At 43.8% G+C, this 57,671-nt stretch carries 47 protein-coding genes and 2 pseudogenes (1 of these 49 running past the window's edge); 21 read left to right on the forward strand and 28 right to left on the reverse strand.

Features of this window, described 5'->3' with window-relative positions; genetic code table 11:
• Positions 1 to 153: 153 nt before the first annotated feature.
• Positions 154 to 543, forward strand: coding sequence for a transposase (locus AC23N5_RS27385; RefSeq protein WP_487758019.1), 390 nt, complete (start codon positions 154 to 156; stop codon positions 541 to 543).
• 6 nt (positions 544 to 549) lie between these two features.
• Here the strand turns inward: AC23N5_RS27385 and AC23N5_RS27390 are convergent, their stop codons facing one another.
• Together AC23N5_RS27390 and AC23N5_RS27395 are read right to left on the reverse strand one after the other, a co-directional pair.
• Entirely contained in the window at positions 550 to 831 is a 282-nt protein-coding gene (locus AC23N5_RS27390; protein WP_487757976.1) for a hypothetical protein, read from the reverse strand.
• A complete protein-coding gene (locus tag AC23N5_RS27395) occupies positions 831 to 1,277 on the reverse strand; it encodes a hypothetical protein (protein WP_487757977.1) in 447 nt (148 codons plus the stop codon). Before AC23N5_RS27395 ends, AC23N5_RS27390 begins: the two co-directional genes overlap by 1 nt.
• A 197-nt stretch (positions 1,278 to 1,474) precedes the next feature.
• Here AC23N5_RS27395 and AC23N5_RS27400 point away from each other — a divergent pair.
• Positions 1,475 to 2,452, forward strand: a pseudogene (locus AC23N5_RS27400) (IS701 family transposase).
• A 203-nt stretch (positions 2,453 to 2,655) separates the two neighbouring features.
• On the opposite strand, the gene AC23N5_RS27405 reads toward AC23N5_RS27400, so the two are convergent.
• Complete coding sequence (locus tag AC23N5_RS27405) at positions 2,656 to 4,929, reverse strand: aconitate hydratase (RefSeq protein WP_183977870.1); 2,274 nt, start codon at positions 4,927 to 4,929, stop codon at positions 2,656 to 2,658.
• Between the two features lie 251 nt (positions 4,930 to 5,180).
• On the opposite strand from AC23N5_RS27405, the gene AC23N5_RS27410 reads away from it, so the two are divergent.
• From AC23N5_RS27410 to AC23N5_RS27425, 4 genes are all read left to right on the forward strand, one after another.
• A complete protein-coding gene (locus AC23N5_RS27410) occupies positions 5,181 to 6,419 on the forward strand; it encodes a NupC/NupG family nucleoside CNT transporter (protein ID WP_028526213.1) in 1,239 nt (412 codons plus the stop codon).
• A 69-nt stretch (positions 6,420 to 6,488) separates the two neighbouring features.
• Positions 6,489 to 7,277, forward strand: coding sequence for a M48 family metalloprotease (locus tag AC23N5_RS27415; RefSeq protein ID WP_183977868.1), 789 nt, complete (start codon positions 6,489 to 6,491; stop codon positions 7,275 to 7,277).
• Positions 7,274 to 9,466: a S9 family peptidase gene (locus AC23N5_RS27420; RefSeq protein ID WP_487757978.1), complete on the forward strand. Its 2,193-nt coding sequence runs from the start codon at positions 7,274 to 7,276 to the stop codon at positions 9,464 to 9,466. The genes AC23N5_RS27415 and AC23N5_RS27420 overlap by 4 nt, the downstream gene beginning before the upstream one ends.
• Before the next feature lie 95 nt (positions 9,467 to 9,561).
• The gene (locus AC23N5_RS27425) at positions 9,562 to 10,167 is read left to right on the forward strand and encodes a Uma2 family endonuclease (RefSeq protein ID WP_487757979.1); all 606 of its coding nucleotides are present in this window, start codon (positions 9,562 to 9,564) and stop codon (positions 10,165 to 10,167) included.
• A gap of 71 nt (positions 10,168 to 10,238) precedes the next feature.
• Here the strand turns inward: AC23N5_RS27425 and AC23N5_RS27430 are convergent, their stop codons facing one another.
• Entirely contained in the window at positions 10,239 to 10,541 is a 303-nt protein-coding gene (locus AC23N5_RS27430) for a ribosomal protein L7/L12 (RefSeq protein ID WP_487757980.1), read from the reverse strand.
• Between the two features lie 37 nt (positions 10,542 to 10,578).
• Positions 10,579 to 11,043, reverse strand: a complete 465-nt coding sequence (locus AC23N5_RS27435; protein WP_221225708.1) for an ABC transporter permease — start codon at positions 11,041 to 11,043, stop codon at positions 10,579 to 10,581.
• Between the two features lie 255 nt (positions 11,044 to 11,298).
• On the opposite strand from AC23N5_RS27435, the gene AC23N5_RS27440 reads away from it, so the two are divergent.
• Positions 11,299 to 12,051, forward strand: a complete 753-nt coding sequence (locus AC23N5_RS27440; RefSeq protein WP_487757981.1) for a LytR/AlgR family response regulator transcription factor — start codon at positions 11,299 to 11,301, stop codon at positions 12,049 to 12,051.
• A 15-nt stretch (positions 12,052 to 12,066) separates the two neighbouring features.
• Complete coding sequence (locus AC23N5_RS27445; RefSeq protein WP_487757982.1) at positions 12,067 to 13,926, forward strand: tetratricopeptide repeat-containing sensor histidine kinase; 1,860 nt, start codon at positions 12,067 to 12,069, stop codon at positions 13,924 to 13,926.
• Positions 13,927 to 13,969: 43 nt separating this feature from the next.
• Here AC23N5_RS27445 and AC23N5_RS27450 read toward each other — a convergent pair whose 3' ends face one another.
• Both AC23N5_RS27450 and namA read right to left on the reverse strand, forming a co-directional pair.
• Complete coding sequence (locus AC23N5_RS27450) at positions 13,970 to 14,488, reverse strand: hypothetical protein (RefSeq protein ID WP_487757983.1); 519 nt, start codon at positions 14,486 to 14,488, stop codon at positions 13,970 to 13,972.
• A 102-nt stretch (positions 14,489 to 14,590) separates the two neighbouring features.
• Positions 14,591 to 15,667 carry an NADPH dehydrogenase NamA gene (gene namA, locus AC23N5_RS27455; protein WP_487757984.1) on the reverse strand — a complete coding sequence of 359 codons (1,077 nt, stop codon included), beginning with the start codon at positions 15,665 to 15,667 and terminating at the stop codon, positions 14,591 to 14,593.
• Positions 15,668 to 15,867: 200 nt separating this feature from the next.
• Between namA and AC23N5_RS27460 the strand changes: the two genes are divergently transcribed.
• Positions 15,868 to 16,818 carry an RraA family protein gene (locus AC23N5_RS27460; RefSeq protein WP_487757985.1) on the forward strand — a complete coding sequence of 317 codons (951 nt, stop codon included), beginning with the start codon at positions 15,868 to 15,870 and terminating at the stop codon, positions 16,816 to 16,818.
• A gap of 59 nt (positions 16,819 to 16,877) precedes the next feature.
• Positions 16,878 to 18,152: a mandelate racemase/muconate lactonizing enzyme family protein gene (locus AC23N5_RS27465; RefSeq protein ID WP_487757986.1), complete on the forward strand. Its 1,275-nt coding sequence runs from the start codon at positions 16,878 to 16,880 to the stop codon at positions 18,150 to 18,152.
• A gap of 47 nt (positions 18,153 to 18,199) precedes the next feature.
• Here AC23N5_RS27465 and AC23N5_RS27470 read toward each other — a convergent pair whose 3' ends face one another.
• From AC23N5_RS27470 to AC23N5_RS27500, 7 genes are all read right to left on the reverse strand, one after another.
• Positions 18,200 to 19,303 carry a hypothetical protein gene (locus AC23N5_RS27470; protein WP_487757987.1) on the reverse strand — a complete coding sequence of 368 codons (1,104 nt, stop codon included), beginning with the start codon at positions 19,301 to 19,303 and terminating at the stop codon, positions 18,200 to 18,202.
• Between the two features lie 12 nt (positions 19,304 to 19,315).
• On the reverse strand, positions 19,316 to 21,199 hold the full coding sequence (locus AC23N5_RS27475) for a zinc dependent phospholipase C family protein (protein WP_487757988.1): 1,884 nt from the start codon (positions 21,197 to 21,199) through the stop codon (positions 19,316 to 19,318).
• Positions 21,200 to 21,211: 12 nt separating this feature from the next.
• Positions 21,212 to 22,552 (reverse strand): hypothetical protein, encoded by a 1,341-nt coding sequence (locus AC23N5_RS27480; RefSeq protein ID WP_487757989.1) that lies wholly within the window; start codon positions 22,550 to 22,552, stop codon positions 21,212 to 21,214.
• Positions 22,553 to 22,594: 42 nt separating this feature from the next.
• Positions 22,595 to 23,044: a hypothetical protein gene (locus AC23N5_RS27485; protein WP_487757990.1), complete on the reverse strand. Its 450-nt coding sequence runs from the start codon at positions 23,042 to 23,044 to the stop codon at positions 22,595 to 22,597.
• 203 nt (positions 23,045 to 23,247) lie between these two features.
• Positions 23,248 to 23,793, reverse strand: a complete 546-nt coding sequence (locus AC23N5_RS27490; RefSeq protein WP_487757991.1) for a hypothetical protein — start codon at positions 23,791 to 23,793, stop codon at positions 23,248 to 23,250.
• A 28-nt stretch (positions 23,794 to 23,821) separates the two neighbouring features.
• Entirely contained in the window at positions 23,822 to 24,361 is a 540-nt protein-coding gene (locus AC23N5_RS27495; RefSeq protein WP_487757992.1) for a hypothetical protein, read from the reverse strand.
• A gap of 27 nt (positions 24,362 to 24,388) precedes the next feature.
• Entirely contained in the window at positions 24,389 to 25,276 is an 888-nt protein-coding gene (locus AC23N5_RS27500) for an OmpA family protein (RefSeq protein ID WP_487757993.1), read from the reverse strand.
• A gap of 439 nt (positions 25,277 to 25,715) precedes the next feature.
• Here AC23N5_RS27500 and AC23N5_RS27505 point away from each other — a divergent pair, with 439 nt between their 5' ends.
• Positions 25,716 to 26,045 (forward strand): hypothetical protein, encoded by a 330-nt coding sequence (locus AC23N5_RS27505; RefSeq protein ID WP_487757994.1) that lies wholly within the window; start codon positions 25,716 to 25,718, stop codon positions 26,043 to 26,045.
• Between the two features lie 95 nt (positions 26,046 to 26,140).
• On the opposite strand, the gene AC23N5_RS27510 is transcribed toward AC23N5_RS27505, so the two are convergent.
• From AC23N5_RS27510 to AC23N5_RS27520, 3 genes are all read right to left on the reverse strand, one after another.
• Positions 26,141 to 29,560: a DUF4175 family protein gene (locus tag AC23N5_RS27510; protein ID WP_487757995.1), complete on the reverse strand. Its 3,420-nt coding sequence runs from the start codon at positions 29,558 to 29,560 to the stop codon at positions 26,141 to 26,143.
• A 263-nt stretch (positions 29,561 to 29,823) separates the two neighbouring features.
• On the reverse strand, positions 29,824 to 32,025 hold the full coding sequence (locus tag AC23N5_RS27515; RefSeq protein WP_487757996.1) for a penicillin acylase family protein: 2,202 nt from the start codon (positions 32,023 to 32,025) through the stop codon (positions 29,824 to 29,826).
• Positions 32,026 to 32,057: 32 nt separating this feature from the next.
• Positions 32,058 to 32,348, reverse strand: coding sequence for a hypothetical protein (locus AC23N5_RS27520; protein ID WP_487758021.1), 291 nt, complete (start codon positions 32,346 to 32,348; stop codon positions 32,058 to 32,060).
• On the opposite strand from AC23N5_RS27520, the pseudogene AC23N5_RS27525 reads away from it, so the two are divergent.
• The 5 genes and pseudogenes from AC23N5_RS27525 to secA form a co-directional block, all read left to right on the forward strand.
• Positions 32,341 to 32,391, forward strand: a pseudogene (locus tag AC23N5_RS27525) (hypothetical protein); the annotation flags it as partial. The gene AC23N5_RS27520 and the pseudogene AC23N5_RS27525 sit on opposite strands and share 8 nt — an antisense overlap.
• Before the next feature lie 165 nt (positions 32,392 to 32,556).
• Positions 32,557 to 37,971, forward strand: coding sequence for a T9SS type A sorting domain-containing protein (locus tag AC23N5_RS27530; protein ID WP_487758020.1), 5,415 nt, complete (start codon positions 32,557 to 32,559; stop codon positions 37,969 to 37,971).
• 72 nt (positions 37,972 to 38,043) lie between these two features.
• Positions 38,044 to 39,405 (forward strand): glycoside hydrolase family 140 protein, encoded by a 1,362-nt coding sequence (locus AC23N5_RS27535; protein WP_487757997.1) that lies wholly within the window; start codon positions 38,044 to 38,046, stop codon positions 39,403 to 39,405.
• 171 nt (positions 39,406 to 39,576) lie between these two features.
• Entirely contained in the window at positions 39,577 to 40,782 is a 1,206-nt protein-coding gene (locus AC23N5_RS27540) for an ABC transporter permease (protein WP_487757998.1), read from the forward strand.
• Between the two features lie 166 nt (positions 40,783 to 40,948).
• On the forward strand, positions 40,949 to 44,299 hold the full coding sequence (gene secA / locus AC23N5_RS27545) for a preprotein translocase subunit SecA (RefSeq protein ID WP_487757999.1): 3,351 nt from the start codon (positions 40,949 to 40,951) through the stop codon (positions 44,297 to 44,299).
• 153 nt (positions 44,300 to 44,452) lie between these two features.
• On the opposite strand, the gene AC23N5_RS27550 is transcribed toward secA, so the two are convergent.
• The 3 genes from AC23N5_RS27550 to AC23N5_RS27560 are packed head-to-tail and all read right to left on the reverse strand — an operon-like array spanning position 44,453 to position 46,514.
• Positions 44,453 to 45,121 carry a YggS family pyridoxal phosphate-dependent enzyme gene (locus AC23N5_RS27550; RefSeq protein WP_487758000.1) on the reverse strand — a complete coding sequence of 223 codons (669 nt, stop codon included), beginning with the start codon at positions 45,119 to 45,121 and terminating at the stop codon, positions 44,453 to 44,455.
• A gap of 13 nt (positions 45,122 to 45,134) precedes the next feature.
• Positions 45,135 to 45,584, reverse strand: coding sequence for a GNAT family N-acetyltransferase (locus AC23N5_RS27555; RefSeq protein WP_028526189.1), 450 nt, complete (start codon positions 45,582 to 45,584; stop codon positions 45,135 to 45,137).
• 6 nt (positions 45,585 to 45,590) lie between these two features.
• Positions 45,591 to 46,514 (reverse strand): patatin-like phospholipase family protein, encoded by a 924-nt coding sequence (locus AC23N5_RS27560; RefSeq protein WP_183977820.1) that lies wholly within the window; start codon positions 46,512 to 46,514, stop codon positions 45,591 to 45,593.
• A 198-nt stretch (positions 46,515 to 46,712) separates the two neighbouring features.
• Here AC23N5_RS27560 and AC23N5_RS27565 point away from each other — a divergent pair, with 198 nt between their 5' ends.
• Positions 46,713 to 47,687, forward strand: coding sequence for a polyprenyl synthetase family protein (locus AC23N5_RS27565; RefSeq protein WP_028526188.1), 975 nt, complete (start codon positions 46,713 to 46,715; stop codon positions 47,685 to 47,687).
• A gap of 55 nt (positions 47,688 to 47,742) precedes the next feature.
• Here the strand turns inward: AC23N5_RS27565 and AC23N5_RS27570 are convergent, their stop codons facing one another.
• Together AC23N5_RS27570 and AC23N5_RS27575 are read right to left on the reverse strand one after the other, a co-directional pair.
• A complete protein-coding gene (locus AC23N5_RS27570) occupies positions 47,743 to 48,477 on the reverse strand; it encodes a LytR/AlgR family response regulator transcription factor (protein ID WP_122930971.1) in 735 nt (244 codons plus the stop codon).
• 55 nt (positions 48,478 to 48,532) lie between these two features.
• Positions 48,533 to 49,639: a sensor histidine kinase gene (locus tag AC23N5_RS27575; RefSeq protein WP_183977819.1), complete on the reverse strand. Its 1,107-nt coding sequence runs from the start codon at positions 49,637 to 49,639 to the stop codon at positions 48,533 to 48,535.
• 48 nt (positions 49,640 to 49,687) lie between these two features.
• Between AC23N5_RS27575 and rfbC the strand changes: the two genes are divergently transcribed.
• From rfbC to AC23N5_RS27590, 3 genes are all read left to right on the forward strand, one after another.
• On the forward strand, positions 49,688 to 50,221 hold the full coding sequence (gene rfbC, locus AC23N5_RS27580; RefSeq protein WP_487758001.1) for a dTDP-4-dehydrorhamnose 3,5-epimerase: 534 nt from the start codon (positions 49,688 to 49,690) through the stop codon (positions 50,219 to 50,221).
• 179 nt (positions 50,222 to 50,400) lie between these two features.
• Positions 50,401 to 51,144 carry a tyrosine-protein phosphatase gene (locus tag AC23N5_RS27585; protein WP_487758002.1) on the forward strand — a complete coding sequence of 248 codons (744 nt, stop codon included), beginning with the start codon at positions 50,401 to 50,403 and terminating at the stop codon, positions 51,142 to 51,144.
• A 45-nt stretch (positions 51,145 to 51,189) separates the two neighbouring features.
• The gene (locus tag AC23N5_RS27590; RefSeq protein ID WP_183977815.1) at positions 51,190 to 51,594 is read left to right on the forward strand and encodes a DUF983 domain-containing protein; all 405 of its coding nucleotides are present in this window, start codon (positions 51,190 to 51,192) and stop codon (positions 51,592 to 51,594) included.
• Here the strand turns inward: AC23N5_RS27590 and coaD are convergent.
• The 4 genes from coaD to AC23N5_RS27610 are packed head-to-tail and all read right to left on the reverse strand — an operon-like array spanning position 51,584 to position 53,987.
• On the reverse strand, positions 51,584 to 52,054 hold the full coding sequence (gene coaD, locus AC23N5_RS27595; RefSeq protein ID WP_183977813.1) for a pantetheine-phosphate adenylyltransferase: 471 nt from the start codon (positions 52,052 to 52,054) through the stop codon (positions 51,584 to 51,586). The genes AC23N5_RS27590 and coaD overlap by 11 nt on opposite strands.
• Positions 52,051 to 52,956: a DUF3822 family protein gene (locus tag AC23N5_RS27600; RefSeq protein WP_028526181.1), complete on the reverse strand. Its 906-nt coding sequence runs from the start codon at positions 52,954 to 52,956 to the stop codon at positions 52,051 to 52,053. Before AC23N5_RS27600 ends, coaD begins: the two co-directional genes overlap by 4 nt.
• Positions 52,956 to 53,498 carry an NUDIX domain-containing protein gene (locus AC23N5_RS27605; RefSeq protein WP_487758003.1) on the reverse strand — a complete coding sequence of 181 codons (543 nt, stop codon included), beginning with the start codon at positions 53,496 to 53,498 and terminating at the stop codon, positions 52,956 to 52,958. Before AC23N5_RS27605 ends, AC23N5_RS27600 begins: the two co-directional genes overlap by 1 nt.
• Before the next feature lie 51 nt (positions 53,499 to 53,549).
• Positions 53,550 to 53,987 (reverse strand): CBS domain-containing protein, encoded by a 438-nt coding sequence (locus AC23N5_RS27610; RefSeq protein WP_028526180.1) that lies wholly within the window; start codon positions 53,985 to 53,987, stop codon positions 53,550 to 53,552.
• 179 nt (positions 53,988 to 54,166) lie between these two features.
• On the opposite strand from AC23N5_RS27610, the gene AC23N5_RS27615 reads away from it, so the two are divergent.
• Complete coding sequence (locus tag AC23N5_RS27615) at positions 54,167 to 55,585, forward strand: ATP-dependent DNA helicase (protein ID WP_487758004.1); 1,419 nt, start codon at positions 54,167 to 54,169, stop codon at positions 55,583 to 55,585.
• 85 nt (positions 55,586 to 55,670) lie between these two features.
• On the opposite strand, the gene AC23N5_RS27620 is transcribed toward AC23N5_RS27615, so the two are convergent.
• Together AC23N5_RS27620 and AC23N5_RS27625 are read right to left on the reverse strand one after the other, a co-directional pair.
• Positions 55,671 to 57,218: an acyl-CoA carboxylase subunit beta gene (locus AC23N5_RS27620; RefSeq protein ID WP_487758005.1), complete on the reverse strand. Its 1,548-nt coding sequence runs from the start codon at positions 57,216 to 57,218 to the stop codon at positions 55,671 to 55,673.
• Positions 57,219 to 57,356: 138 nt separating this feature from the next.
• A protein-coding gene (locus AC23N5_RS27625; RefSeq protein WP_487758006.1) for an alpha/beta hydrolase crosses the window boundary here: on the reverse strand, positions 57,357 to 57,671 show its final stretch. It continues 507 nt past the right edge of the window; the window shows 315 of its 822 coding nt (coding positions 508-822); its start codon lies beyond the right edge, outside the window; its stop codon occupies positions 57,357 to 57,359.

The raw sequence follows: 57,671 nt of genomic DNA on the forward strand, positions 1-57,671 counted from the left end.
ATAGGGAAGCCCACTCTGGTACTGTTTGTTAAAAATACTCAATCTTGAAATTTTACCATAGTACAAACCTAAAGGGTACTGTTTGTTAAAAATACTCAATCTTGAAATTTTACCATAGTACAAACCTAAAGGGCGACCCCGTTATACCTAACGATTTGTCCATTTACAGGCGAAGGGTTTGGGGCTTTTTTACCCAGACTTAACAGCAAATGCTTTGCATGGTTTGTGGCTAAAATTCAGCAAGAATTAACCGAAAAAGGCTTGTCACAAAAAGCCCTTTTTATTGCCGACGGGGCAACTGCTCATAAAGAAGAACTCTTTGATAAACAAAGGATTGTGTTTGAAAAACTACCCGCTGCTTGTCCAGAACTTAATCCTGTAGAGCGCCTGTTCAAGGAAATACGTAAGAGCCTGAAAAACAAAGTTTTTGAAACGCTAGAATTTGCCCAAAAGTGTATTCAAAAAGTTGTAAAAGAGCTTTGTCATGAGGAGGGAAAGATTACTTCAATAACCTGTTTCCCTTATCTGAAAAATACGACATAATAATATTTAATTAGTATTATCATATTTCAAACTTATTAGCATCAATAGTTCATACTTTATGGATTTAGCAATAAGTTGACAGCAAAGAAACCAATTAGATTTTTTTTCTTCTTTATTACAAATACTTATATTTTTCAATAGCTCAATTTCCTCAATTAATTTATCAATAGACAGAACTGCCTTCTTTTGCTGGTCAATATCAATTGTAAAAAAGGCTTTTAACTGAGAATTATATAGGCATTCATTATACCTATTTACAAAATCATCAAGCTCTGAAAATGGGCTCATTACGGTTTAATAAAATCTTTTAATAAATCTGACAAACTACTTAAACCTTCAAGGTTTCCTTCATATTGAATTTTTTTATACTCTTTATCAGGTGTTTTTTCAATCACAATATCTAATTTAATTATTGGACTTCCAAAAGTCCCTTTAAAATAATCGTAAATGTAGCTTGATAAAACATTCATTCCGAGTGAAATTAAGTCGGGATGCTGACTAAGCATCGCATTTGTTATAAAAATAATTGGTGTAAAAATATCATTTGATCTTCTTTGCCTGAATAAAACACCTTCTTCTCCAATAAAGTTGGCTGGAAGATTGGCCCTTTTAAAAAGTTTTTTAAGTGTTGCTGCAGTGTCAGTATATACAAAATCTGAACTTAATTTTGCATCACCAATATTCTCAGGAAGAAATAAAAATCCTGTTGGTATTGTACATTGTAGCTCTGACAACCTCTTACTTAAGTTTATATAATCTTTAACCTCGCACTTCATAGTTTTTTATTCTTTGACAAAGAGTTGGTTTAAATCACCCCTTTGACTTTTTAGATTTTGATACTCCTTCAAGAAAATTTATAATAGAAATAGGAGTTACGCAGTTGATTGCAAATATGTGTTAACGATAGACTAATTTAAAGCCCCAAAAAGCTATGGATATAGGGACATACGTTGCATATTTAATGAGTAGCCCATCTGGGAGTAGTTGCGTCAAAGCTTCCAATGTGCTGACGATGAGTCATGACGCAGTAAATCGTTTTTTATTAAGTGGTAATTTTACGGGCAAAGATTTGTTTAAATCTGTCTATACGTCTATTGACCTATATGGTGGTACACTAAGTGCTGATGATTCTGTCTTAGACAAGCCCTACACAAAGCAAGGGACAACCGACTTGGTCAGTAGATTTTACTCAGGTAAACACCACCGAGTAGTCCAAGGAATCAACTTAATAGTCTTGGTTTATACTTCAAAAAGCGGTTATAGCGTACCTGTGAATTTCAGGGTCTATGACAAAACGGATCAACAGACAAAAAATGACTATTTCCGTCAAATGATCAAAGAAGTTTGGAACTGGGGACTTCGTCCTAAGTGGGTAACAGCAGATTCATGGTAGAGTGGGTTAGACAATTTGAAATTTCTTAGAAATCTTGAAATCAATTTTCTTTTGGGGATTGAAAGTAATCGAATTATCTCAGGTAACCCTTTTGATTATCAACAGATTAAAAATGTTTGCATCGAAGAAAATGGCCTATATACTCATCTACAAGGCTATGGTTTTGTGCAGGTGTTTCGGACAGTTTCCACAAACGGAGACGCGAGACACTATGCACTGTATCAACCACAAGAAGATATATCTGAGCCTATATTTTTTAGTCGGCAAGAATTTGAAGACATTCACCTAACTCACTGGAATGTAGAAAGTTTCTTTAGGGCGATAAAGCAATGTTGCCAAGCCGAAAAGTTCTTTGTTAGGAAAACAAAAGCTATTAAAACGCATTTATTTTGTGTTTTGAAGGCTTTTCAAAAACTCGCTTCCTTGACATTAAATAGTTTTCTAAACTCAATCTATGACCTGAAAAATGTCTTATTTAGAGATGTTCAAAGAGAATTTATTGCAGACTTTGCGTAACTCCTATAGAAATTACAATTATACTTTCCAAAGCATAGCTTTTAAATTGAAGTTTATTATCACTTTTTTTATCTTAAAAGGCAAATTTTGAATCCATAAACACATTTCAAGTACCTACATTTAACTTATAAGGTAAAAAACCTTCCAAGTTTTACTACCATAGATAGCTGCCCTTGGAAGGTCTATTATAAAACCAAGATGAATTAATTTCCTGCTACTTGCGCACGAATGATATTAAGGGCCGCACCTGCTTTGAACCACTCGATTTGTTGTTCGTTATAGGTATGGTTTACCGTAATTTCATCGGTTGAGCCATCAGCGTGGTTGAGAACCAACGTAAGTGGCTTGCCAGGAGCAAATTCTGTCAATCCAACGATGTCGATTGAATCGTCTTCTTTGATTTTGTCATAATCTGCTTTGTCCGCAAATGTCAAGGCCAACATACCTTGTTTCTTCAAGTTCGTTTCGTGGATACGGGCAAACGATTTTACCAATACCGCACGAACGCCCAAGTGACGTGGCTCCATCGCCGCGTGCTCGCGTGATGAACCCTCACCGTAGTTTTCATCTCCAACTACAATCGTGCCCACTCCTGCGGCTTTGTACCCACGCTGGGTAGCAGGAACTGGCCCGTACTCTCCTGTGACTTGGCTTTTGACGTTGTCCGTTTTTTCATTGAAGAAGTTAACCGCACCAATCAACAAGTTGTTAGAAATGTTATCCAAGTGGCCACGGTACTTCAACCATGGACCTGCCATTGAGATGTGGTCAGTTGTACACTTGCCTTTGGCTTTGATCAACAATTTCAAACCTTTAAGGTCAGTACCTTCCCAAGCGGCAAATGGATCAAGCAACTGCAAGCGATTTGACGTTGGCGAAACTGCTACTTGAATACCACTACCGTCTTCTGCTGGTGCTTGGTATCCTGCATCCTCTACGTCAAAACCGCGCGGTGGCAACTCGTCACCCGTTGGCGCGTCCAAGGTTACTTGTTCGCCATTTTCGTTGATAAGTGTATCCGTCAACGGGTTGAACGTCAAGTCACCCGCAATGGCCAACGCAGTCACCAATTCTGGAGACGCTACAAACGCCAACGTATTAGGATTACCATCGGCACGTTTGGCGAAGTTACGGTTGAATGAGTGAACGATGGTGTTACGCTCTTGTTTTTCAGCGCCTACACGTGCCCACATACCGATACAAGGTCCACAAGCGTTAGCAAACACTTTTGCGCCGATTTCGTCGAATGTTTCGAGGAAACCATCGCGCTCAATCGTGTAGCGAACTTGCTCAGATCCTGGTGTAATGGTAAATTCAGCCTTGGTTTTAAGGTTTTTAGAGGCTACTTGTTTTGCCAATGAAGCCGCACGAGCGATGTCTTCGTACGACGAGTTGGTACAAGAACCAATCAAACCTACCTCCACTTTGGTTGGCCAGCCGTTGGCCGCAGCGGCTTCTTTCATTTTAGAAATTGGCGTAGCCAAATCTGGCGTGAAAGGCCCGTTCAAGTGTGGCTCAAGGTCCGAAAGGTTGATTTCGATTACTTGATCGAAGTATTTCTCTGGTTCATCATAAACGCCTGCATCCGCCGTAAGGTGTTCTTTTACCGAGTTAGCAAGGTCAGCAACGGCGTCACGACCCGTAGCGCGCAAATAGCGCTCCATCGACTCGTCGTAAGCAAACGTCGAAGTCGTAGCACCGATTTCAGCACCCATGTTACAGATAGTACCTTTACCCGTACATGACATTGAAGTTGCTCCTTCGCCAAAGTATTCTACGATAGCACCCGTTCCACCTTTTACGGTAAGGATACCCGCTACTTTCAAGATAACATCTTTTGGAGAAGTCCAGCCATTGAGTTTACCTGTCAATTTAACCCCGATTAATTTAGGGAATTTAAGCTCCCAAGGAAGGCCCGCCATTACGTCGCACGCATCGGCACCACCTACCCCAATCGCAATCATACCCAAACCACCCGCGTTTACGGTGTGTGAGTCGGTACCAATCATCATACCGCCTGGGAAAGCGTAGTTTTCAATCACTACTTGGTGAATGATACCCGCCCCTGCTTTCCAGAAACCGATGCCGTATTTATTAGAAACCGACGATAAGAAATCATACACTTCTTGGTTTTCAACTACCGCTTTGCCTAAGTCTTCCGAAGACCCAACTTGGGCAGTAATTAAGTGGTCACAGTGTACTGTTGAAGGAACTGCTACTTTCGGACGGCCAGCCTGCATAAACTGCAACAAGGCCATCTGAGCAGTGGCATCTTGCATAGCTACACGGTCGGGTCCGAAGTCAACGTATGATTTGCCGCGCTCATAAACAGTAGTGGCATCACCTTGGGTAAGGTGAGCGTACAAAATTTTCTCTGTGTAGGTCAAAGGACGTCCTACTACGTTACGAGCCGCCTCCACTCGTTCACCGAGTTTTGCGTAGAGGCCCTGCATCATATCTAAATCGAATAACGCCATGGTATTAATATAGGATGAGTTAATTTTCCAGCCATAAAACTACAAACTGTAAAGCAAAATACCCTAAAATTCTTGCTAAATAGTTGTAGAAAGTCGTACTATCGTTCAAATTTTACCCCAATTTGGGGCAAATTAAGGTAGTATTTTTTGGAAAAAGGGCGAAGAATTACCAAAAAACAAATGCCCTTCCTATCTTTACTCGCTTGATTCAATCAACTTTAAACCTAACTATAAGTCACCAAATACACTTCATGGAACGTTTTACTGGACTCATTGGTATCGTTTTTATCTTGGGCATTGCTTACGCCATGTCTAACAACCGCAAAGCCATCAACTATCGCACGGTTGGCGTAGGGCTCGGTTTGCAGTTTGGCTTGGCCGTATTTATTTTAAAAACGACCGTCGGACAAAATATTTTCGACTGGCTCGGACGTGCTGTCCAAAAAACGTTGAGCTTTTCTGACAAAGGAGCCGAGTTTGTATTTAGTCCGCTGGTCAATGCCACCGTTCTCAGCAAAGCATTTGGTGAAAGCAATAGCTTTATCTTTTTCTTTAGCATTATTCCTACCATCATTTTTGTGGCGGTATTGGTCAATATGCTCTATCACATTGGCCTGATGCAACGCATTGTGGCGGTATTGGCACGCCTGATGAAATGGTTGATGGGCGTCAGCGGTGCTGAAGCTTTGTCAAACGTAGCCTCGGCTTTTGTGGGACAAGTGGAAGCCCAAATCATGATTAAGCCTTATTTAAAAGGGATGACCAACTCGGAACTTTTGGCTTCCATGACGGGTAGCTTTGCCTGTATCGCGGGCGGGGTTATGGCAACGTATATCAAATTAGGTGTACCTGCTCCCTATTTAATTGCGGCCAGTTTGATGGCTGCGCCAGGGGCATTGGTAATTGCCAAAATTGTATTTCCCGAAACAGAAAACTCTGAAACCAAAGGGGTTGTAAAATTAGAAATCAAAAAAGCCCACGCCAATCTCCTCGATGCCATTGCGGCAGGTGCCAGCGAAGGACTTAAAGTAGGGTTCAACGTGGTTGCGATGCTGATTGGTTTTATCGCCTTGATTGGCCTTCTTGATTATTGCCTTGGCAAAGCAGGGGGATTGTTTGCTTTTCCACAATTAAGCCTCGATTTCCTTCTAGGTAAAGTGTTCTCTGTTTTTGCGTGGGCGATGGGTGTTCCAGCCAAAGACGTAGAAGCTGCGGGTTCGTTGATGGGCACCAAAATGGTTATTAACGAGTTTGTAGCCTACCTTGACCTTGTAAAAATCAAAGAAACACTCGACCCCAAAACAATTGCGATTGCCAGTTTTGCCCTTTGTGGTTTTGCCAACTTTAGCTCCATCGCCATTCAAGTAGGTGGCATCAGTGAATTGGCTCCGAGCCGTCGGTCTGACTTGGCACGTTTGGGCTTTAAGGCCCTGATATGTGGCACATTAGCCTCTTACATGTCGGCTACGATTGCGGGGCTACTATTTTAATACTTTTCACCGTTCAACTTCCCGAAAGTTGTACCTTTCGGGAAGTTCGATTTTCAACCCTAAACATCTATGCAACGTACGCGAATTGGTGGACGGCTTTTGATTGGGATTATCATGGCTGTCGTGGCGCTTTTTGGGTATTTCAGCAAAACCCAAGTCAATCCCGTAACGGGCAAAAAGCAACAAGTAAGTCTCACGCCCGAAGAAGAAGTTGCCATCGGCTTACAAAGTGCGCCCCAAATGGCGGCCGAGTATGGCGGCCTATACCGTGATGAAAAAGTGCAATTTTTGGCCAAAAAAGTAGGGCAAGGCATCGTTCAAAATACCGAAGCCAAAAACTCTCCTTACCAATTTGACTTTCACGTTTTGGCTGACCCCGAAACCATCAACGCGTTTGCCATCCCAGGCGGACAGGTTTTTATCACGATGGGTTTGCTCAAACGACTCAAAACCGAAGACCAATTGGCGGGAGTTTTGGGACACGAAATTGGGCACGTGGTAGGGCGGCATTCGGCCCAGCAAATGGCCAAGCAAGAATTGGTAGGTGGATTGGCAGGAGCGGCTTCGACCGTGATGTCTGACCCAAACTCCCCCAGTAGCGGCGCTTACATCGCCCAGTATGTCGCGAACTTAATGAACCTAAAATACGGACGCGATGACGAATTGGAAGCCGATGATTTTGGGGTTAAGTACATGATTCAAACAGGGCGCGACCCCGAAGCAATGATTCAGGTCATGGAAATTTTGGCCCAAGCTGGTGGCTCCGAGCGCCCCGCCGAGTTTCAAAGCACGCACCCAAATCCCGAAAATCGAATCGTTAAAATAAAAGAAGCAATGGCTAAATACCGTAACCAATGAAACACACCTCATTTTTTCTTTCACTTCTCTTCATCAGCAGTACGTTATTCGCACAATTCAACCGTGGTGTCCAGTGGACCAAAGACGGCAATGCCTACTATCGCGTAGAAAACAAGGAAATTGTCCAGTATAACCTGCCTGATTTGCAAAAAAAAGTGGTCGTAAGTGCCGCTCAACTTACACCAGCGGGCAAAACCGACCCTTTGAACGTACGTAGTTACACGTATTCTAACGATTTCCGTAAAGTCCTCATCTATACCAATACCCAACGCGTTTGGCGCTACGATACACGCGGTGATTATTGGGTTTTGGACTTAGATAAAAATACCCTTACCCAACTCGGGAAAGGCCGCCCCGTTTCGTCGCTTATGTTTGCCAAGTTTTCTCCCGATAGTAAAAAAGTAGCTTACGTAAGTGAGCGAAATGTGTATTCGGAAGACCTTGCCACGGGCAAAATTACCGCACTCACCAAAGACGGCACCACCCGCCTCATCAACGGTACGTTTGACTGGGTATATGAGGAAGAGTTTGACTGCCGCGATGGTTTCCGTTGGAGCCCCGACAGCAAAAACATTGCGTATTGGCAAATTGATGCCACCAAAATCCGCAACTTCTTGATGATTAACAATACCGACTCCATTTACGCTTTCAACGTTCCAGTAGAATACCCGAAAGTGGGTGAACGCCCTTCTCCTTACAAAATCGGAGTTGTAAGTGCCAATGGTGGCCTCACCAAATGGATGAACACCCCTGGTGACCCTGGCAATACCTACATTCCACGCATGGAATGGGGAAGTGCCAATGAACTCATTATGCAGCAGTTGAACCGTAAACAAAATGAATCGAGCATCTTGGCCGCCGATATCAAAACTGGAAAAACAACCCAGTTTTATACCGACCGCGACGATGCTTGGGTAGAAACCAAAAGTAGCTATTCGTGGAGCGAAACGCCCGAAGGTTGGGATTGGATCAACGGCGGAAAAGAGTTTTTGTGGATGAGCGAAAAAGACGGCTGGCGTCACATGTACCGCGTAGCCCGCGACGGTAAAAGTGAAAAGTGCATCACTACTGGCGACTATGACATTATTTCGGTGGTGTTGGTCGATGAAAAAAATAATCAGTTGTATTTCATGGCGTCGCCCGAAAATGCCACGCAGAGTTATTTGTACCGTGCCCCACTCGATGGCAGCAAAAAAGCAGAGCGCGTTACCCCTGCTGACCAGTCGGGCTCGCACCGCTACGACCTCTCTCCTAACGCCATGTGGGCTTCGCATTCGTTTTCCAATGCCAACACATCGCCCATGAATGAGTGGATTCGTTTACCCGAACACAAAGCTTTGAAAGACGCCGACGATATTTCAAAAAAATTGGCGGCGAAAGCCGACGCTCCCAAACGAGTGGAGTTTTTTAAAGTAAAAACCGAAGATGGTATTGAGTTGGATGCTTGGATGGTAAAACCTGCCAACTTTGACCCTACCAAAAAATACCCAATCGTTTTCACAGTTTATGGCGAACCTGCCAGCGCAACCGTCCGCGATAGCTGGGGAACAGGGCGCAATGGACTCTACGCTGGTGACATGGCCAAAGATGGTTACATTTACGCATCGGTTGACAACCGTGGCACACCTTCACCACGCGGAAGAAACTGGAGAAAAGCCATTTATCGTAAGATTGGCGTCATCAATATCCGTGACATGGCGATGGGCGCCAAAGCTATGTTTGAGAAAAACTCGTTCATTGATACCAGCCGCGTAGCCGTACACGGATGGAGCGGTGGTGGCTCTTCTACCCTCAATTTGTTGTTCCAATACCCTGCCTTGTTCAAAACAGGCATTGCCGTAGCTGCCGTAGCCGACCAATTGACCTACGATAACATTTACCAAGAACGCTACATGGGGATTCCGCAAGAAAACCGTGAAGACTTTGTGGCAGGTTCACCCATCACGCACGCGCACAAACTACAATCGAACCAAAACCTATTGTACATCCACGGCACGGGCGACGATAACGTTCATTATCAAAATGCCGAGCGATTGGTTAATGAGTTTATCAAGCACAACAAACAGTTTCAGTTTATGCCATACCCTAATCGCTCGCACGGAATTTACGAAGGCGATGGTACGTCGAAGCACTTAAATACACTGTTTACCAACTATTTGAGAGAGCACTGCCCAGCAGGAGCAAAATAAAAGTTGCCAAAAGAAAAACTAAAAGCGGCTTACACCTTCATATTGAGGGTAAGCCGCTTTTTTGTATCTTTACCTTGAAATTTTATTGGAACAATATGGGACAACCAGAATATCAGCCACGTTTTAGTATCGAAGAATACCTTGCGTTGGAAAAAGAAACGGACACCAAATACGAATACCACGACGGCGAAGTATATGCCATGGCAGGTGGTACACCTACGCATAGTTTGATTTCAAATAACGTGGGCACCAGTTTAAATATAGCTCTCAGAAAAAAACGTTGCTTTACCTACAACAGCGATTTACGCGTTGCGACTTCACGCAATCGTTATGTTTACCCAGATGTGACGGTGGTTTGTGGCAAGGTTACTTATTTTGAAGAGTTAAAGAATGCGGCCAATAACCCCGTTGTGATTGTTGAAGTATTGTCACAAGATACCGAAGCCTATGACCGTGGGGGGAAATTTATGCGTTATCGCATGATTGACACCCTAAAAGAGTACGTTTTAGTACACCAATACCTGCCTTTGGTTGAAGTATTTTTCAAAAATACGCTTGACGTTTGGGAATACCGCGCTTACAATAACCTGCAAGATACCGTTCCACTTCATTCAATCGATGTACAACTTTCGCTTGAGGACATTTATTTGGGCGTAGAGTTTTTGCCCTTTGACGAAGAAAATTGGAAGTTAATCCAGTAAGACCTGACTCAAATGCTAAAAAACCACCAATACCGAACGTACTGGTGGTTATGCCCAACACCCTATCTACTTTATTTTACTTCTACTTCAGCTCCCGCCGCTTCCAAGGCACTGTGTATTGAATATACTTCATCTTTCAAAGGTGATTTGAAGACAACCACAGGCGCACTTGCCACAAGAGCTTTCGCCTCCTTCTGAGATATTCCTAATACCGAGGCAATGACCTTGGTTACGCGAGCAACTGTTTTCTGATCTTTTGGCTGTAATAGGACCACAGTTAGGTATTCTTGTTTAACTTCAACAACATTGGCTAATGGCTTGGCAATCAACAATGTTGAGAACGACAACATGGCAAGAAAAAGAAATGATTTCATATTTGAAGAAAGTTTAAAGTGCAACATTTATTAATAATTAGTCAGTCAATTCAGCAAAATCTTGCGGGCGAACTTTGAATTTGGGGCGTTCTCCTTTAGGCACAATCACAATGAGGTCTGTAGAAACCCGTGAGCCATTTTTCAACAAATATCCCCCTTCCACTTTGGTCGTAGAGCCATTTACCGTGTACGGAACGTAGAAAGGTTTAGCCTTTACGTTGGCACCTTTAGAAGTCAGGCGCTTTCCAGTTGCATTCGTACATTCAAAACGCGCAATAGCCGACGGGTCACCTTCAAAAATACTGTTGAGGTTATCTCCTTCTTTTTTGAAATAAATCAACATACACCCACTTTTATTTTGTGCTACGACCGACACTTCATAACGCGAATAGGTCTCTTCGGTACGTTCGTTACGAATGGTGTAACTAAATTCAATACCATTCAATGCAGAGGGCTTGTCTTCCGTCAATTCAAGTGCCGCTTGTGCAAAAGCTACGTTCATTGTCAAAAGGGTTGCGACAAAACTCAATACTATTTTCATTGTAAGAATAGAGGTAATAATTTGATTTAAAATTGATTAGCGATTTGACAGCACAAAAGTACACGGAAGAACTCCGCTGCCTTTTCCCAATTCACGAAACGTAGGCTACCATCCACCAACTGTTTATTTCAATTCATAAACCCAAAAACAGAGGTACGATTTTTAAAATATACCAAAACATGAAGTATCTTTAGCCGTTCGTTTCAACCCCTACCTATGCTCGTCAATGCAATTATTGTCGATGATGAACCCTCGGCGCGTTCATTACTTCGGCAAATTCTTTCGGAACACTGCCCCGCAGTACGCGTACTTGAAGAGGCCGCTGACGTAAAATCGGCCGTCAAATTGATTAATAAACACGCCGTCGATTTGGTATTTTTGGACATCGAAATGCCCGAAGAAAACGGTTTCGCCTTGTTTGACTACTTCAATCAGCCTACTTTTCAGGTTATTTTTTGTACTGCTTATTCGGAATATGCACTCCAAGCATTTGAAGTTTCGGCCGTGGATTATATTCTCAAACCCGTTAGCATTTCAAAACTTGTAGCCGCCGTTGAGAAAGCAACCAAGCTCATTGGACAGCCTCAATTGCCGCAACGCTTCCAAACGTTACGAGAAAATTTAAGCGTTACTACGCTTCAAAAAATAGCCCTTCCGATGTCAGACAGTCTTGTTTTTGTGCAATTGGAGGATATTTTCTTTTTTGAAGCCGATGGCTCCTACACCCACGTCGTCACCAAAAACGGAAAGACATTGGTTAGTAAAAAAATCAAAGAATTTGATGAATTGCTCAATAACGACGCGCGCTTTTATCGAATTCACCGCTCTTTTTTAATCAATACACACCAAATTAGAAAATACAACAAAAAAGACGGTGCTTCTGTCGAATTTGAGAACGGTTTGAGTGTGCCCATTGCCCGCGAAAAAGTCAAAGAGTTTGATGATTTTATTGCTGGTATTCGCGTTTAACAATAGCTTCCAATAATGAAACCCTCTATTCTTGTTCTTTTGGTACTCATGACCCAAAGCCTTTGGGGTCAGAAAACGTACGAACAATTGCTCGTTGATATTAAAAAACACAGCCCTCAAGACAGTGTTCGGGTAGAATTGCTCGTGGACGCTTGTGTAGCTGCCACTTTTCGGGCCGATACCTTGGTGTTAAAAATGGCGACAGAAGCCAACCAGTTGTCCAATAAATTGGGTTATGAGTTGGGGAAGATTCGGTCGCTAAACTGCTTGGGGAATTACTATTTTAGCCGTACCCTCAACGACAAAGCGATAAATTTTTACCTCCAAGCGCTCCGAATCGCCGAAAAAAGGAACGATTACTCAAATATTGTCATCGGAAAAAGTAATTTGGCCAACGTTTTTTCTCATAATTTTGAAGACCAAAAATCCATCAAATTATTGAACGAATGTGACCAACTTTTACTCAAAAACGGGCAAGTCTTTACCCAAAATAGAGCGGCTATTTTGACTAATTTGGCCAATTCTTACTTTCAATTAAAACAATACCCCAAAGCGATTCAAACCTACAACGAGGTTCTTGCTATTTGTCAAAAATTGAACATCGGTTTTGGACTTGCGCTTACGCTCGACAACCTTGGCAAAACCTATTTTGAGTTGAAACAATACCCCAAGGCCCTTGATTATTTTGAAAAAGCCAAAATTGAAATAGAAAAACACCGCGTTGATTTTGTCAGGGGGAAAAACCTCAATAACATAGGTAAAACCTACTCCGCGCTTGGTAATTCTACCAAAGGGCTAACGTTTTTGCAACAAGCCAAGGCCATTGCCCTTCAAAATCAGGACAACGAGGCGCTTCGAGATATTTATTTTGCAATGCAAAAAGGATTCGCCCAAACGAATCAATTCAAAGCCGCTTTCGAGCATTTAGAAAAATATAGTATCCTGAAAGACAGCGCATTTAGTTCGGAGAAAAACAAAACCATCCAAGAGCTTAATACCAAATACGAAACCGAAAAAAAGGACAGCGAAATCAAATCGTTGGCCCAACAAAAACAAATTTCAGAGCTTGAATCGGGAAGAAAAACGGCCATTATTTACACTATTCTGGCTTTCTTGCTGGTTGGAAGTATGATGGCGTACGCGTTGTTTATGCGTTTTAAAACCCAAAAACAAAACGAACTCCTCACCACCCAACTCGAAGAAGCACAACGCCGTATTGAAATTGAGCAAAAAGCGACCGAAAGCGAACTGAAAGCCCTAAAAAGCCAGATGAATCCTCACTTTATGTTCAATGCCCTCAATAGCATTCAAGAACAGTTTATGTACGGTGACAAAACACTTGCCAACGAGCAAATGGGGAATTTCACCTACCTCACTCGCCAAATTTTAAGTATTTCAGGAAAAAAACGCATCACGCTGGCCACCGAAATTGAGCTTCTTACGAAATATCTTGAACTCGAAAAAATGCGCTTCTCGGAGGGTTTTAGCTACGAGATTTCACTGGATGACCAATTAGATGAAGATTATCACCAACTTCCACCCATGTTGATTCAGCCGTTCGTTGAAAATAGCATCAAACACGGATTGTTGCATAAAAATGGCGACAAACGGTTGTCAATCATGTTTTCGATGGACGAAACGGAAGAACATATCATTTGCGTAGTAGAGGATAACGGTGTCGGAAGGGCAAAATCAGCAGAAATAAAACAAAAACGATTCGCTTCGCACGAATCGTTTTCAACGGCTGCCACTTCCGAACGGCTTAGGCTTTTAAGTTCGTCCTTAAACTCCCAAGAATTGGTGCATTACGACGATTTACTAGATGAACTAGGGCATAGCTTGGGCACGCGTGTCACGCTCAAAATTCCGCTTTAGGACAACAATTTTGAGTACGCAGCGTCGCAAAGACCCAGCTAGTTTAGAATTGCTCTTTTACAAAGGCTGCAATCTCGGCTTGTCCTTCGGCATCGAGGGTAGTTCCAAATTGGGCTAACCATTCTTGCGGCAGCACCTTCGTCTGCATTTTAAGCAGACCTACCCCCATTGCCAAAAATTGTTGAAGGGAAGGCAAACCACGAATACTCAAAAACATGTCATCCGTAATTTTCAGGGAAGAGTAGCCCTCCCGAAACCCCTCCAATTCTTTCATACCCTCCTCCACAAAACCACTATCTCGCAAGGCGCACATAAAATAAAAGTGCATCATTCCAACCGAAAGACCATCGGGGTTTGATTCTTTGTCTGCCAAGGTCGTGGCTTTGGCCAATGCTTCTTGTCCTTGGGGAAGTTGCCGCGCCATAACGGCACAAGTGGCCACATTAAACCAGTTTTCAGCACAATTATCATTTGCTGCAACTTCTTCAAAAAGGGGCAAAGCTTTGTTAAACTCTTGTTTTTCAAAAAAATTGAGCGCTTTTTTTTGGGTATTTTTTGGCATTGATTTTAGAGAATTTCACAAAATGACAAACTAGCGAATGACAATTCCTTTCAACTTCGCGCCTTTCGTGAAGTGTACATTCACGCAAAAGCGCTATCCAATCTAGCTCCGTTTTCCTCTTAAATATTGAACAGGCACATTCACGTCCTCTCCTAGCTCATACGCGGCATTTTGGGCAAAATAAGGGTTTCTCAAAATTTCTCGTGCCAAAAAAATCAAATCGGCTTTGCCCGTTTGAAGGATTTCATTGGCTTGTTCTGCCGACGTAATTAGCCCTACTGCTCCCGTTTTAATTCCCGTTTCAGCTTTAATCCGTTCGGCAAATGGTACTTGATAGTTAGGGGCAATGGGAATCGCGGAAGGAGCAACAAAACCACCTGTTGAGCAGTCAATTAAGTCCACTCCTGCGTCCTTCAACAAATGCGCCAGTCGCACCGAATCATCAGCCGTCCAGCCATCTTCCCGCCAATCGGTGGCCGAAATGCGCACAAAAAGGGGTGTTTCGGACGTAATTATTTCTTTCACAGCCTCTACCACTTGGAGCAACAACCGTGCTCGGTTTTCAAAACTACCGCCGTATTCGTCGGTACGGTGATTGGCCACGGGAGATAAAAACTCGTTCAATAAATACCCATGTGCCGCGTGAATTTCAATGACGTCAAACCCTGCCTCTAGCGCCCGTTGGGTCGCTTTTTTAAAATCCAAAATTACCTTTTCAATGTCGGGAGTTGATAATTCTTGCGAGTACGTTTGATGGTCGCTCAACAAGGTCGCACTGGGTGAAACAGGTACCCAACCCCCATTTTCTACCGAAACGTACCGCCCACCGTTCCAAGGCACTGCCGAACTTGCTTTGTAGCCCGCGTGAGCCAGTTGTACCCCTGACATTGCTCCTTGGCTGTGAATAAAGCGATTGATCCGACGAAGGGGTTCGATGTGGTCATCTGACCAAATTCCCAAATCGCCCGCCGAAATGCGCCCTTCGGGCGACACTGCCATTGCTTCCGTGATAATCAGGCCCGTACCGCCCACCGCACGGCTGCCCAAATGAACCAAATGCCAATCGTCCGCAAAACCATCGGTGGCTGAGTACTGGCACATGGGCGACATTACAATTCTATTTTTGAGGGTAATTCCCTTTATTTTCAGGGGTGAAAAAAGTGTATTTTCCGTCGTCATGGTTGAATCTGTGTTTCTCCCAAAACCTTTTTTGGGGGGTGAATAGTTTCTTCGGAGCTAAATACAAAAGCGTGGCTAAAGATTGGGCAATCTAAACTTAGCTTTTTTGTTTCACATTCATCCTATACGGATAAAGTAAGTTGAACTATAACCCTTCTTTTATGGTCGTAGATTCGTAACCTTAACCATCATCAGTAATCATGAAATTCGTATCCCTTTGTAAGGTGCTACTGCTATGCAGTTGCCTTTATTTTCCTGCCTTTGCCCAACAAATTTCCAAAGAAGAGCTCCTGTTTCTCACCCCCGAATGGAAAGGCGAACGCTTCCCCGATGGCCGCCCCAAAGTGCCCGATGCCATTTTAAAACGAATGCGCTTGGTCACCCACGAAGAAGCTTGGGCCGTAATGAAAGGCGAAAACTTTCGCTATCAATACGCCGAAGGTTGGCAATGTATTAATCCCGACAGCGTGCTGATTGGACGGGCGCTTACGGCTACTTTTATGCCTGGACGCCCTGATGTTCATCGGGTTATTGACAAAAAAGGACACGAAAAAGACGGACGTATCAAATCCCAAAACGCCTGGCCGATTGACATGCTCGTCAGAGGAGACGTGTACGTGGTTGACCAGCTAGGTGCCCACGAAAACGGCCCGACGATTGGTGACAATTTGGGAAATTCTATTTATGCCAAAACGGGCAATGGAATTGTTTATGAAGGTGCTATCCGTGACATTGCAGGGCTGAAAGAAATTGGTGGATTTACCTCTTTTTTTCGGAGCTACCACCCTTCGCATCACCTCAACAATCCTGACGGTGACTTAAATACGACCCTCGTGGCCATCAACCGCCCAACCCGCATCGGAAAAGTCATGGTGATACCAGGCGATATTGTACTTGGTCGCGATGGTGCTGTCACTTTTATACCCCCTCATTTGGCCGAAAAAGTAGTTACGGTTTCCGAAATTGTTCGTCTGCGTGACATGTTTGGCCACGAACGGCTCCGTCAACAAAAATATACCCCTGGGCAGATTGACAACCGCTGGTCTGACGAAATTGAAAAGGACTTTTCGCAATGGTTGAACGCCCACATCAACGAATTGCCCGTTCCCAAAGAGCAAATTCAGGAATACCTCAAAAAACGGACGTGGTAACCTCCCCGACTTCAGTTGCAACATTACCTATCAGTTTACATAAACCTCATCAGTACCTCATGACATCACGCCGTAATTTTTTAACCAAGAGCGCTATTTCGGCGGCGCTTGGCTTATCGACCCTCCAAAGTTTTGGACAAGGACTGGAAACCGCCATCGAACGGACTCCCCTTTCGTCGGCTCCCTCAGACCTAAAAATCACTGACATCAAATGCGGATTTATCCGTGGCGGGCACAGCTTGTTTGTGAAGATTTATACCAACCAAGGAATTTACGGCTGCGGCGAAGGCGTTGACGCAACCCCAGGGACGTACCACTTGGTCAAAATGATGGGCGACCGTATCAAGGGAAAAAGCCCACTCAACGTACACCGACTTTTTGAGGACATTCGTCGTTCGGGCTATTTTGAAGGGTCACAAGCGGGCATGTACATTGCGGTACTTTCTGCCGTCGAAACGGCGCTTTGGGACCTCACAGGCAAAGCCCTCGGACTTCCTGTGTATCAGTTGTTAGGAGGAAAGTTTCGGGATAAAATCCGCGTTTATTGCGATACAGGCGCCTACCGTACCAGCGGCCCAACACCCGATGATTTTGCCAAAGCGGCCAAAAATGCCGCAAAAATGGGTTTTACGGCCGTAAAATTTGACATTGACGAACGCAATGACCCCAATAAATTTGATTCGTACAACTGGACGGCCAGCAATGGCGAACTCGAACGGATGTACAACCAAATCGCTGCCGTTCGGGAAGCAGTAGGCCCTAAGGTCGATATTTGTGTAGATATGCACGGACGATATGACACCACAACGGGCAAGCGTGTGGCCAAAATGATGGAGCCTTTGAAGCTATTGTTTTTGGAAGAGCCCTTTCCCGCCGACAATCCTGAAGCCTATAAAATTGTCCGCGATTCTACCCAAACGCCCATTTGTGCGGGAGAAAACCACTATTTAGCCCACGGTTTTCGTAAATTATTGGAATTAGGCGCGGTTGACATCGTCATGCCCGATTTGCAAAAAGCAGGCGGACTCGGTGAAGGCCAACGGATTGCCAACTTGTCAAACCTCTATTACGTCCCCTTTGCGCCGCACATGGTAGCGTCGTATTTGGGGGCAATGGCGGCTTCTCACGTGTGCGCAACCGTGCCCAATTTCCTCATTTTGGAATGGCAAATTTACTTCCACGAAGACCCGATGTTTAAGGAAATTGTCACGTTCGACGGCCCCATGGTAAAGGACGGCTACATTCCACTTTCGGAAAAACCTGGTATTGGCGTTGACATCAACGAAGAAGGAATGCGAAAATACGCGCCCAAAGGCGTTCCTTTTTTTGAGTAAATGGAATTTCCCCAACCCCACGATTAAAAAGGGTTGGGGAAATTAACCTAAGCAGTCACCACAAAACGAATTCCACCCACCACCTTGTTTTGGTCAGCATCTGTTAGTTCGATATCGACCACTACGGCTTCGTTGTTTTTAAGTTTAAAATCAGGAATCGCCACCTCTAGTTCTCTTGTTCCTTTCTCCAATTTAAAATCCCAGAGATTTTTACGGACGGGTGCCAAAATATTGAGCTTAGACACTTCCAAGTTGGGATTTTTTGCCAAAAACATCCGATCAGAAACACTTAAATGTACAGATGAGCGAGCAATCGTAGGGTTTAGTAACAACGCCGAACTAGCCCGCATTCTGTTTACTTCAATTCCTGCGTTTGCTTTCAGTGCCCTGACTGAAAAATCAGGAAGAACTACAGCCTGAAGGGGCGAGATTAGTCTCCGAAGCTGCGGTATTCGCGTGCCTTTAATGACGTCCATTTTACGCGGCACCACTTTAACCTGAAAGTTTTTCTGACCCGCAAACTCATTTGTCATCAACACTTTAACAAAATTATTTTGCTGAATAATGTTCAGATTTTGCTGACCAATGTGCCTGTCAGCAACCACAGGAAAAGTAGTCGCCGACATTGGTAAGTCATTATTGACAAAACTAAACACCCTTGCAAAAAGACACCGATGCCCAATCATGGCGGAGGTTGCCACAATTGGAAACGAAAGGGTAGTATCGCCTTGGGCTTGCACTTGTGCCGTTTGTACGCCCAATAATGTGCCATGAATGGGGTCAAAACCCAAGGATGGATTGCAAATAAAGAGCTCAACGTGGCACGAATAACAGGGCAAATCACCTCCGTTCCGAACGGTAACGGCAATTTGGTAGTTTTTTCCTGCTACCAACTGGTTATTGGCAATGGGCGTAGTTCCGTCAAAAATTTCAATATCGGGGCTCATCCAAAACACCGTACCACTAGGCATGGGACGGTTGCCCGTATCCGAATCATACCCTTTGATGTACAAAAATGTTTTATCACGATAGGGCTTGGGCGGGCGCTTTTCGTGCTGACGCATCTCTTTAAAATCACGGCTATTTTGAAAAATTTCTATGTTTTTCTTGGCCTTCTGACGACGCTCACGAATAAATTTAAGAGTTTCCATAAGAAGTTTGGTTTAGAGAATAGTAGAAGAATTTGGACTGATGATGTCGGTCTGAACGTGCTTCACCGTTTCACTGGGCAACACTGCCACCGTCGGCGCAGCAGGGTCGTTGAGCGCGGTATCGTCCTTAACTTTACGCCAGCACAAATACCCCACTCCCCTATCTCCATCCAAATTAAAATCAGGAATCTTTTCACCACTTAGGAACTCACGGTACAAAAAAACCGAAAAATCAATGGCATTCCCGAGCGTGTCTCCTATCACTTTTCGCTCCATGCGGTCAAACCGACTCTGAATGTCGGAGGGAGCGTCAGCGGGCGTAATTTTGTCCCTAAACTCCTTCAGTTCTTTATAAATCTCCTTTTCAAATTTGATTTGTCCTTGAATATAATGCAAATTGGTGGCCTTGTAGTAGCTACTCGGCGCGCCCGTCGTGGCATCGGGTTCTAGCTTGGCAAGTGCTGGTACAGGATACACCAAGTGGCAATCTTGTTCCAAACCTTCCACCTCAAAAAATCGCGTGGGATACATTGCAAGCAAACTATTGGCGGTTTGTCCCATGTTGTCGGGTAAATAACTCGCTACCGTATGTTTTGACAAATAATGCCCCAACTGTGCTTTGGTAGGAAAAGCAAGGCCGTTCAGCACCACTCCTTGATAGAAATTCATGTAGGCATTGTAGAGGCTTTCGTAGGCCAGAGAAATCAAAAATCGGATGGGGGCTGCCCCTAAAGTGGTGATAGCACCCGCCAAAAAGTCAATCAATGCCGCCGCCAACAACGCTCCACCAAGTACCAATGCCGCTAAAAACTCCAGAATAGACGCCAAGCTAAAATCACCTGGAGCGGCACCCGACACCATGTCACCAATGTCGCCTACGTTGTCGGTAAACGTTTCCCAAACTTCCGCAATTTCGGCCGTAAACGAATAAGGCACTGGTGGAGGAAACTCCCCACTTTGTGTCGTATTTTTAAACCATTTCAGCCACATTCGATACACATCGTCGAGGTCTTCCTCGGTCATTTCAGCCCCATATTGCGAGTCGTTATTTTTGAAATAAACCTCCTTGATACTTTTCAAAATGAGGTTTCTCACCCCATCGGGCAGCTTTGTTTCACTCCCCATCACGTAGTCTTTCCAAAGGTCACTTTCTACAAACTCTTCCCCCGAGCGCATTTCTTTAAAAGCGTAGGTATCTTGGTGATTCTCCACAAATTTATGGCGCTGGGCGTGGGTTCGGTACGGCCCTCCCGACATGATATTGACAAACGGGTGCCCCACCGTATCCGCTGCAAAGTGGGTCAAATAACCAATGGCGTAGGCGTGTTCGGCTGTGCCAGGTGTCGCATTTTTGAGCAGGGTTTGAGCAAACTGTCCCGTGCGCCGATAATGCAGCGTATCGAACCACCACCAACTATCGTGAGGTTGTCCCACGTCCTGAATCGGGTGTTTAAGCTGATTAAAAACATTGACCGTGTCGGTCAAATACTTAATCGCCGCTTGTTGTAAAGTCGATTGCAACAGCCCCAGCAATGCCTGCGACTCGCCCAAAAGTTGTTGAATTTCGGTGATGGTAGAGGAACGTGCCGCGACGTTATCCCAAACCGCTTCCAGGGTTTCTACGGCAGCAATCAGTTCAGGGGGAATGATTTTCAAAATTTCTTTTTTGAAGTCTTCCATAAAATCCACCGCGTCAAAATACAACCTAACGAGTGTGCGTAGTTCTGGACTCAAATCTTTGGTGTTGAAAAACAAAGGATCGGGGCCTTGGGCACCAAAATGTAAATACGGGGCAAAATCAGCTAGTAATTTTGCGGCGTCGGGAGTCAGATGAAGCGCGTCTATGCGTTTAGCCACTTCATCCGAAATCAAGTGATGGACAGCTGGACCTGGCATAATTTTAGAGCGTTAACGTTGGGAGTTTATTTTTTGCAAAGCACCATTGTATTTAAACATCAGTGGAGTAACCCGCTGCACTTCAAGCGATTGTGGAGACACTTTTGTGTAGGTCGAAATTTTTTGCTTGTACGTTTTTTCAACTTGGGCTGGCGAAACGGTCATCAATTGAGGAGAAACGCGCACGTAAATGTCCTTCACGTTGATTTTTTTCTCCTCTTGCATTTTCGCCAAGGTGGCTATTTTCAAAAAATCATACTTAGAATACCAACCTGGGTAAAATGGCTTTTTGGGCCCCGACGGACTGCTTGGTTTACAATCTGCCACCAGCGGGTCTGACGTTGGAATGGTTTCGGGCGTGGGTGCGGGTGGATAAAGAATCACCGAAATCTCGTTGATAGCCATTTGCTTACCCCGCGCTACTTCGGCGCTAACCGTGGCTACGCGGCACATGTCAAGGGCTTCGAGGGCTTTCATGCCAATAATATGCAAATCGGCGGTGCTTGCTCCGTTATTTTTTTGGGTCACGAACTGGGCATAATAAGCGTCCCCATCTTCGCAGTACTTTTCCCATTTGGGGATTTTAATCTCTTTTCCTGCGATTTTGGCCATGGCCGAACTTGACAGCAGCACCGTGCCCATCCCAATCATTACCACCGTTACAAACCCCATCACTATTTTTTGGTGGGTTTGCATCCGATTGATGTTTTGTTTGTACAGGGTACGCACCATCCAAAAAAGTAAAATAAAAATAGCCACCAATAACCCGATGCGTATGGCATTTTCGAGGGTTTTGTCAAGCACAACCACCACACTAGTTGTACCTTGGTCAATAATTTCAACGGCGCCAATGCGCACCCTGTCAATCGTTTGTTGGATAACGACCGAAGTTTTATCAATGAGCTCAATCATGGTATCTTTGATTTGTGCAATCCGTTTTGCCAAGACCTCGTCAAGGCATTTGACGGCATCGCGTACCATTTGATTGACCTCCGCCAGCAGTTTTCGGGCTTCTTGGGTGAGGGTTTGAATAATGGCGCGAATCTCGGCAGAGGCCGCCTTCAAGACGTCGATGGAGGCATCTTTGATGTTGCTAATTTGCTGCGTAATTTTATCATTCAGCTCATCTACCGTTCGCCGTAGCTCAATCCCTAACTGCCCCGTTAGCCCTTGCGTCACGTCTTCGAGTTGCTGAATCAAACGCTGAAGTTCTTCAATCGGGATTTTTACATCCACATCGGCATCGGCCATGGCACGGCCCATTTTTAGAGGAAATAGGCATAAAATAAACGACATCCCCAAAAGCAAAACCTTGAGTTGTCGATACGACACATCGAATTGGGTTGACTTCATAACATAAAAGTTTAGGTGTAAAACAAAAGGTTAATGCGTACGCTACTGGCACACTCCTTGGGAGTTTGGATAGGTAAAAACAAATCTTGGACTGTGCTTATCGTCCATTTTGCAGCTACATTGGCTCGACCAACTGTCGGCCAGAACCCGCACAGTCCACGTCCCGTATTTTAGAGCAACGCGGGTAATGGAAGGATTGGGATGTACACTCCCCGCTTTGATTTCGTAAGAGCGATTGACGCTAAAAGCCGTCTCGCCAAATTTTGAATCACTGTTTTCTAGATTCCCTGAATAGCTCACCGTCACGTATTTTTTTTCGCCACTGGTTGAAAGCTGCTCAAGCCCCGTTACATTGACCACTACTTGGCCAGAAACCGTTTCGGCAGGTTCGCCTACGGTCGCATCCAAACAAGCACAACTCAGAAAATTGGAAGAAGAAAAAAGCAGAAAAAAGAGGCCGATGCCACCTCTGACAACAGGAAGGATTTTCATAACAATCACAGTTTAAAGTATTGAAAAAAACCTAATTACCTGATTAGTACGCGATGTACTCATCAAAACTAGCTTGAATGCTGCCTAAACTGGATGTTAAACTTAGTTAGCGGTATGTCGATTTATTAAACGGTAATAAAAAAGCCCCAAAAAGGGGCTTTCTTTTAATTGTGTAAAATTTTAGAGCGGAGCATTTGGATTATTTATTCCAATCTACCTTTATTCAGCTCTTCTTGCCAAGCCTTTAGCTCATCCCATTTGCCGTCGCGCGCCATGGCCGATTGTTTTGGCCAAGTAGTTGGGTCGTGCATTTGGAAGCGGGGCCCTGCGGCGTCCAATATTTCTTTGATGCGCTCGGGGGCAGTGGCCGCAAGTTGGGCAAAGGTAACAATGCCCTCGTTGTTGAGTAGCCCTTCGATTTTCGGCCCAATACCTTCTACAATTTTTAAATCATCGGGCACGGCAGGCACAACGGGTTCGGGAGCAAGGGCCGCCACCGCCAGTGGCGCAGGAGCTACTGGAACTTCAACGGGTGGTTGTGCTACCTTGACCAACACTTTTGACTTTTTACAATCGTCTAAAGCGGTGCGTTTTGCGTCAATATCAGCGTGTAAACCTTCTATTTTGACGGCAAAGGTTCGCTGTCCTAGCCACCAACCAATGTAAGCAGCCAACGCAAGTAGTGCAATTGCTTCTAAACCTGCGACCCAAAAATTTTGACTTAAAGGAGTTACTTGTAATATAATCATGGTAAAAGTCAGTTTGAAAGTAAAACCATTATCCCTTGCGGCCTTTGTTGAGTTCGTCTTGCCACGTTTTCAATTCCTCAAACTTGCCGTCGCGGGCCAATGCCGATTGCTCAGGCCAAGTAGTAGGATCGTGCATTTGAAAACGCGAGCCTCCAGCCACCAATATTTCTTTGATACGCTCTGGGGAGGTCGTTGCAAGTTGGGCAAAAGTCAGAATACCCTCATTATTGAGTAATTCTTCAATTTTTGGCCCAATGCCTTCCACAATTTTTAAATCGTCAGGAACGACAACGGGTGCAGGAACAACCACGGGTGCAATTGCTGCTGCGACAGGTACCACCGTTGCGGTTTCGACCTTGACAGGTGCAGGCGCTACTGAAATCACTTGCGTTTTTTGGCAATCGTCCACTGCCGCATCCAAAGAAGCTAGTTCTGCCTCTAGGCTTTCTGCTTCGCTTTTTTTGGTGATATAGCCAATAATGTACCCCAACACCGCCGCTATCACAACCATGAGTATATGCTGCCACCACGCACCTGTTTGTTCAAAAGGATTAAAATGTCCGTACATAGAAGTCAAATTTGAATGAGTAAATGTTTATTGAACCACAATACTTACACGTCGATTGGCTTTGCGGCCTTCGGGGGTATCATTGGATGCCTTGGGTTGCGTTTCTCCTTTGGCTTCGGTCGATAGTTGGTCGGCAGCGATGCCAAATTTCACAAAAGCTGACTTCACACCCGCGGCGCGTTTGCCCGAAAGTGCCAAGTTTTTATCGTCAGCCCCCACGTTATCGGTATGCCCCGTCAACGACAGCTTTTTATCTTTGTGCGTAGCTAGGTATTTTTTAGCTTCGTCCAAAAACTTCTCATTGTCGGGTGTATGGATGTAATCAGAACTTCCCGTTTTGAAATACAAATCCATGGGTTTAAAAACATCCTCGTATTTTTCGGCGGCGGCCAGCGCTTCTTCTGATTTTGGAAGGGCAAGGCTATCAAAACCAAATTCCATTCCGTGCGTAGAATCATCGATGCTAAACTGCAAATCAATCATCCTACTTGCCGTTTGGAGCTGTGCTGCTGGCACACCTGCATCAACAAGGTACTTCTTGAGCGCATCAGCACGGGCGAATCCCAAGTCGGGAAAAGTAGTGTTGTTTTGCTCAATAGAAGCATACAAGCCCGTGACGGTCAGTTTCCGACCTGGGTTTGCTTTGAGGTAAGCAGCCAACGAATCTAGCTCTTTCTTCACATTGGCGTAGTTGGGATCGGCTACCGATTTCTTAAAACCAAAATTAAGCGGCGAACTTAGGTTGAGCTGGGCGCCATCAACAATAGACAGCGGGGGATTCACATAAGTGGGAGCTGTAGTCATAGTTGAGGGACCATCACACAGGAGTTTGATTTTACAAACGTGCCAGTAGGTAGCCCCACCTATCCAGCCAACAAGCAGAATCCAAGCAAGCGTTTTGACACCTGAAGACATAGTACGTAATGAGGGGATTGGTGGTGAAAAGGAGAATTTGCACTTACGACGGTGAAAATAAGTATAAGTATCACAAAAACAATGATTTATCTATTTTTCTTCTACAGCACCTACCTGTCATCTTACCAAAGTTCAATCGTCGCGGAATAATACTATATAATAAACAAAATTTTATTTTGTTTTAAATTGTATTTTATTTATTTTTCATTTAACTATTTATATTAAATTGCGTATAATTGGTATATTTTAAGAATATTATTCTGTTTTTTAAAATTTCACCAACCGCTCATCCCTTAAAATAATCCACTTATCCATTTTCAATTCTTCAACCCAAAAAAAGGCTGCACATTTGCATTGTCATCAGAACAACAACATCTCTGATACACCACAACAGCCAAAAGCAGATTGCTAAATCGTTAATTTTAAACAGAGTACCACTATGAAATCTATTATGATTGCCCTTGTTTTAAGTGTTTCGACACTTGGACATTTTGCAGAGGCACAAGATGGCAAAAGCCTCCGCACCCAAACACAGATTGCCGAACAATTGATGGCTTCTTTGCCAACACACGATAACTTCACAGAGCCTACGTCAGCTGTATTATTCTCTAAAAATGATTTGCGCCTAATCGCAACACTGCCAACGCAGGATGTAAACGTAGAGATTCCAACCATGGTCGTAGAAAACGTGGCAGTAGCCAAATCAACAGTTATTGCGCCTTCTTCCGCAAAAACAGAAGTAAAGAATACGACTCGCGCTGACAAATAGGCGTATTGAAATAAATAAGTGTAAGTGTTTGCAACTGGAATACATGAAAAAAGGCGGGTTAACCCGCCTTTTTTCATGTATCTGTACTTTTATCCTTACTTCCCTCCCGTTTTTCGGAAGTAATTGTCGGCTTCTCGTTTGTAGAAAGGTGCAAAACTTGGCGGCACTGTGCGCAACAACTCCGTTTGGCGTTGCTTTTCTTTGACGTATTGTTCAAAAGCCGCAGGCGGTGTTTTGGGTTGAGGCTTGGCCGTTTCCGATTTCCGCTGGTTGTCTTCTTCTTGCTGACGGAGCGCTTTTTCTGACTCCAACAACCGCGTCACAATCTCCTCTTGGCGTTTTATCAAATTAGGATTCACCCGTTTATTCACCAAATCGGTTTCGGTTTCATCCATTTTTTGCATCAAATCTTTGACTTCATTTCCCAGCTTTTTACCAGCTTCTGTCCCCTTCTGCGAATCCATCAGTTCTTTCATCATCTGACGAATCATGGCTTGTTCAGCCGCCATTTTAGCCAACTGTTCCGACATTTGGCGCCCTCCCATGCCACCTTGGCCACCTTGTTGGTTTTTCTGAAGTTGCTGAATCCGCTGATTTAGTTGCTTTTGTAAATCACCCATGCTTTGCCCTGGATTCTTCCCTTTTCCTTTTTTGCTACCTTTCCCTGGCATACTCATGGCCATCATGGCAGCTTGCATTTGTTGGAGGGTTTGGCTCAACATCAACGACAAATTATTCATCGACGTCATGGCAAATTGCTGCTTGCTGGTGGCCATATTCAGACGGCGTTCGCGAATAAAACGCGTACTTTCGGTCATGTGAAACTTCATGTCGTTCAGTTCGCGGGTGACAAACGTCTGAATTTGCATCACCCGTTTCGCCAACGCGTAGAGGCTATCTTCAATCACCTTGGCGTCGTCTTGTAGCTTGAGTTGGTCTTGTGCCAATTTGACAAAACGAGGGTCTTGCAGCCCTACGCCGCGAAAATCTTTCATTACGCGTTCTTGGTCAAACGACAAATGAATGAGGTTTTCGAGAATATCGCGGAGGTTGTCAATGTTTTCGTCCATCGCTTCCATTTCGGCACTTTCCATCGACTCCTGCATTTTCTGCGCCATTTTTCTCATCGACTTCGCCGCATTTTTCTGCGATTTAGAGGCGCTCTTGTTTTGCTTTTGTTGCAACTGTTTCGAGCTGTTGTCTTGTTCCTGATCGACATCCTTTTGGTCTTCTTTGCCCGTATCAATGTCATTTTTATCGTCTAGCTCTTCATTGAGTTTTTCAAGTTCCTCAATGTCTTTTTTGGTTTCGTCAAACTCTTTGTTCAACTCTTCCTGTTCTTTTTTGAGCTCTTCTTGTTTCTGCTCCTGTTCTTTGTTTTGACCGTCTTTATTTTGTTGGTCTTTACCCTTTTGGTCTTTCTCTTTTTGCTCTTGTTCTTTGGCCAACTGTTCCGCTTTTTCGGCAAGTTTTTCTTCTTTTTCCGCCATTTCGTTCAAATCCTTCTGAATTTGCTCGGCTTTTTGCTGCACCTGCATTTGTTTGAACATCTCAAGGGCTTTCTCAATTTCCTTTTGCGCGTTAAACTCCTTGTTTTTCAGCTTGTTCATCAACTCCTGCATTTTATCATCGCGCTGTTGTTGATCCAGTAATTTTTCAAGTTGTTCGTACAATTTTTGCGTTTCTGGGTCGAGCAATTCCTTCATCAGTTTTTGCAACTGTTCCATTTTTTGCTTCATCTCAGGACTTTGCTCCGAAAATCTATCTTGCTTTTCTTGCGAAGTTTGCGCTTGTTCCTGCATACTTTTCATATCGTTTTGCAGTTCATCGCGTTTTTTCAACAAGTCTTCAATTTGTTTTTTGTCCTTAAAATCCAACTCTTTTTCACTCTTCAAACGCTGGTCGAGTTTTTCGATTTCTTTTTGTAGGCTCTTTGCTTTTTGAAGGGTTTTGTTGATTTGGGCCTCAGTTTTTTCGGCCGATTTTTCGGCTTCAGCCCGCACCTCTTCTTTCGACGGAACGGCAAAATCAATCATGCGCGACTTGGCCGATTTCGGTCCGTTTACGCCGTCGTTGTCCCACACCTGAACGTAGTATTCGATGCGGTCGCCAGGTGTCAGGCGAAGGCTATCAACATACCACTGAAAATAGAACGTTTGGCTCGTCGTAGATTTATTAAAAGGAATACTAAATCCTTTGTAAGCCACTTTTTTAGGGTCGGTTTTATCGGTTTTGCGGCGCAAATTATAAAAGATCCGCAGGTTAGAAAAACCGTAGTCGTCGGCTATATTTCCTCCCAACACAAAATAATTATACAAGGTCGTATCTTGGTAATTCTCAAGGGTCAGTGTTGGGTACTTGTCGTTGATGACATTGAGGAAATAGCTTATTTTCTCGCGGTTTTGCGAATCATCGTTTTTGAGTTTGATTTCGTAATTTCCCGAGCGGCGCACCGTACGTTTAAACTCGTAGCCCCCCGTCAGTTTGCTCTCGGCCGTATAGGCTTTTTGATCACCTTCAAAAGCCAATGACATGTCTTTGGTGGCATCCGTATTAAAATCCCAGCTAATGGTTGTCCCTTCAGGAATCGTCAAATTCCCCACGTTGCTTAACTGTTCAGCAGGTTTTCCCAAATACGCAGGATAATTTAACGTAACATCAAAAGAAAGCAAACTTGGGCGTTCGGCCACGGTCAATTCATACTCTTTTGACTTATAACCCGCTGCCTCAAATTGAAAATCAATCGGACGTTGCACGTTTTTGAAGGTATAAGAATACGTATTATTGTCTTCGGCATCAAGTTTAAACTTTGCCTTGTTGTGCACTACATAGACAGCTTCTGGCAAAGCCCCACCTGCCAACGACAACCGAAGCGTAAAGTCCTCATTACGAAACGCTTTCAGATTTGGATTATCTAATTGAAAAGTAAAAGGAGCGTCGTTAAATTCTTTTTCAAAGTGAATGATACGGTCAGAACTGCTTGCAAAAAAGCGGGGATTGATGGCCAAAACCAACGCAATTGCGGCCAATGGATAAACCGCATATTTGAGGTAACGGCGGTTTTGCTCGATTTTGATGGCATCCGAAAACCGAACAATCATCAATTGCTTTGATTTCTGCTGAATACTGGCTTCAATCAAGTCGGTTTGCTGTCCCGATAAGCCGCGAAGCTGGAGGGTATTAACAAGTTTATCGCCAATTTCGGGAAAAAAGCTTCCGATTTGGTTGGCGGCTTCTTCGTCCGACAGTGATTTACGCAACCCCCACAAATGAAAAATAGGGATGGCTACCCAGCGCACAAGGGCATAGCCCAAAATGCCAATAAATCCATAAAAAAGCGCCGCACGTACGCCCGAACTAAATCGCCCAAAGTACTCTAACGTGTTGACAAACAGATAGGCTGACAAAACAAAAGCGGCTGCAAAGATGACGCCTTTTATGAGCTGATTGAGGTAAAATTTCCGTTTGTACTCACCAATGCGCTCCAGCAGTACGGAAAGGGTTGGGGTTGTCATAAACTCGATTTTTTTATTGGCTGGTGTTTAGTCAATAGTAGAATAACTCCTTGTACGAAGAATACGTTTAAAGATAACGCAAAAATGATGCAAAAAGTAATGGTTTGCCAGAAAGATTCTGCGGATAACGCATTTTGGGGGACATGTTTAGGCTTTTTGCCGACGATTGCTGTTTTTTATTTTCTTGAACCATGTAAGACATTTAAGGGATTATAAGAAAACCTTCTATGCTCTTATATGTCTTATATAGTTCATAAAAAACATTATTCTCCAGGTTTATAGGTTCGTTCGGCATTTGCCAAAACATCCTTTTTATAAAAAAAGATTTCCTTAAACTGCGCATGGATATATCCATTGACTTGGTCGGTATAGTGAGGAGAAGTAGAATTTGTACTAGCTCCACCTGTCAGCACAGTTTTGGCTTTCAGCACGTTGCCAAATTCAACTGCTGCCACAAACGTATTACCTGTGACGCCATAACGAGCCTTGGTTTGGGGTGATTTCCGACTCACATACGCATTGAGCGAACCCATGTACCCAGGTGTAGCAGGTACTGCCCAGCTTTTCTCTGTGTCACTAAAAGGTTTCCCCTCCACTGGACGCTGAAAACGATTGATTTTTCCCCAAGAAACCTCCCAAGTACCAAAGTCTTTCCGCAAATCCATCACTACCTGACTAAGCATCTTCACTTGTTCGGCAGGCGACAAAAAATCAACCGACAAATTGGAGCCGTTGGTTACGGAGTATTGTTCTTCATTCGTGATGGGTCTTGGTAATTTGGCCACGTTCATTTGTACCAATCGTTCTGTCCACAATACGGCCAAGGTCGTTGCTACGGAGGAAGTATCCGTACGATAATCCCAAGTGCTCAACGTTTTGATTACCCCTGCCAAAGCAGCAAAAACCGTATCATTTTTCACCTTCTCGAATGAGGCAATCAGCGGAGGAATAAAACGAACAGCATTTGGCAAATAAGGGTCGTGAGCGGCTTTAATTACGTCGTCTAAGGTCGCATTTTGAAGCTGACTTAACACCCGAACGGCATTGACTGCTCTTGGCGTATTTCCGTCAGGAAGCATATAAAGGGGCTTTTGATTCATGACCGAATCAAACTTTCCTGCGGCATACAAAGGCGTGGAATTACAGTTTTGTACCCAGCCGTTGGCAGGATTGATGTAATGTGGCAATTCCTCCAATGCGTGCGTTCCTTGCCATTCCGTATCTCTCGTACTGCCGTCCACTTGGCGTTTCCAGTCGTAGGAAGGGTTACGTTTTGGCACAAAATTGCCGTGCCAGTAACCAATATTACCATCGCGGTCGGCATAAACAATGTTATTCCCCACCATCACGCGTTTGTTGAGCACCTTGGTAAATTGCGTCAGATTTTTTGCCTTCATTTTTTGCCAGTTTACTGCCAACAAATCAATATTCGACTCTTGGGATTTGAGACTTATCCACTTTTTATTGCGTACTGCCACCACTGGGCCGTGGTGAGTATGGTAGATAGTAAATGTTTTTGACAACAACTCCTCTCCTTTTTTGTACTTCAGCGTTACTTTTGAACTATCAACTGCTTTCGATTTACCCTCGTACTGATAAACATAGCCATTTCCTTTTCGGGTTACGGCCTCGGCATACAGGTCTTTCCCATCCGACAGCGTCACAGGGTGCATCCAGCCCAAATGTTCGTTAAATCCCTGAAAAATATTGAATTGTCCCAAAAATGGAGCTCCGTAGGAATTAAGTCCTTCTTCGCTCACGAGATGAATTTCGATACGGCCATAAAACTCGGAGTGGGGGTTGATGAGTAAAATAGCGTTTTTGTTTTGTGTCCGTGAAGGAGCAATGGCCCAGCCATTTGACCCACCCGCTTGCTGAAAGTCATGTTCGAGCGATGGATTTACAGAAGCCAATGAAACGCTGGCATCTTTCCCGTAAAATGTCCGAAATTCAGCCTCGGTCAAGTTGCTGTTGGCAATGGAAGGGATGTTGTTCATCAATGCCATCCAAGGCTCAACGCGCGTCAGTAACCTAGGCTTTATTTGGGGATGGGAAATCAAATAAAAATTAATCCCAGCGGCGTAGGCATCGCACAATTTGCGTAACCATTTGGGCGAGCGATGGTACAGTTGAAGCGCTTTGGTAGGGTCAATAAACGTCCTTGCCCATAAATCTTGGTACAAATCCGACTCCCCGTTCACTTCTGCTTGTCGTCCAAGTCTAACGATCAATGAGTTTTCTACTTTAGCAAAAAACTCTTCGCACTGAACGTACATCATCCCAAACACGGCGTCGGCGTCGGTTTTCGTATATACGTGAGGCACCCCCCACTTGTCTTTGACGATGGTGATTTGGTTGGCTTGCTGCTGCAACTTGGCAACTTCTTCCGTTGAGAAATTTTGGGCAAAAGCGAACGATTGTACTAAAAAACCAATAAGGGTTGGAAAAATAAAACGATGAAGCATGATGAAGAGTAAAGTTTAGGTTAACGAAAAAATCAGGTTTTAACTTGTTTATCTAGAATTTGTGAGTTAGAATTGCTTGCTATTCCGAGTAAATCTACTGAAAATATCCTTGCCATGAAACCTATTTTACCTTCATTAACTGCATCAAACGTTTGCAAATGGCTTTTTTTAGTTTTGACGAGCGTTTTGGGAACGCTTCCTACGCAGGCCCAGACCATTACCGACAATGCCTTTGCAGGAGCCATTCGAGAGGTGTGTCCAACTTGTATTGACGGCGCCAACAAGCTGCTTTTCCCCGCAACGAGCCTTACGTCTTTGGACATTTCTAACAAAGGAATCAGTGACTTAACTGGGATTGGTGGGTTTACGTCGTTAAAATCACTGAATTGCCACAGTAACAAACTCACCCAATTACCAACCCTTCCAGCTACCCTGACGACCCTCCAGTGTGATGTCAACCAAATCACGAGTTTACCAATTTTGCCTGCGGGTTTGACTACCCTATCTTGCAGCTACAATCAGCTACCATTTTTGCCCAATCTTCCCACTACCCTAACGGCGTTGGCCTGCAACAACAACCAGCTTACCAACTTACCTGACCTCCCAAACACGCTGACATCGCTCACCTGTTCCAACAATCAGTTGGCGGCCCTGCCAAATGCCTTGCCTGTGGGTCTTAAAACATTGTTTTGTTTATCCAACAAACTCACCCAATTACCCACTCTACCAAACAGCCTCACGACTTTGTACTGTCAGGAGAATCAAATCAGCTGTTTGCCAGCTTTACCCAGTTCTCTGTCTGTTTTGTATTTAGATACCGATAAAATTAACTGCTTACCCACAGTCGTTTCAGGCTTGAAGGTTTATAATGCGAAAGGAAATCTTGCGGAATGGATGGGGGCTTGTGTAAAAATACCTGACCCAAAATTTGCCGACGCCATTCGTAGTTCCTGCCCTCAGTGTGTTGATCAATGCGGCAATCTAACGCCTGCTGCTTCAACAGTTCAATACCTTTACCTTCAAAACAAGGACATTGTTTCAATAAGTGGAATCGACCAATTCAGTTCGCTACAAACCCTATATTGTAGCAGAAATAAGCTCAAAACAATTCCTGATAATTTGCCTGCTAGTTTAAGAGAACTCAACATTGATTACAACGAACTAAGTACGCTACCCAAACTTCCCACTGGAATCACTAGCCTAAATTGTAGTAACAATAAAATTACTTCCATTCAAGATTTACCTACTTCACTTACAACCTTTTATTGTAATCAAAACCAGTTAGTCCAATTGACCAATCTGCCATCTGGATTGACGTACCTCAATTGCTATGGCAATTTTTTAACTTCTTTACCAGCACTTCCATCAAATTTAATCACCTTACTTGCTAACAACAATAAGTTGGCAAGTTTACCAAGCTTACCTGAAAAACTACAACAAATAGAGATTGCTTTTAATCTACTTTCCAAACTTCCTCAGTTGCCCAGCCAACTTTATACACTGATCTGCAACAATAACAATTTAGAATGTTTACCTACATTACCTCCAAACATATCGACCTTAAATATTGCCAACACTAATATCACCTGTGTCCCAAATAAACCCAGCAATATTTATATTGTCTCAAATGGCGTAAATATTTCCACTTGTGGATTTAGCGACCCAAATTTAACGGCATCTATTAAACAAACTTGTCCAAGTTGTTTTGATGAATGTGGCCGTCCCAATCCTTCCGAAATCAGCAAAATAAAAACACTTGATTTGAGCAACAAAAACATTTCAACTATTTCAGAAATTGAGTTATTTACCTCACTTGAGTCTTTAAACTTGAGTCATAATCCACTAATCAAGTGTATTTCGTTTCTCCCAGCATCATTAACATCACTCACTATTGATACCACAACTATTCGGTGTTTACCCCCAAGCTTATCATCGTTAAAGGTTTATAATGCTTCAGGTGGACTAGTAGTCAACTTCCCAACTTGTGTAACTATCAAAGATGTCCAGTTTGCTAGTTCAATCAGAAGTAGTTGCATTAATTGCATTAACGAATGTAATCAATTAATGCCTGCTTCAAGCACACTAAAAAGTTTATCTTGCTTCAATGTAAAAGACTTATCACATATTGAAAATTTTACAAGTCTCGATGAATTCACTTGCTACGGTTGTGAAGGAAGTGAATTGCCTAAATTTCCCAAAAACTTAAAAAAACTCAGATGGACAAGTGGATTTTTATTGAAAACTTCTAACTTACCTACAAACCTTTTTAGTCTAAATTTAAGCAACAATAAAATTACACAAATTGAATCATTACCTACCTCACTAAATGATTTTGACATAAGTTACAATCAGTTAGTCACTATTAAAGGTCTCCCTAATTCAATAAAAATACTCAACATAGAATACAACCAAATTCAAGAAATTGAAAGCTTGCCGAGTGAATTAACTATTTTAACCTGTGATAATAACCAAATTAAATCACTTCCTTCACTTCCTAAGAATTTACAATTTTTAAATTGTGGATATAATAAATTAACATCGCTACCAGAATTACCTAATAATCTTGTAAGGTTATACTGTGGAAATAACTTTGATTTAGCTTGTCTTCCACTTTTACCAAATTCTTTAGAAGAACTTATCATTGTCGGAAATTCGAAAATTACCTGTCTTCCCAACAAAGTATCGCTTCACTATTTCGTAAACAATGGTAATTCGTCGCTTCCGCTTTGTGGGTTAGCAGACATCAACCTTGTGAAGTCGATTCAGGGACAATGTCCTACTTGTTTTGACGCCTGTTTTAATCTTAATAAGAGTGAAGCAGAAAAAATAAAAATTATTGATTTAACAACCAAACCAATAGTCAGCTTGAACGGAATAGAACTGTTCTCGAATCTAGAAACTTTAATTTTAGCTGACATACCTGCTAATTGTATCACAGCTCTACCAAATTCGCTCACCTCTCTGACCATTGACCCAGAAAAGATCACATGCTTGCCCGCTCACAACGCTAGTTTAAAAGTGTATAATAGTGCAAATCAGCTCATTCCTACACCACCACAGTGCACTAATCGTATTTCAGACTTAAATTTTGCAGATGCTATCCGACGGAATTGTCCCACTTGCATTGATGAATGTAACCAACTCTTGCCTCCTGCAAATCAGCTCGGTTCACTATCTATTGCTTACTCAAATATCAAAGACATTACAGGTATTTCTAAGTTTAGTTCTCTAAAAAGTCTAACTGTAAGTAATAACTTGCTTACCTTCCTTCCAGAATTACCAGCTTTACTTTCGTACATCGATGTCAGTAATAATTTGTTAACTAGAATATCAAACCTACCTAGCAAAATAACAACCCTCATTTGTTCATTCAATAAAATTTCCAAAATCGACAGTTTACCATCACAACTTCAATCAATTGAATGCAATAATAATGAACTAGAGTTCATCCCTACATTACCAGAAAACCTACAAACTTTAGCACTTAATAACAATTTACCATTAAAATGTTTACCTTTTCTTCCGCAGCGTTTACAGTCATTATATATTTTCAATAGTCCTCTTGTTACTTGTTTACCAAACAAACCTTCTAACTTGTATATTTCGCGCGAAGAGAATAATCCAATTAACCTTTGTGGGCTCCCAAACGAGAATCTTCAAAAATCTGTTCAGAGTATTTGTCCTACTTGTTTTGATGAATGTAGCAAATTAATAATGTCAGAAGCTAACAAAATTACAGTACTCAATCTTTCTAATGTAAACCTTTCAAGTCTAGTGGGTATTGAGGCATTTAAAAACCTAGATTCATTAGTAATAGCTAACAATTCAATTACTTGCTTACCTATTCTACCATCAAATATCAACTCAATTACGATTGATTCTTCAAAAATCAAATGTATTAATTCTTCGAATTCAAATTTACGAGTGTATGCAAGCAATGGAAAGCGCATTACTAAACCGACTTCCTGTGGAACATACATTCCAGACATAAATTTTGCCAATGCTATTCGGCGAAGCTGTTCAAACTGTATCGATGATTGTAATTATTTATTGCCACCTGCCGCATCACTCACGTCCCTTTCAATAGCCTACAGCAATATAACCGATTTAACTGGCATTGAAGGATTCGCGTCTCTTCAGTCTCTGTATGTTTCTGGAAATTTACTCAAAACATTACCCACATTGCCCTCTACTTTACGCACACTCGAATTAAGGGCTAATGCTTTACAATCCATTCCCTCTCTGCCTGATAATATTACTGAATTATACATCAGTAATAACTCCTTAACACAGTTACCTACGCTTCCAAACAGGTTACAAAGACTAGATTTAATCAACAATAAAATTTCAACAATTCCGACGCTACCCTCTACTTTAATCGACCTACGTTGTTCTTCTAATCAAATCACCTGCCTTCCATCCCTGCCCTTTTCACTTACTTATTTACAATTCGACAGTCACAAAATTGGATGCTTAAAAAACCTAAAAAGCGGAATTTCATTGATTGGCTATAATAATGCTTCGTTTACCACTTACCCCGAATGTAGCAACCCCATTATTCTTTCGGACGTTACGGCCAATACCCCTAATCCTGTGACACCAAGCACAACAGTTTCATTGACTGTAAAACGCAACTATACAGGTACTGTAGCCATAAAATGGCAGCGTAAAAAGTTAAACGACAGTGATTATTCTGACTTAAAAATTGATACCATCGCGACCGCTTCGAATGCCGACTTTATCTATACAATCCCCAACGTAACTGTCGCCGACAATGGCAGTGAGTATCGGTTGGTGGTCACTTCTGCTTGTTCTGGAACATTCACCGCCAAAGCATTTACGTTGGCCGTGAATGATAAATCGCTGTCGCCACCCACAATCACGGCAAGCCCACGAGATACAGTCTGTTTATCCCAAACAATTCGGCTCACTTCCAGTTGTCCTCCCACCTCCGCTACCCTTTGGAGCACAGGAGAAAACGCACCATTTATCGACATCCATTCGTCCACGCAAACAAGTCGAACCTTTACGGCAAAATGCAGCACAGGCGCCATTCAATCGGCCGAAAGCCCCGTTAAAACCATTTTTTGGAAACCTTTTAATGTGATTCTCATCAACATTGGCCAGTCAAAAAGCGCGACCAAACAAGGCCAAAACATCGCTCTTTTTTCTTGGATTAACCAATTTGTTTACTCAGACAAAGGCCCTCCGTTGACATTTAGCTCACAAACAAACCCTAGCATCTATTATCTTGACAATCCCAACAAAATTCAACCTCGTTTTTGGACAGCTTACGTTGATATTTGTGATGTTTCTAGCGAAGGATCGGTTTCGTTTGACATGCTAGCGACTCCAGAGATTGGTATTCCCGTTTCCTTCAATACGCATGAAAATAATGCACCCTATTTTATGTACGCCAATAGAGACGGTTTTACTGAGTTATACGCCCAAAACCACCCTAATTTTGGTTTCTATGCAGAAAACGAAAATAAACAAAACCGCTACGACGATGGACTACCAGCAGGTTTGTACAAACTCAGTATTCGTTATTGGCCTCAAAAAGGGATGGGCCTAACCCCTTCGCTACGGTTTCCTCAAGGGTCATCCACTTCTTACCAAGAACACTGGTTTCGTATTCAATCAAAGATGGGGGCTTCCTCGGCTAGGCGCTCCGTTGATTCATTGCCAGACGCTCCTTTATTTAGTATTACGCCCAATCCAGCCGCTGCCACCGCCGTTCTCAGCGCAAAACAAGCCAAACACCAAGAAATTCAGTATGAATGGGTGGACGTTACTGGGCGAGTGCATCACAAAAGTCAATTTGTCGCCGAAACAGACAATCACACGGAGCAGCTTAACATTACGCGCTTGCCAACGGGGCTTTATTTCCTACGAATAACCACCCCAACCCAGCAAGTAAATTTGAAAGTAACCAAACTAGATTAACCTCCCCAAAGCCGACCAACCGTCGGCTTTTTTTAGTACTTTCGCCTCCCTAAACTGAACCATTTCAACCTCATGAAACGATTTTTGTTGGCCTTTTCATCGGTAGTTTGCCTGAGTGTTTGTGGCTTTGCGCAACCTGCACCCAAACAAGCGCAGTGGTCAAAATTATACATCGCTCCCGACAAACGGGTCATTTCGCGCGGCGATAGCAAACCGTTCTTTTGGTTGGGAGATACCGCTTGGGAATTGTTTCATCGGTTGACCAAAGACGAGGCTGATTTTTACCTCAAACGTCGTGCAGAACAAGGCTTTACCGTCATTCAAGCCGTGGCTTTGGCAGAGTTTGACGGACTGGGGCAGCCCAACCAATACGGACAGCTTCCCTTAAAAAACAATGACCCTTCACAGCCCAATGAGTTGTATTTCCAACACGTTGACTATGTAGTAGACAAAGCAGCCTCGTTGGGGCTTGTGATTGGAATGCTGCCTACGTGGGGGGATAAATTTAACAAAAAATGGGGTGTCGGCCCCGAGGTTTTTACCCCCGAAAATGCCCGACTATATGGCCAATGGCTTGGAAAGCGTTATAAAGGCAAGCCCATCGTTTGGATTTTGGGCGGCGACCGTAACCCCGAAACCGAAAAACATTTTGCTATCATCAATGCCATGGCCGAGGGCCTCAAAGCGGGTCACGGAGGCACTCAACTTATGACCTACCATCCAACAGGCGGCAGCAATTCAGCCGCGTTTTTCCACAAAGAAAACTGGCTCAATTTCAACATGTTTCAGTCAGGGCACTCGGCAAAAAACGCCAAAAACTACGTCATGCAGCGCCAGAATTACCAACTTTTTCCCGTAAAGCCTACCCTCGATGGTGAACCACGCTACGAAGACCATCCGATTGATTGGAAACCTGAAAAAGATTATTTCAATTCGCACGATGTTCGGCAGGCCGCTTGGTGGGCGATGCTTTCGGGTGGTGCAGGCCATACCTACGGCGATCATAACGTTTGGCAGTTTTTTGACCCAAACCGCAATCCCGCCATTTCGGTAGCCCGCACGCATTGGCGGTCAGCCACAAATCACGAAGGGGCTTGGCAAATGGGATACATGCGTAAACTTTTTGAAGCCTATCCTTGGGCGCAACTAATACCCGACCAAGGCGTTCTAAAAAATGACAACTCCGAAGATGCTGGGTATCAAATGGCTGCCATTGGTGAAAATAAAGATTTTATGTTTGCTTATTCTCCAACAGGAAAACCATTAAAAATTGACCTTTCCAAATTCTCCATCCCTCAGCTCAAAGCCACTTGGTTTAACCCCCGCGATGGTGTTTCAACGCCAATTGGAGCCGTAAAAAACGAAGGTATTCAAGAATTTAAACCTCCCGTAGCCTGCCCTACTTGTGATTGGACACTTGTGATTGGGAAATAAGAGACGCAAATGTGTAAGAGAGGAGTGATGAGAGAGGAGTTAGGAGTTATAAGTGTGCAAGGAGCAAAGGGCAAGAGGCAAAGGGCAAAGTGCAAGAGGCAAAGGGCAAAATAGCAATGGGGTACTTTTTTGGGAACCCGAAAGACCAAACAGAAAACAAGAAACAGATAAATGAATTTCCCCTTATTTGTAGCGCGTCGTTATTTTACTTCTAAGAAAAAGAAAAGCTTTATTAGTCTCATTTCCAACATTTCGATGTTGGGTGTGGGAGTTGGGACAATGGCATTGGTGATTGTGATGTCGGTCTTTAATGGCATGGGAGAATTGAATCGACAGCTATTTCGAAGTTTCGATCCCGACCTTAAAGTGACACCCGCTCAAGGCAAGCGGTTTACCCTTTCATCCAAAACATTGACTGCATTACGGGCAACGGAAGGCGTTAAGTTTGTAACCCAAGTAGTAGAAGACAATGCCCTTGCCACCTACGGCGACCGTCGGGTAGTGACCAAAATCAAGGGAGTGGATGAGACATTTATTCAGCGCCACCAGTTAGATACCGCGATGATTGAAGGAAAATTTGCCCTGACCACCAACAATGAACCCAAAGCAATTGTCGGTGGAACGGTGCAGCAACTGCTTGGCATTTCGGTCAACAATCAGTTTACTCCCCTCGAACTCGCCTACCCTCGTTCGGACGTAAAAACGCTTAATTTGACCAATGCTAACGCTTTTAACCAACAAATCATTCGCGTGGGAGGCGTTTATATGCTCGAACTTCGGTTTGATGATTACGTGATTGTACCCCTCGAATTTGCCACTGAGCTACTTGGCTATGGCAACCAACGTTCAGCGCTTGAAATTCAGCTTCAACCCAATGCAAAATCCGCTCAAGTACAAACCCAAATCCAAACCCTTCTTGGAGATAAATTTGTGGTACGTACCCGCGATGAGCAAAACGCCGATCTTTTACGCGCCATTCGCATCGAAAAATTGTTTGTTACCGTCACCCTTGGACTCATTATTTTGGTGGCAGCGGTCAATATTTTCTTTTCACTTTCGATGTTGGTGATTGAAAAACGAGACGATATTAAAATGCTGTTTGCCATGGGTGCCACTGCCTCCACCGTTCAACGTATCTTTTTGCTAGAAGGCAGCTTGGTGGCATTCACTGGAGCGTTTATTGGACTGATTTTGGGCATCATTGTCTGTTGGTTTCAGCAAACTTACGGCCTTGTCTCCATGGGAATGGTGAGTTCGGTGGTGGATGCTTATCCCGTAAAAATGGAGTGGCCAGACTTTGTCATTACGGCTGTCACCGTCATTTCCATCACGATTTTGGTGTCGTTTATTCCTGCTCAACGTGCAAGCCGACTTTAATTTAAGGCTGACATTTTGACCGAAACAAGCAATCTAACCCTTAAAATGTCATTAAACTGCTGACAAAAAGCTAATTTTGTAGCAAATTCCCAAAGCGGGTGCGATATTTGTGATATAGAAAAATACATAAACCGTTGGCCTTTGTTGGTTGACTCATACAGTAACAATGATTAAATTCCTCACAAAAAGTTTTTCTGGGCTGTTTGGGACCAAATCGGAACGTGATTTGAAAGAACTTGCCCCCTACGTGGACAAAGTAAATGCTGAATTTGCTAAACTACGTACACTCAGCCATGACCAGCTTCGAAACGCAACGCAAGAACTCAAGACTTTTATTGCGAATGAACTCAAGGCCATCGACGACCAAATAGACGCGCTGCGCCAGCAAGTGGCTACCAATGCCGACATGGACGTTGATGCCAAAGAGAACATTTTCAAAAAAATTGATAGCTTAGGGCTTGAGCGCGACAAAGAGTTGGAAAAAGTCCTGATGCAGATTTTGCCCACTGCCTTTGCCATTGTCAAAGAAACGGCGCGTCGTTTTACCGAAAATGAAAGTCTTGAGGTCACTGCCAGTCTTTTAGACCACGAACTCGCAATTAGGAAGAATCATATTACCATCGACGGCGATAAGGCTGTTTGGAGAACGACCTGGGATGTGGCAGGCCACCCTATCAAGTGGAACATGGTTCACTATGATGTTCAAATAATCGGTGGAACGGTATTGCACCAAGGGAAAATTTCCGAAATGGCTACGGGTGAAGGGAAAACCCTCGTTGCAACGCTACCTGCTTTCTTAAATGCCATCGCAGGCCAAGGCGTGCACGTCGTGACGGTCAACGACTACCTTGCCCGCCGCGATAGTGAGTGGAATGCCCCATTGTTTGAGTTTCATGGTTTGCGCGTTGATTGTATCGACCGCCACCAACCCAATACGTACGCGCGCCGCCAAGCCTACTTGGCTGACATCACCTACGGAACCAACAACGAATTTGGTTTTGACTACCTTCGCGACAACATGGCGCACTCGCCCGAAGAGCTTGTGCAACGCAAACACCACTTTGCCATGGTCGATGAGGTTGACTCCGTTTTGGTGGACGATGCCCGTACACCTTTGATTATCAGCGGCCCTGTACCTCGTGGCGACGAACAAGATTTTGCCGAGCTTAAACCCCGCGTATCGCGCATTGTCGAAGCCCAAAAACGCCTCGTGACAGATTTGCTCAATGAAGCCAAAAAGAAAATTGCGGCTGGCGACAAAAAAGAAGGAGGTTTGGCCCTTTTCCGCGCGCACCGTGGTTTCCCAAAATACAAACCGCTTATTAAATTCTTGAGTGAAACGGGTATTAAAACCCTCATGCAAGAAACGGAGAAAATCTATTTGGCAGAAAACCAAAAGTTGATGCCAGAAGCCGATGCTCCACTCTATTTTACCATTGAAGAAAAAAACAATAGCATCGAGCTTACTGAAAAGGGGCTCGACTATATGACAGGCTCAGCCGAAGACCCTAACTTCTTCGTATTGCCTGACTTGTCGATTGATTTGAATTTGATTGACAAAGATTCTGAGCTTACCGATCAACAAAAACTTCTTCGCAAAGAAGAAGTCTTGCGCGATTATTCGGTCAAAACGCAGCGTATTCACACCATCCAGCAGTTGTTGAAAGCCTATTCGTTGTTTGAACGTGACGTGGACTATGTGTTGATGGACGGAAAGGTAAAAATCGTTGACGAACAAACGGGCCGTATCATGGAAGGTCGCCGTTGGTCAGATGGATTGCACCAAGCCGTTGAAGCCAAAGAAAACGTAAAAGTAGAAGACGCTACACAGACCTACGCCACGGTTACGCTCCAAAACTACTTCCGTATGTACCACAAGCTTTGTGGTATGACAGGTACCGCCCAAACCGAAGCAGGTGAATTCTGGACGATTTATAAGTTGGACGTGGTTAGTATTCCTACCAACATTCCGATTGCACGTAAAGACGAAGAAGATAAGGTGTATCGTTCGGTACGGGAGAAATACAACGCCGTGGTGGACGAAATCGTTGAGTTGGTAGGCAAAGGACGCCCTGTGTTGGTGGGTACAACTTCGGTCGAAAACTCGGAGTTATTGAGCCGCATGCTTACCCTCCGTAAGATTCCACACCAAGTCTTGAACGCCAAACAACACCAACGTGAAGCCGAAATTGTGTCGGAAGCAGGGAAACCTGGTACGGTTACGATTGCGACCAACATGGCAGGTCGTGGTACCGACATCAAGCTTACACCAGAGTCAAAAGCTGCGGGAGGTTTGGCCATCATTGGTACCGAACGCCACGAAAGCCGTCGCGTTGACCGTCAGTTGCGGGGTCGTGCTGGTCGCCAAGGAGACCCAGGAACGTCGCAGTTCTTTGTGTCATTGGAAGATGGGCTGATGCGTATGTTTGGTTCTGACCGCATCGCAGGTGTGATGGACCGCATGGGCTTGGAAGAAGGTGAAGTGATTCAGCACTCGATGGTGTCAAAGTCGATTGAAAGAGCGCAGAAAAAAGTCGAAGAAAACAACTTTGGTACACGTAAGCGCCTCCTCGAATACGATGACGTCATGAACATGCAACGTGAAAGCATCTACAAACGTCGTCGGAATGCCCTTTTTGGGGATCGTCTTGCAATTGACATTGCCGACACCATGTACGATGTTTGTAACGACATCATCAATAACACCGAAGGTAGCTACGAAGAACTCGAATTGGCCGTCATTACCAATTTTGGCATTGAACCACCATTTACGCGCGATGACTACAACAAGCTAAAACCTGAGCAGCGTATTCAACGCTTGTACGAAGCAGCTGAGAGCCACTATGCGAATAAAAATAAGTTCATTGCAGAGCAAGTGTTGCCTGTACTGAAACAAATCCACGAAGAACGCGGTGGAACCATCCAAGAAATCGTAATTCCGTTCACCGACGGTATCAAAGGCACGCAAATTGGCGTCAATCTCGTGAAGGCCATTGAATCAAACGGTCGTGAGATTGTGCGTGAAATGGAAAAATTTGTGGTTCTTTCGCTGATTGACCAAGAATGGAAAGAGCACCTTCGCGACATGGACGACCTCAAACAGTCGGTACAAAACGCCGCTTACGAACAAAAAGATCCGTTGTTGATCTATAAGTTTGAGTCGATTGAATTGTTCAAGAAGTTGATGAGCAAAGTCAATTTTGAGACAGTAAGTTTCTTAGTGAAATCGTTCATTCCACAAGAAGAACCACCACAGCAGCAATCGCAACGCCAAGTGCGTCAGCCTGAGCCAGAACTTCATACCAACCGCGAGGACGAGGAATTTGAAGAAGTAGGTGGCCCAGATGCCTACGCTGCTCGTCAGACCGAAAAAACGATGCCTGTACGTGCCATTAAAATCGCCGACCGTAACCAAAAAGTAACGGTTCAGTACCGCGATGGCCGTGTGGTAAAAGATGTAAAATACAAGAAAGTAGAACACGAAGTAGAACGCGGCGATTGTGTCGTCATCGCTTAAGTTCTGCTGTACTGAATAAACGAGAAAGCCCCGACCGCATGGTTGGGGCTTTCTCGTTTAAGTCCGGGTTGTGAGCAACCCTCTTCACTCTTGGTCTGGTTGTGAGCAACCCTTCACACAAAAGCGTCAGGATGTGAGCATCCCTCTTCACGGTTAGCGTGAGCCAAAGATAGCGCTACCTACGCGGACGAGCGTACTTCCCTCTTCTACCGCCAGCAGATAATCACCACTCATACCCATCGAAATTTCTTTGAGGCCAACATTTGCAGGGAAATCAGTCGCACGTACATTGAGCTTGTCAAAAAGCTGTTTTAACCCTCTAAATTCCAACCGTACTTGGGCTTCATCATCGGTGTTTGAAGCCATACCCATCAGCCCTACAATACGTACATTTTGCATTGATTTTAATTCCTCTGAAACCAGTAGCTCCTCTAGTTCTTCTTCAGAAAGTCCAAATTTTGTTTCTTCTTGGGCAATAAATACCTGCAACAAACAATCAATCACTCGGTTGTTTTTGGCCGCCTGTTTGTTGATTTCTTGCAACAATTTCAAGCTATCCACCGAATGAATCATGGCCACAAAAGAAGCCATGTATTTGACTTTATTGCTTTGTAAATGTCCAATCAAATGCCATTCAATGTCTTTCGGCATTTGTTCGTATTTACCCACCATTTCTTGCACTTTATTTTCGCCATACCGCTTAAAACCAGCCTGATATGCTTCCATGAGCATCTCAACAGGCTTGGTTTTGGTGACAGCAATGAGCCGTGCAGCAGGCGAAATTTCAGTTATTATTTGTTGTATATTTTCAGCAATACCCATCCTTCTTTGGCCTTTAAAAATCTAAATGACAATTGATCCACTCTCCATCCAAACGCGCGCCGTAGCGTTCATAAAACTTAATGGATGGCTCATTCCAATCCAGCACTTGCCACATTACCCCAGTACAATTTGTATCTTTTGCCTCTTGAACGGTGGTATCCAACAGCATCTTTCCCAATCCATGCCCCCGCATCGACTCCGTCACAATCAAATCCTCCAAATAGAGTCGTTTTCCTTTCCAAGTCGAGTAACGATAATAATAGAGCGAAATCCCGACGATTTGTCCATCTACCTCTGCCACAAAAAGGCCAAAAATGGGTTCTGGGCCAAAACCATCCTTCAACATCATTTCGGGGGTGTTGGTGACTTGCTCAGGCGCACGCTCATACAAGGCAAGCTCCTGAACCAAAGCGAATACTTGCGGCACATCTTCGGGTGTACCTTTACGAATGGTAATTTGCATAACTACTTACTTTGAAAAAAAATACTTGTTGTCTTCTAATTGAATATACTCGACGCCAGTTTTGTACCCTTGTACAATCAACCGTACAATGTCTTCCGATTGAAATTTGAGCATGTCCAAATGCAAAGGTTCGTGTGGACGAATCACCTTTAGCTTCAGCGGTCGCCCCTTTAGGTTTTCATTTTCGACATAGCTTTGCGCCCAAGCGATGTCACTGTTCACAATTTGGTTGACGTTGATGTCCTTTACTCGCTCCATCAATTGCAGTACATTTCGGTAATTGACCGTTTCGCCGTAAATATGTTCTGAGTGGCAAGCCACGCACACCACTTCGGTCGCTCCGTCTTCCAAGGCTGCTTTTAGAGGCGCAACCACCCTCAACCCTCCATCTAACAAGGCCGTTTTTCGTTGACCCTTGATTAAGACAGGCGGCATAATCGTAGGCAAAGAGCTGCTTGCAAGTACATAATCCAGAAAATCGGGTTCTTGGGGCGTGGCATACACCATTTTTCCGCTGATAACGTCCACCGCACCTACTTTGAGCTTGATAGGGCTTGTTCGTAAAATAAATTCATCCACGTTTGAACGCAACAAATTTTTTAGGGGCGTATTGTCCAAGAGGCCATCAAAACGGCTCGTAAGCGTATCAAAACCTAATGTAAGACGTGAGCGGGGTTTTGCAATTGCTTCGGGGCCTGTTATATTTTTGATCCAAAACTCAATGAGGAGGCGACTCAAACGCGGCCAATCAATTTTTTTATGCTCAATTGTCTGACGCCCCGCTTCGTTTACCAAATAACTTGCATTCAAACTGCCGACCGAGACTCCGTAAATCATGTCGGGTTCAAAACCCTCTTCTAAAATAGCTTGAATAACTCCCGCTTGAAATGCCCCTTTAAGCGAACCACCGCCCAATACTAATGCTCTCATACATCTATCTTTAGCCTGATTTTTTTATTTTCTTCACAAATTCCAAACAAATTATGCCACTTTGGTGTAATGTTAATAGATTTTGTCCCAAATTTGGCGTTTGTTAGACAACAAATCAAAAAAAGGTTAAAGTTGCAGGCACTTTCAGCTAAACTATTTTCCCCACATTCACTGTTTACTGAATAGCCCACTGATAATATGTCCCTCTCAATAAAAGATATTCAGGCGCCAATTGCCTCCGAAATGGATGCTTTTGAAAGCAAATTTCGGCAGTTTATGAAAAGCGAGGTGATGCTCCTCGACCAAATCATGAATTACATTGTCCGTCGTAAAGGCAAACAACTGAGACCCATGTTTGTTTTTTTAACGGCGGGCGTAAGTGGTACAATTACAGAAGCTACTTACCGTGGTGCTGCGCTTATCGAATTGCTTCATACTGCAACCCTTGTGCACGACGATGTGGTGGATGACTCCAACTACCGTCGCGGTTTTTTCTCGGTCAATGCCCTTTGGAAAAATAAAATTGCGGTATTAGTAGGCGACTACTTGCTCTCACGAGGGCTGCTTTTATCCGTTGACAATAAAGACTTTACGCTCCTACAGCTCGTATCAAATGCAGTTCGTGAAATGAGTGAGGGCGAATTGCTCCAATTGGCCAAAGCCCGTCGGTTAGATATTACGGAGGAAGTTTATTTTCAAATCATTCGGCAAAAAACGGCCTCGCTCATTGCTTCTTGCTGCGCCGTAGGTGCCCAGTCGGCAGGTGCGACCGAAGATTTAGTGGAAAAAATGAGGGAGTTTGGCGAAAAAGTGGGGCTTGCTTTCCAAATCAAAGATGATCTCTTTGACTTTGGCGATGCAGAAGTTGGCAAACCGCTCGGTATTGATATTAAAGAGAAAAAAATGACGCTTCCGCTCATTCATGCGCTGAGTCAGTCTTCTTGGAGTACCAAACGCCACATCATCAATCTCATTAAAAACCACAGCGACAAGCCGCAAAAAGTAGCAGAAGTCATCAAATTTGTTCGCGAATCGGGTGGCATCCAGTACGCTACACAGGCCATGCAGCGCTTGGTGGACGAGGCTAAGGTTATCTTGCATTCATTCCCCGAATCGGCGTATCGTAATTCCTTAGAAGGCTTGGTGCAGTTTACGATTGAACGTAATAAGTAAGACAAAAAAGCCCTTCTCCTAGACGAAGAAGGGCCGCAACATTTTGTGTTATTTCTTACAAACTCAGCATGTCTTTGAAACGGATGGCTTGGCGGCGCGAAATTTCTATTTTCTCCCCGCTTCCTCTCAACGTAACCAAAAGCCCTCCCGAAAACCACGGCTCAATTTTGTCAATCCACTGTAAATTGATGATGTGCTTGCGATTCGCACGGAAAAAGCATACGGGGTCAAGTCGCTCTTCTAAGGCGTTCAATGACTTGAGAACCAACGGTTTTTGATCATCAAAATGCAAACGCACATAGTTGCCCATCGACTCGAACAGACGCACCTTTCCTAATTTTACAAACCAACATTTTTCGCCGTCTTTGATAAAGACTTGGTCGTTTTCGCCCAAAATTTTACGTTCAGACACCGACTCTCCTTCGTGCTTGCGGTCAAATTCTTCAAAAACGCGGTGAACAGCCTCGCTCAAACGCGCCAAATCAATCGGCTTGAGAATGTAGTCCAAGGCATTGTATTCAAACGCTTTGAGCGCATATTCATCGTAGGCAGTTGTAAAAATCACCTCGGGAATGGTATCATCTTCGAGCGACTCCAACAATTCAAATCCATTTTTGCCAGGCATTTGAATATCCAAAAAAAGCAAGTCGGGGCGAAGCTCTTCTACGAGTTTTTTGGCTTCGTCGGCGTTGGCAGCTTCTCCCACTATTTCAATTTTAGGAAAATTTTCAAGTAAACGGCGCAATTCGTTCCGCGCCAACCGTTCATCATCAATAATAAGGGCTTTCATTCGTGGTAGTTAAGTGGGCAAGCCACGGTTATTGGTTATATATTAGTAGATTCTCTTACGACGTTTGGGAGGTCAATTTTGAAAAAGAAAGGCTGGAGCCACTCTTAAAAACGCCCTCGGTTTGGGTAGGAACGATGATTTCGGCCCGAACCACCTCTTCCGATTCTTGAAAGATTCGGAACTTGGCATCTTCACCGTACAACAAATGTAAGCGACGTTCGGTATTTTCAAGGCCAAATCCGCTGGCTTCTTTTTGTTTGTCAATGCTGTCTTTTTTGGCCAAAATGCCCGTATTTCGGATATGAATGTGTACATAATCGCCTTCAAGAAATGTCGTTACTTGCACAAACCCCCCACTCATGGCTTTTTGGACACCATGTTTGATGGCATTTTCGACCAAGGTTTGCAGCATCATGGGTGGTACTTGTAAGTAAACCGTTTTGGGATCAATGTGGAAGTCGGCTTTCAAACGTTCTTCATAACGAACTTTTTCAAGGCTTAAATAGTCTTCTACTGTTTTGAGTTCTTCCCGTAATTCAACGGTTTTTCGGCGGTCGGCCAACAACGAATTGCGAAGGATATTAGATAGCTGCGTAACACCTTGCTGTGCCTTGGAAGGGTCTTCCGACACCAACGCCCGAATCGAATTGAGGGCATTAAAAACAAAGTGTGGATTCAGCTGAGAACGAAGTACTTTGGCTTCCGACTCTTTGATGGAAGTTTTGAGTAAAATACGCTCGATTTCGGCATCTAGTTTGTGTTCTACGTAATGGTAAACCGTGTAGCTCAACACCCACATAAACATGCTTTTGCTCCATGAAAGCCAATCGGCAAAAAAGATATAAGGTTGACTTTTAAAGGTATCCTTTAAGACTTTTAAATCAATTGGGTAATTCATCAGGGTCATTAAAAGCCCTAAACTTAATCCAGAAATGATAACCCTGAGGGCGATTTGATACACGGGTAAGCTCACCCAATTTTGCTCCCGCACGATAAGGCGGTAAAAGTGGGTGAGTAAAACACAGACTAAAATATTAGCCAGAGCGAAAAAAAAGTCCCCTGTTGTGACTTCTCCTTCGAGGGTATAAATCGCTAATTCAGAAAGAATTAGCGCCGTCCATCCTCCAACTTGGCAAATCCAATATATTCTTTTTTTCGTCATTCGTTCAATTTATCTAATTTTGTCACAGTTTTCAATCTTAACTCACCTATGCAAGTTATCAAAAAATCGCTCGAAGGATTGCTAGAAATTATACCAACGGTTTATAAAGATGAAAGAGGGTATTTTTTTGAGACTTACAATAAGCAAGCATTCGAGGCCCACGGATTGCCCACTCATTTTGTGCAAGATAACCAGTCTTTTTCCAAAAAAGGGGTAGTACGTGGTTTACATTTTCAACGCGAGCCGCACGCCCAAGGAAAATTGGTTCGGGTTGTCATGGGTCGTGTGTTAGATTTTGCCGTTGATATCCGCCCCAACTCCCCCACCTTTGGTCAATACGAGGCCGTTGAGCTTGACGCTACCCGCGGAAACCTATTTTATGTACCCGAAGGTTTCGCCCACGGATTTGTCGCTTTAGAGGATTCGGTATTTATTTATAAATGTACCAATCTCTATAATAAAGCCGCCGAAGGAGGTATTCTGTGGAATGACCCTACGCTCAATATCGACTGGCAAGTAACAAACCCTATTGTTTCCTCAAAAGACCTTGAGTTGCCCCAATTTGACCAAATTTCCTTTTAGCAATTTACATACCACACTTTTTACTTTGCTTTTTTTGATGTACCAAAAGAGTTAAAAAAGCACGTATTTATGTTTTAAAAGGCAAAAGAATTTATTTTTTTTTTAGGGGCTAGTTTGGCACAATTCATGGGAATTATATACCTAAAAAGCATATAGGTTTTCCATGATTTGATTCGTTTATGCCATTCTCATTTTTAAAGCGCAACCGAACGCCCGACACCATCCCACGTTCTTCTGCTTTTACGGTAGATATGCACGCGCACGTACTGCCAAAGTTAGACAATGGCCCCGAAACCCTCGAAGACGCGCTTATTTTGTTGCATGAAATGTCTTCCAAAGGTATTCGTAAAGTCATTGCCACTCCCCACATCATGGGCGACTATTACCCAAACAGTTTTGAAGATATTCAAATTGCCAAAAAGGTACTCAACCACGCCCTCATTCGCCGATGTATCCCCATTGAGCTAGAAGTAGCGGCCGAATATTACCTTGATGTTTCTTTTTTATCACTTCTTGACACCCAACAACCACTTTTAACGATTGCCAACAACTACTTACTCTTTGAAACAGGCATTGTGGGACTTCCGTCGTTCTTAAATGATGCCATTTCACTCATACAAAAACAGCAACTGACGCCCGTTTTAGCCCATCCCGAGCGTTATTATTATTTGCAACAAGATTTTAACCAAGTGCTTCGACTACATCGAAGTGGCGTTCTTTTTCAGGTTAATCTTGGGGCTTGGCAATCGAATCACCCTGCGACTCGCCTCCTAGCTGAACGGCTCATCAATGAAGGACTCGTGGACTTTTTGGGCAGTAACGCGCACAACCTGCGTGATTGGGGACAAGCGTCCGACGCCCTTCGGTCGAAGGCATTTGGGGTTGCGCTTGAAAAAGGGCTACTCAACGGCAGTTTGCTGTAAGTTGTAGTAAAAAAGGCGTACTTTTGGGCAGTAACGATGCCACTTATGTTAAAAGGAACCAAACTGTACAGTATTTTTGGCAACAAATGCCCACATTGCCACGAGGGTGCTTTTTTTAAAAACGATAATCCGTTCAATTTTAAAGACTTCGACAAAATGAACGACCACTGCGAAGTCTGCAACGAGCCTTTCGAGCGGGAACCTGGCTTTTATTTTGGAGGGATGTACGGCAGCTACGCGCTTTATACCGCACTGATTGCCGCAGTGTTTGTTACTTGTGTAGTAATGTGGGAAATGAACATTTTTTACGTTTTGGGCGTATTAATCCCCGTTATTATCATTTCACAACCACTTTTTTTTCGTTGGGGTCGATTACTTTGGATTAATATTTTTGTCAGCTATGACCCAGAAGCACCTAAAAATCCGCACCGTAATGTACCTAAATGGTAACTTCTGACAATTGATAAGGCAGATACTCATCTACATTATGTCCGTATTTGTGTAGTTCGCGAATAATCGTCGAGCTGATGGGGGCTAAATGGGGCGACGTAATCAAAAATACCGTTTCTACGTCGGGGTACACGTGGCGGTTTACTTGTGAAATGCTGTTTTCGTATTCAAAATCCGTGGTGTTTCGCAAACCTCTTACCAAAAACCGAGCCCCAAGTGAGCGCGCCATATTGGCTGTCAAATCATCATAAGTAACAACACTTACTTGCGGAAAAGCTTCAAAGGTTTTTTCAATCAACCCTTGCATGGCCTCCAGGGAGAAATACCTCTTTTTGTTAGAGTTATGTCCAATTCCGACGATAATCTGGTCAAACAGATTGAGCCCCCGCAAGACAATGTCTTCATGGCCTTTGGTAAATGGGTCAAATGATCCAGGAAAAAGAGCGATGCGATCTGTCATTTTTTGGGAGGTTGGGTTGCAAAATAAACGTTGTAAAGGCTAAAATAACGGTGTTCGGGCAGGTCTTCAAAAACTTCTTTCAATAAGAAACCCGTCGGATTTTTACCTAATTGAAGATAAGGCAAAAATTTCTGGAGCAATTGATAATCTTCTGAGTACGGGGTTGTTTCGCCGTAGATGTTACAAAGCACATTTTCTTGCGCAAGGCCGAGAGAATCGAGTACGAACATCACAAAATACCCCATATCGTTGGCCGATTTGTAACCAAACTTATTACAAAACAGTAACTTATCTGCTTTTGCAACTGTCAACGTCACAAAGTCGTCCTCAAAATAACAGGTCAGCAAAGTCCGTGCTTTTTCTACCGACGCCAAGCTGAGCGTACCTTCAATAAGTGCACTCGTTTGGTGAATAAAATGAGGCACGTGTTGCGTATAAGTTGTCAGAAACCATTCCCAGATTTCTTTTTCTACCATAAACACATTGCGCGCACCAAGTTTACGAACCTCGTGGTGCAACAAATGTTCCCCTTCAGGCACCTCCCCTTGCACCAATCCCAAGTAACTATTGGCATATTCTTTTCTAAAAAAGACGTCGGGAATTAAGGTAAATGAAGGTGTATTGAAACACACAGATACGTTCTTCCAAAGGTTACTGTTCAAAAATGGGTGCTCTTCGTACAATTGTTTTAGCCAAACCACCCATTTATTTTCCATGGGGAGTCCGCCAATAGAATAATCTTCCAAACACAGAACGTGCTTGGTTTTGCTTTCTAATACAAAAAACCGAAAACGTTCAACTCCCAATTCCAGCATCAATTCGTACTCGGCGCACTTATCGGGGTTGAAAGAAGGGTCTTTGATCTCCAACAATGGAGTAATAGCCACTTGCGTACCAATCATCAGTTTTGAAATACGATTTGTCTTGTGCTACGTTCATCGTGCATTTCGGTAGGGACGTGTCCTAAGTACCCTTTTAAGTCATAAATAGCTTCCAGCGAGTCGCAATACTTAAACATGGCATGAACTTCGTTCGCAGGATATTTTTTTATGTCTTCGATACTCATCCATTTCATTTCTTGAATGATTTGGTTGGCATCGGTCATTTCGGGGTCACTTCCAAGGTGCTGTTGTCCACCGACCACTTTCACTTCAAAAAATAATTCCAACGCGTGTAGAGGTGGTTGCATAAATTCGTTGACAAACAACAAATTCCCTACCTCCACCTCTAAGCCTGTTTCTTCCACAAACTCACGCTGTAGGGCTTCTAAGGTTGATTCCTCAAATTGGATACCTCCCCCAGGTGGACACCAAAAAACATCGGTATTCCCGATACCACGGTGACTCAACATCAATATTTTATTATGTTGGATACACACCCCGCAAACACGTATGCGAAGTCGGTTTCCATAAAGTCGTGCTACTTCTTCTCTCGCCTTTTCCAACGGTTGAAAACAGTTATGGTTTTCTTACAAGGCTGCAAAGATACGCATATATTAATATGGGCTACCCGAAATATAGCTTTCGAGCGATTGGATGCGCGCTTTTTGGTCCTTGATGATACTTGAAACAACGTCGTTGATAGAAATAATTCCAATCAGCTCGCCCTCATCTACCACAGGCAAGTGGCGAATGTGCTTTTCTGACATAATCAACATGGCCTCTTCCAACTTTTGTTCGGAGCTCACTGTAATTAGTTTTGAGGTCATCACGTCCTTGATTAGGGTGCTTTGGGACGAGCGGCCTTGCAAAATTCCTTTACGGGCATAATCCCGCTCCGAAAAAATCCCTGTAAGATTTCCCTCGTCGATGACCAATACCGCTCCAATGTTTTTTTCAGCCATTTGTTGAAGCGCTTCATACACGGTTGTTTCGGAGGTTACTGAGAAAATCGCATTGCGAGACTTGTCGCGAAGTACATTTTTAATGTTCATTTGGAAGGTTAAGTTATAGGATTTATAAAAGATTAACTACGGGTTTTACAAGGTGGCGTTTCCATTTTGAACGCGTTATTGGCATCAAAATAGTTTTTTTTCTTTTATAATGGCAACTTTTAGTTGGGAATAATTTTAAATGGTTGTGAATTTTACATTCCTGCCGTAGTTTTGGATACATGAAAGAAACATCGCCTCCTTCGCCGTCTGACTTACTCAAAAAGAGTTTTCCGCACGAGCCCACTGCTGGACAAGAACATTTTTTCCTAAAAATAGCCGAATTTTTGGAAGATGAAAACCTACGTGATTGTTTTTTGCTGAAAGGGTATGCGGGTACGGGTAAAACGACACTGATTAGCACCCTCATCAAAGTAATTCCCAAATTTGGATTTAAGACAGTTTTGCTTGCGCCCACTGGCCGAGCCGCCAAAGTAATGGCCAATTACTCGCGCAAAAAAGCGTTGACCATTCACAAAAAAATTTATCGCCAAGTAGCAGATGCTTATACTGGCGCTTTGCACTTTGAATTACAATCCAACAAACACCGCGACACGCTCTTTATCGTCGATGAAGCTTCCATGATTTCGGACGAAGCGGAGTTTGGCTCACGCGGGTTGCTGTCGGACTTAGTAGAATACGTTTTTGAGGGAATTGGCAACAAAATGCTGATTGTGGGGGATGTGGCACAGCTCCCACCTGTCAACAAAGACATAAGCCCCGCCCTCGATAAATCGGTGCTCGAAGCCGCTTATTACATGAGCGTCTATGAGCAAGAACTGACCGAAGTGACCCGCCAAGGGCAAGATTCTGGTATTCTCCATAATGCCACACGCTTGCGGGATTCGTTGCCCAAAGAAAAACTTTCTATTCAACTACAAACCAAAGGTTTACGGGATTTTTATAAAATGCCCAGCGACCGCCTTGAAGATGGTTTGCGGTATGCGTATGATAAATATGGACGTGAAAATGTGACGATTATAACCCGCTCAAACCGTGAAGCCGTACAGCTCAATCAGTTTGTAAGGCGACAAATCAACGGTGCCGAAGAAGAATTAGACACGGGCGATTTGCTGATGATTGTACGAAACAATTACACCGTTTTAGGCGAAGAGTCACCCGCAGGCTTTCTGGCCAATGGTGATTTTGTGGAAGTAAAACGAATCCGCCGCGAAGAAGAAGTTCACGGTTTCCGCTTTGCCACTGTCGAACTACAACTGCTTGATTATGAAGACCAACCGCCGTTTGAAGCAAAAATATTTTTAGATACACTACACTCCCCAAGTCCGTCGCTGAGTCAAGAAGAAAATCGGCGGCTGTACGATGCTGTTTCGCAAGATTACCAATACCTTAAAACGAAAAAAGCACGCACGGAAGCAATCCGTCAGGACGTGTACTTGAATGCTTTACAGGTAAAATTTGCGTATGCCCTGACTTGTCACAAATCACAAGGTGGGCAGTGGAAGGCGGTGTTTGTGAACCAAGGTTTTTTGCCCGAAGACCAACTGAACCGTGAATTTGTGCGTTGGCTTTACACCGCCGTAACCCGCGCCACGGATGAAGTCTTTATGATGAATTTCCACGCTCAGTTTTTTGAGTAGGCTCACCTTCCCGAAAGTTCAAAACCTCCCGAAAGTTTTAAACCTTCCCGAAAGTTCAAAACTTTCGGGAAGGTTGGCAGCTGTCCTACAAAGGTATATTCCCATGCTTTTTCTTGGGAAGCGTCGCCACTTTGTTTTCAAGCATTTTGAAGGCTCGCAACAATTTTTCGCGCGTTTGCTCAGGATAAATCACCTCGTCGATGTAGCCACGGTGAGCCGCACGATACGGATTCGCAAATTTTTCGGTATATTCTTGGACTTTTTCCTGCAATTTGGCCGCAGGGTCTTCCGCTTCAGCAATTTCTTTTTTGAAGATAATTTCAGCGGCCCCACTTGCCCCCATCACCGCAATTTCGGCGCTTGGCCAAGCGTAGTTCATGTCGGCACCGATGTGCTTTGAGTTCATTACGTCGTAGGCCCCGCCGTAGGCTTTGCGCGTAATGACCGTTACTCTCGGAACAGTAGCTTCACAAAAGGCGTACAACAATTTGGCGCCGTTGGTAATAATCGCATTCCACTCTTGGTCGGTACCAGGTAAGAAGCCTGGGACATCTTCAAGTACGAGCAACGGAATGTTAAAACTATCGCAGAAACGCACAAAACGTGCGCCTTTGGTGCTTGAATCAATGTCGAGAACACCTGCTAACACGGCTGGCTGATTGGCAACAATTCCAATGCTACGACCGCCCAAACGAGCAAAGCCTACGACGATGTTTTCGGCAAAATATTTATGTACTTCCCAAAAACTTCCCTCATCAACAATTTCACTGATGACCTCCCGCATATCGTACGGTTGGTTGGGATTTTCGGGAATAATTGTAGCTAGTTTTGCCCGCTTTTCATTGCCACCTTCGTAGGGTAACGCAGGAGCTTCTTCCTCGCAATTTTGAGGCATATAGCTCAACAAACGGCGAATATCGCTGATACATTCCACTTCGTTGGCACTCACAAAATGCGTCACTCCCGATTTTGACGCGTGCGTCATTGCTCCACCCAATTCTTCCGAAGTTACGTCTTCGTGGGTAACGGTTTTTACCACGTTGGGCCCCGTCACAAACATGTACGACGTATTTTCTACCATCATGATGAAGTCGGTGATGGCTGGTGAATAGACAGCACCGCCCGCACACGGCCCCATAATGGCCGATATTTGGGGAATGACGCCCGAAGCGAGGGTGTTTTTGTAAAAAATATCGGCATAACCTGCCAACGACAACACGCCTTCTTGGATGCGTGCCCCGCCCGAATCGTTGAGACCGATGACGGGTGCGCCATTTTTCATGGCCAAATCCATGATTTTACAGATTTTTTCGGCGTGAGTTTCGGACAAAGAACCTCCAAAAACCGTAAAATCCTGCGCAAAAACATAGACCAAACGCCCATCGATGGTACCATAACCCGTAATGACGCCGTCGCCCAAATAATATTCTTTGTCGAGGCCAAAATCCTTGCAACGGTGCATGACAAACTTCCCAATTTCTTCAAAAGAATCGGGGTCGAGCAACAACTCTACGCGCTCACGGGCGTGAAGTTTCCCTTTTTTGTGCTGCTGCTCAATGCGCTTGGCACCGCCACCGAGCAATGCTTCTTCGTTTTTTGTGTCTAAAATCTGAATTTTATCTGAGGCTTGCATCGTCAAAGATTTTGTTACTCATCAACTTGGTTTAGCTTGGAATAATCCTGCACAAATGTAAGAGAGATTATGACTTTATTTACCGTTTGCAACGACAAACAGTTGCTAAAGAAGTATAGAGTAGTTCACGTTCCAGATCTAAGGCGCTTTTTGAAGCTGCACAAATGCCTCGTACAAGGCTTGATGGTAAATAGTAGCGTGATTTTCGTCGGGAAGATAATGGTACAGGGCATTCAGCAAGCTACTTTGGTCTTTTTTGAGCAGTTCAAACAAGCTTTTTGCGTCGCTTTCCATCACTTTCCCTTCTTTTCCGACCGCAACAAATACCTTCGTTGAAGACGTCAACGGTTGGCGTTTGGCGACCAACAACGATTCCTTATCCCACCAAAGACTTGGGCTAACAATTACGTATTGGTTAAAAAGGTGCGGTTTTTTGAAAAGAATTTCGGTGGC

The sequence above is a fragment of the Runella sp. R5_40 genome, assembly GCF_057652295.1.

What these genes read in the sequence shown, in the direction of transcription:
- AC23N5_RS27390 (WP_487757976.1), bottom strand. Translation starts at nt 831, where the DNA reads ATGAGCCCATTTTCAGAGCTTGATGATTTTGTAAATAGGTATAATGAA.
- AC23N5_RS27405 (WP_183977870.1), bottom strand. Translation starts at nt 4,929, where the DNA reads ATGGCGTTATTCGATTTAGATATGATGCAGGGCCTCTACGCAAAACTC.
- AC23N5_RS27410 (WP_028526213.1), top strand. Translation starts at nt 5,181, where the DNA reads ATGGAACGTTTTACTGGACTCATTGGTATCGTTTTTATCTTGGGCATT.
- AC23N5_RS27415 (WP_183977868.1), top strand. Translation starts at nt 6,489, where the DNA reads ATGCAACGTACGCGAATTGGTGGACGGCTTTTGATTGGGATTATCATG.
- AC23N5_RS27420 (WP_487757978.1), top strand. Translation starts at nt 7,274, where the DNA reads ATGAAACACACCTCATTTTTTCTTTCACTTCTCTTCATCAGCAGTACG.
- AC23N5_RS27425 (WP_487757979.1), top strand. Translation starts at nt 9,562, where the DNA reads ATGGGACAACCAGAATATCAGCCACGTTTTAGTATCGAAGAATACCTT.
- AC23N5_RS27430 (WP_487757980.1), bottom strand. Translation starts at nt 10,541, where the DNA reads ATGAAATCATTTCTTTTTCTTGCCATGTTGTCGTTCTCAACATTGTTG.
- AC23N5_RS27435 (WP_221225708.1), bottom strand. Translation starts at nt 11,043, where the DNA reads ATGAACGTAGCTTTTGCACAAGCGGCACTTGAATTGACGGAAGACAAG.
- AC23N5_RS27440 (WP_487757981.1), top strand. Translation starts at nt 11,299, where the DNA reads ATGCTCGTCAATGCAATTATTGTCGATGATGAACCCTCGGCGCGTTCA.
- AC23N5_RS27445 (WP_487757982.1), top strand. Translation starts at nt 12,067, where the DNA reads ATGAAACCCTCTATTCTTGTTCTTTTGGTACTCATGACCCAAAGCCTT.
- AC23N5_RS27450 (WP_487757983.1), bottom strand. Translation starts at nt 14,488, where the DNA reads ATGCCAAAAAATACCCAAAAAAAAGCGCTCAATTTTTTTGAAAAACAA.
- namA (WP_487757984.1), bottom strand. Translation starts at nt 15,667, where the DNA reads ATGACGACGGAAAATACACTTTTTTCACCCCTGAAAATAAAGGGAATT.
- AC23N5_RS27460 (WP_487757985.1), top strand. Translation starts at nt 15,868, where the DNA reads ATGAAATTCGTATCCCTTTGTAAGGTGCTACTGCTATGCAGTTGCCTT.
- AC23N5_RS27465 (WP_487757986.1), top strand. Translation starts at nt 16,878, where the DNA reads ATGACATCACGCCGTAATTTTTTAACCAAGAGCGCTATTTCGGCGGCG.
- AC23N5_RS27470 (WP_487757987.1), bottom strand. Translation starts at nt 19,303, where the DNA reads ATGGAAACTCTTAAATTTATTCGTGAGCGTCGTCAGAAGGCCAAGAAA.
- AC23N5_RS27475 (WP_487757988.1), bottom strand. Translation starts at nt 21,199, where the DNA reads ATGCCAGGTCCAGCTGTCCATCACTTGATTTCGGATGAAGTGGCTAAA.
- AC23N5_RS27480 (WP_487757989.1), bottom strand. Translation starts at nt 22,552, where the DNA reads ATGAAGTCAACCCAATTCGATGTGTCGTATCGACAACTCAAGGTTTTG.
- AC23N5_RS27485 (WP_487757990.1), bottom strand. Translation starts at nt 23,044, where the DNA reads ATGAAAATCCTTCCTGTTGTCAGAGGTGGCATCGGCCTCTTTTTTCTG.
- AC23N5_RS27490 (WP_487757991.1), bottom strand. Translation starts at nt 23,793, where the DNA reads ATGATTATATTACAAGTAACTCCTTTAAGTCAAAATTTTTGGGTCGCA.
- AC23N5_RS27495 (WP_487757992.1), bottom strand. Translation starts at nt 24,361, where the DNA reads ATGTACGGACATTTTAATCCTTTTGAACAAACAGGTGCGTGGTGGCAG.
- AC23N5_RS27500 (WP_487757993.1), bottom strand. Translation starts at nt 25,276, where the DNA reads ATGTCTTCAGGTGTCAAAACGCTTGCTTGGATTCTGCTTGTTGGCTGG.
- AC23N5_RS27505 (WP_487757994.1), top strand. Translation starts at nt 25,716, where the DNA reads ATGAAATCTATTATGATTGCCCTTGTTTTAAGTGTTTCGACACTTGGA.
- AC23N5_RS27510 (WP_487757995.1), bottom strand. Translation starts at nt 29,560, where the DNA reads ATGACAACCCCAACCCTTTCCGTACTGCTGGAGCGCATTGGTGAGTAC.
- AC23N5_RS27515 (WP_487757996.1), bottom strand. Translation starts at nt 32,025, where the DNA reads ATGCTTCATCGTTTTATTTTTCCAACCCTTATTGGTTTTTTAGTACAA.
- AC23N5_RS27520 (WP_487758021.1), bottom strand. Translation starts at nt 32,348, where the DNA reads ATGTCCAAAGACGTAAGGCTCGTTGCGGGGAAAAGCAGCTTGTTGGCG.
- AC23N5_RS27535 (WP_487757997.1), top strand. Translation starts at nt 38,044, where the DNA reads ATGAAACGATTTTTGTTGGCCTTTTCATCGGTAGTTTGCCTGAGTGTT.
- AC23N5_RS27540 (WP_487757998.1), top strand. Translation starts at nt 39,577, where the DNA reads ATGAATTTCCCCTTATTTGTAGCGCGTCGTTATTTTACTTCTAAGAAA.
- secA (WP_487757999.1), top strand. Translation starts at nt 40,949, where the DNA reads ATGATTAAATTCCTCACAAAAAGTTTTTCTGGGCTGTTTGGGACCAAA.
- AC23N5_RS27550 (WP_487758000.1), bottom strand. Translation starts at nt 45,121, where the DNA reads ATGGGTATTGCTGAAAATATACAACAAATAATAACTGAAATTTCGCCT.
- AC23N5_RS27555 (WP_028526189.1), bottom strand. Translation starts at nt 45,584, where the DNA reads ATGCAAATTACCATTCGTAAAGGTACACCCGAAGATGTGCCGCAAGTA.
- AC23N5_RS27560 (WP_183977820.1), bottom strand. Translation starts at nt 46,514, where the DNA reads ATGAGAGCATTAGTATTGGGCGGTGGTTCGCTTAAAGGGGCATTTCAA.
- AC23N5_RS27565 (WP_028526188.1), top strand. Translation starts at nt 46,713, where the DNA reads ATGTCCCTCTCAATAAAAGATATTCAGGCGCCAATTGCCTCCGAAATG.
- AC23N5_RS27570 (WP_122930971.1), bottom strand. Translation starts at nt 48,477, where the DNA reads ATGAAAGCCCTTATTATTGATGATGAACGGTTGGCGCGGAACGAATTG.
- AC23N5_RS27575 (WP_183977819.1), bottom strand. Translation starts at nt 49,639, where the DNA reads ATGACGAAAAAAAGAATATATTGGATTTGCCAAGTTGGAGGATGGACG.
- rfbC (WP_487758001.1), top strand. Translation starts at nt 49,688, where the DNA reads ATGCAAGTTATCAAAAAATCGCTCGAAGGATTGCTAGAAATTATACCA.
- AC23N5_RS27585 (WP_487758002.1), top strand. Translation starts at nt 50,401, where the DNA reads ATGCCATTCTCATTTTTAAAGCGCAACCGAACGCCCGACACCATCCCA.
- AC23N5_RS27590 (WP_183977815.1), top strand. Translation starts at nt 51,190, where the DNA reads ATGTTAAAAGGAACCAAACTGTACAGTATTTTTGGCAACAAATGCCCA.
- coaD (WP_183977813.1), bottom strand. Translation starts at nt 52,054, where the DNA reads ATGACAGATCGCATCGCTCTTTTTCCTGGATCATTTGACCCATTTACC.
- AC23N5_RS27600 (WP_028526181.1), bottom strand. Translation starts at nt 52,956, where the DNA reads ATGATTGGTACGCAAGTGGCTATTACTCCATTGTTGGAGATCAAAGAC.
- AC23N5_RS27610 (WP_028526180.1), bottom strand. Translation starts at nt 53,987, where the DNA reads ATGAACATTAAAAATGTACTTCGCGACAAGTCTCGCAATGCGATTTTC.
- AC23N5_RS27615 (WP_487758004.1), top strand. Translation starts at nt 54,167, where the DNA reads ATGAAAGAAACATCGCCTCCTTCGCCGTCTGACTTACTCAAAAAGAGT.
- AC23N5_RS27620 (WP_487758005.1), bottom strand. Translation starts at nt 57,218, where the DNA reads ATGCAAGCCTCAGATAAAATTCAGATTTTAGACACAAAAAACGAAGAA.